This is a genomic window from Euzebyales bacterium (assembly GCA_035461305.1).
Classification (GTDB): Bacteria; Actinomycetota; Nitriliruptoria; order Euzebyales; family JAHELV01; genus JAHELV01.
This window is the reverse complement of sequence record DATHVN010000001.1, coordinates 1-52,755: the sequence shown is the minus strand read 5'-3', so window position 1 is coordinate 52,755 and position 52,755 is coordinate 1. Positions and strand designations below refer to the sequence as shown.

At 71.2% G+C, this 52,755-nt stretch carries 45 protein-coding genes and 1 tRNA gene; 23 read left to right on the top strand and 23 right to left on the bottom strand.

Annotated elements, in window-relative coordinates; translation table 11 throughout:
- The 3 genes from VK923_00230 to eat all read right to left on the bottom strand — a co-directional run.
- Positions 1–1,103: aldehyde dehydrogenase family protein (locus VK923_00230; GenBank protein HSJ43094.1), on the bottom strand; the 1,103-nt coding region annotated here is incomplete at its 3' end.
- A 26-nt stretch (positions 1,104–1,129) separates the two neighbouring features.
- A complete protein-coding gene (locus tag VK923_00225; protein HSJ43093.1) occupies positions 1,130–2,503 on the bottom strand; it encodes a glutamine synthetase family protein in 1,374 nt (457 codons plus the stop codon).
- A gap of 3 nt (positions 2,504–2,506) precedes the next feature.
- Positions 2,507–3,982: an ethanolamine permease gene (eat, locus tag VK923_00220; GenBank protein ID HSJ43092.1), complete on the bottom strand. Its 1,476-nt coding sequence runs from the start codon at positions 3,980–3,982 to the stop codon at positions 2,507–2,509.
- Between the two features lie 244 nt (positions 3,983–4,226).
- Between eat and VK923_00215 the strand changes: the two genes are divergently transcribed.
- The 6 genes from VK923_00215 (at position 4,227) to VK923_00190 (ending at position 9,475) form a co-directional block, all read left to right on the top strand.
- The gene (locus tag VK923_00215) at positions 4,227–5,006 is read left to right on the top strand and encodes a GntR family transcriptional regulator (protein ID HSJ43091.1); all 780 of its coding nucleotides are present in this window, start codon (positions 4,227–4,229) and stop codon (positions 5,004–5,006) included.
- A gap of 82 nt (positions 5,007–5,088) precedes the next feature.
- Positions 5,089–5,862 carry a glucose 1-dehydrogenase gene (locus VK923_00210; protein HSJ43090.1) on the top strand — a complete coding sequence of 258 codons (774 nt, stop codon included), beginning with the start codon at positions 5,089–5,091 and terminating at the stop codon, positions 5,860–5,862.
- Between the two features lie 2 nt (positions 5,863–5,864).
- The gene (locus VK923_00205; GenBank protein ID HSJ43089.1) at positions 5,865–6,542 is read left to right on the top strand and encodes a type 1 glutamine amidotransferase; all 678 of its coding nucleotides are present in this window, start codon (positions 5,865–5,867) and stop codon (positions 6,540–6,542) included.
- Positions 6,543–6,647: 105 nt separating this feature from the next.
- Positions 6,648–7,445 (top strand): class I SAM-dependent methyltransferase, encoded by a 798-nt coding sequence (locus VK923_00200; GenBank protein ID HSJ43088.1) that lies wholly within the window; start codon positions 6,648–6,650, stop codon positions 7,443–7,445.
- 398 nt (positions 7,446–7,843) lie between these two features.
- Positions 7,844–8,974, top strand: coding sequence for a hypothetical protein (locus VK923_00195; GenBank protein HSJ43087.1), 1,131 nt, complete (start codon positions 7,844–7,846; stop codon positions 8,972–8,974).
- A gap of 264 nt (positions 8,975–9,238) precedes the next feature.
- Entirely contained in the window at positions 9,239–9,475 is a 237-nt protein-coding gene (locus VK923_00190) for a hypothetical protein (protein HSJ43086.1), read from the top strand.
- A 346-nt stretch (positions 9,476–9,821) separates the two neighbouring features.
- On the opposite strand, the gene VK923_00185 is transcribed toward VK923_00190, so the two are convergent.
- The 5 genes from VK923_00185 to VK923_00165 all read right to left on the bottom strand — a co-directional run bounded on the left by VK923_00185 (position 9,822) and on the right by VK923_00165 (position 16,071).
- Positions 9,822–9,898 (bottom strand) — tRNA-Met (locus VK923_00185).
- 47 nt (positions 9,899–9,945) lie between these two features.
- A complete protein-coding gene (locus VK923_00180; protein HSJ43085.1) occupies positions 9,946–12,912 on the bottom strand; it encodes a UPF0182 family protein in 2,967 nt (988 codons plus the stop codon).
- Between the two features lie 183 nt (positions 12,913–13,095).
- The gene (locus VK923_00175) at positions 13,096–14,247 is read right to left on the bottom strand and encodes a DivIVA domain-containing protein (protein HSJ43084.1); all 1,152 of its coding nucleotides are present in this window, start codon (positions 14,245–14,247) and stop codon (positions 13,096–13,098) included.
- 243 nt (positions 14,248–14,490) lie between these two features.
- On the bottom strand, positions 14,491–14,919 hold the full coding sequence (locus tag VK923_00170; protein HSJ43083.1) for a molybdenum cofactor biosynthesis protein MoaE: 429 nt from the start codon (positions 14,917–14,919) through the stop codon (positions 14,491–14,493).
- Between the two features lie 27 nt (positions 14,920–14,946).
- On the bottom strand, positions 14,947–16,071 hold the full coding sequence (locus VK923_00165; GenBank protein ID HSJ43082.1) for an NAD-dependent epimerase/dehydratase family protein: 1,125 nt from the start codon (positions 16,069–16,071) through the stop codon (positions 14,947–14,949).
- 149 nt (positions 16,072–16,220) lie between these two features.
- On the opposite strand from VK923_00165, the gene VK923_00160 reads away from it, so the two are divergent.
- Positions 16,221–17,441, top strand: coding sequence for a zinc-dependent metalloprotease (locus tag VK923_00160; GenBank protein HSJ43081.1), 1,221 nt, complete (start codon positions 16,221–16,223; stop codon positions 17,439–17,441).
- 384 nt (positions 17,442–17,825) lie between these two features.
- On the opposite strand, the gene VK923_00155 is transcribed toward VK923_00160, so the two are convergent.
- Both VK923_00155 and VK923_00150 read right to left on the bottom strand, forming a co-directional pair.
- Positions 17,826–19,226: a HAMP domain-containing sensor histidine kinase gene (locus tag VK923_00155; protein ID HSJ43080.1), complete on the bottom strand. Its 1,401-nt coding sequence runs from the start codon at positions 19,224–19,226 to the stop codon at positions 17,826–17,828.
- On the bottom strand, positions 19,223–19,957 hold the full coding sequence (locus VK923_00150) for a response regulator transcription factor (GenBank protein HSJ43079.1): 735 nt from the start codon (positions 19,955–19,957) through the stop codon (positions 19,223–19,225). Before VK923_00150 ends, VK923_00155 begins: the two co-directional genes overlap by 4 nt.
- 156 nt (positions 19,958–20,113) lie before the next feature.
- Here VK923_00150 and VK923_00145 point away from each other — a divergent pair, with 156 nt between their 5' ends.
- Positions 20,114–21,286: a trypsin-like peptidase domain-containing protein gene (locus tag VK923_00145; protein HSJ43078.1), complete on the top strand. Its 1,173-nt coding sequence runs from the start codon at positions 20,114–20,116 to the stop codon at positions 21,284–21,286.
- Here the strand turns inward: VK923_00145 and VK923_00140 are convergent.
- Positions 21,283–21,774: a hypothetical protein gene (locus VK923_00140; protein ID HSJ43077.1), complete on the bottom strand. Its 492-nt coding sequence runs from the start codon at positions 21,772–21,774 to the stop codon at positions 21,283–21,285. The genes VK923_00145 and VK923_00140 overlap by 4 nt on opposite strands.
- Before the next feature lie 157 nt (positions 21,775–21,931).
- Between VK923_00140 and VK923_00135 the strand changes: the two genes are divergently transcribed.
- The 3 genes from VK923_00135 to cysS are packed head-to-tail and all read left to right on the top strand — an operon-like array spanning position 21,932 to position 24,217.
- Complete coding sequence (locus tag VK923_00135) at positions 21,932–22,264, top strand: hypothetical protein (protein ID HSJ43076.1); 333 nt, start codon at positions 21,932–21,934, stop codon at positions 22,262–22,264.
- Between the two features lie 29 nt (positions 22,265–22,293).
- Positions 22,294–23,004 carry a ribonuclease HII gene (locus VK923_00130; GenBank protein ID HSJ43075.1) on the top strand — a complete coding sequence of 237 codons (711 nt, stop codon included), beginning with the start codon at positions 22,294–22,296 and terminating at the stop codon, positions 23,002–23,004.
- Between the two features lie 52 nt (positions 23,005–23,056).
- Positions 23,057–24,217 (top strand): cysteine--tRNA ligase, encoded by a 1,161-nt coding sequence (cysS, locus tag VK923_00125; GenBank protein ID HSJ43074.1) that lies wholly within the window; start codon positions 23,057–23,059, stop codon positions 24,215–24,217.
- A 164-nt stretch (positions 24,218–24,381) separates the two neighbouring features.
- On the opposite strand, the gene ettA is transcribed toward cysS, so the two are convergent.
- Positions 24,382–26,058: an energy-dependent translational throttle protein EttA gene (ettA, locus tag VK923_00120; protein ID HSJ43073.1), complete on the bottom strand. Its 1,677-nt coding sequence runs from the start codon at positions 26,056–26,058 to the stop codon at positions 24,382–24,384.
- A gap of 100 nt (positions 26,059–26,158) precedes the next feature.
- Positions 26,159–27,034: a hypothetical protein gene (locus VK923_00115; protein ID HSJ43072.1), complete on the bottom strand. Its 876-nt coding sequence runs from the start codon at positions 27,032–27,034 to the stop codon at positions 26,159–26,161.
- Positions 27,035–27,134: 100 nt separating this feature from the next.
- On the opposite strand from VK923_00115, the gene VK923_00110 reads away from it, so the two are divergent.
- Together VK923_00110 and mca are read left to right on the top strand one after the other, a co-directional pair.
- Entirely contained in the window at positions 27,135–27,983 is an 849-nt protein-coding gene (locus VK923_00110; GenBank protein ID HSJ43071.1) for a molybdopterin-binding protein, read from the top strand.
- A 68-nt stretch (positions 27,984–28,051) separates the two neighbouring features.
- Complete coding sequence (mca, locus tag VK923_00105) at positions 28,052–28,915, top strand: mycothiol conjugate amidase Mca (protein HSJ43070.1); 864 nt, start codon at positions 28,052–28,054, stop codon at positions 28,913–28,915.
- Between the two features lie 137 nt (positions 28,916–29,052).
- Here the strand turns inward: mca and VK923_00100 are convergent, their stop codons facing one another.
- Positions 29,053–30,534 carry a hypothetical protein gene (locus VK923_00100; protein HSJ43069.1) on the bottom strand — a complete coding sequence of 494 codons (1,482 nt, stop codon included), beginning with the start codon at positions 30,532–30,534 and terminating at the stop codon, positions 29,053–29,055.
- Between the two features lie 106 nt (positions 30,535–30,640).
- Positions 30,641–32,155 (bottom strand): hypothetical protein, encoded by a 1,515-nt coding sequence (locus VK923_00095; GenBank protein HSJ43068.1) that lies wholly within the window; start codon positions 32,153–32,155, stop codon positions 30,641–30,643.
- A 156-nt stretch (positions 32,156–32,311) separates the two neighbouring features.
- Here VK923_00095 and VK923_00090 point away from each other — a divergent pair, with 156 nt between their 5' ends.
- The 4 genes from VK923_00090 to VK923_00075 are packed head-to-tail and all read left to right on the top strand — an operon-like array spanning position 32,312 to position 38,022.
- Positions 32,312–32,524, top strand: a complete 213-nt coding sequence (locus VK923_00090) for a hypothetical protein (protein ID HSJ43067.1) — start codon at positions 32,312–32,314, stop codon at positions 32,522–32,524.
- Positions 32,521–34,590, top strand: coding sequence for a thioredoxin domain-containing protein (locus VK923_00085; protein HSJ43066.1), 2,070 nt, complete (start codon positions 32,521–32,523; stop codon positions 34,588–34,590). Before VK923_00090 ends, VK923_00085 begins: the two co-directional genes overlap by 4 nt.
- 41 nt (positions 34,591–34,631) lie before the next feature.
- Complete coding sequence (locus tag VK923_00080; GenBank protein HSJ43065.1) at positions 34,632–36,665, top strand: ATP-dependent DNA helicase UvrD2; 2,034 nt, start codon at positions 34,632–34,634, stop codon at positions 36,663–36,665.
- A gap of 49 nt (positions 36,666–36,714) precedes the next feature.
- Positions 36,715–38,022, top strand: a complete 1,308-nt coding sequence (locus VK923_00075; GenBank protein ID HSJ43064.1) for a nicotinate phosphoribosyltransferase — start codon at positions 36,715–36,717, stop codon at positions 38,020–38,022.
- Positions 38,023–38,211: 189 nt separating this feature from the next.
- On the opposite strand, the gene VK923_00070 is transcribed toward VK923_00075, so the two are convergent.
- The 6 genes from VK923_00070 to VK923_00045 all read right to left on the bottom strand — a co-directional run bounded on the left by VK923_00070 (position 38,212) and on the right by VK923_00045 (position 42,978).
- Positions 38,212–38,364: a hypothetical protein gene (locus VK923_00070; GenBank protein ID HSJ43063.1), complete on the bottom strand. Its 153-nt coding sequence runs from the start codon at positions 38,362–38,364 to the stop codon at positions 38,212–38,214.
- 184 nt (positions 38,365–38,548) lie between these two features.
- Positions 38,549–39,607, bottom strand: coding sequence for a Fic family protein (locus VK923_00065; GenBank protein HSJ43062.1), 1,059 nt, complete (start codon positions 39,605–39,607; stop codon positions 38,549–38,551).
- Positions 39,600–40,415 (bottom strand): HAD-IB family hydrolase, encoded by an 816-nt coding sequence (locus tag VK923_00060; GenBank protein HSJ43061.1) that lies wholly within the window; start codon positions 40,413–40,415, stop codon positions 39,600–39,602. The genes VK923_00065 and VK923_00060 overlap by 8 nt, the downstream gene beginning before the upstream one ends.
- Positions 40,416–40,644: 229 nt before the next feature.
- Positions 40,645–41,562 carry a PD-(D/E)XK nuclease family protein gene (locus VK923_00055; GenBank protein HSJ43060.1) on the bottom strand — a complete coding sequence of 306 codons (918 nt, stop codon included), beginning with the start codon at positions 41,560–41,562 and terminating at the stop codon, positions 40,645–40,647.
- A gap of 31 nt (positions 41,563–41,593) precedes the next feature.
- Positions 41,594–42,124, bottom strand: coding sequence for an FxsA family protein (locus VK923_00050; GenBank protein HSJ43059.1), 531 nt, complete (start codon positions 42,122–42,124; stop codon positions 41,594–41,596).
- On the bottom strand, positions 42,124–42,978 hold the full coding sequence (locus VK923_00045) for a Ku protein (protein ID HSJ43058.1): 855 nt from the start codon (positions 42,976–42,978) through the stop codon (positions 42,124–42,126). The genes VK923_00050 and VK923_00045 overlap by 1 nt, the downstream gene beginning before the upstream one ends.
- A gap of 135 nt (positions 42,979–43,113) precedes the next feature.
- Here VK923_00045 and ligD point away from each other — a divergent pair, with 135 nt between their 5' ends.
- Positions 43,114–45,630 carry a non-homologous end-joining DNA ligase gene (gene ligD, locus VK923_00040; protein ID HSJ43057.1) on the top strand — a complete coding sequence of 839 codons (2,517 nt, stop codon included), beginning with the start codon at positions 43,114–43,116 and terminating at the stop codon, positions 45,628–45,630.
- A gap of 91 nt (positions 45,631–45,721) precedes the next feature.
- On the opposite strand, the gene VK923_00035 is transcribed toward ligD, so the two are convergent.
- Positions 45,722–46,384: a hypothetical protein gene (locus VK923_00035; protein ID HSJ43056.1), complete on the bottom strand. Its 663-nt coding sequence runs from the start codon at positions 46,382–46,384 to the stop codon at positions 45,722–45,724.
- Positions 46,385–46,709: 325 nt separating this feature from the next.
- On the opposite strand from VK923_00035, the gene clpS reads away from it, so the two are divergent.
- The 4 genes from clpS to VK923_00015 all read left to right on the top strand — a co-directional run bounded on the left by clpS (position 46,710) and on the right by VK923_00015 (position 50,830).
- Entirely contained in the window at positions 46,710–47,009 is a 300-nt protein-coding gene (gene clpS / locus VK923_00030; protein ID HSJ43055.1) for an ATP-dependent Clp protease adapter ClpS, read from the top strand.
- Positions 47,010–47,057: 48 nt separating this feature from the next.
- On the top strand, positions 47,058–47,519 hold the full coding sequence (locus VK923_00025; protein HSJ43054.1) for a DUF2017 family protein: 462 nt from the start codon (positions 47,058–47,060) through the stop codon (positions 47,517–47,519).
- Positions 47,520–47,561: 42 nt separating this feature from the next.
- Positions 47,562–48,182 (top strand): TetR/AcrR family transcriptional regulator, encoded by a 621-nt coding sequence (locus tag VK923_00020; GenBank protein ID HSJ43053.1) that lies wholly within the window; start codon positions 47,562–47,564, stop codon positions 48,180–48,182.
- Positions 48,183–48,988: 806 nt separating this feature from the next.
- Positions 48,989–50,830, top strand: a complete 1,842-nt coding sequence (locus VK923_00015; protein ID HSJ43052.1) for a DEAD/DEAH box helicase — start codon at positions 48,989–48,991, stop codon at positions 50,828–50,830.
- A 324-nt stretch (positions 50,831–51,154) separates the two neighbouring features.
- On the opposite strand, the gene VK923_00010 is transcribed toward VK923_00015, so the two are convergent.
- On the bottom strand, positions 51,155–51,955 hold the full coding sequence (locus tag VK923_00010) for an AAA family ATPase (protein HSJ43051.1): 801 nt from the start codon (positions 51,953–51,955) through the stop codon (positions 51,155–51,157).
- Positions 51,956–52,208: 253 nt separating this feature from the next.
- Between VK923_00010 and VK923_00005 the strand changes: the two genes are divergently transcribed.
- Positions 52,209–52,598 carry a hypothetical protein gene (locus VK923_00005; protein ID HSJ43050.1) on the top strand — a complete coding sequence of 130 codons (390 nt, stop codon included), beginning with the start codon at positions 52,209–52,211 and terminating at the stop codon, positions 52,596–52,598.
- The last annotated feature ends 157 nt before the right edge of the window (positions 52,599–52,755 follow it).

Below are 52,755 nucleotides of genomic sequence, written 5' to 3'. Positions count from 1 at the left end.
GCACGGTCGATGACCGCGGGTCGCACGAACCAGCCGGGCCGGTCGAGCACCTCTCCCCCGCACGCGACCATCGCACCCTCGTCACGCGCCGAGGCCAGATAGTCCAGCGCGGTCTGGCGCTGGTCGTCGGTGATCAGCGGCCCCATCTGCGTGTCCGCGTCGGCCGGGTCGCCGACGCGGAAGTCCTCGGTCGCCGCCACCAGCGCCTCGACGAAGTCGTCGTGCACGCTGTCCTCGACGAGGATCCGGCTGCGCGCACAGCAGTCCTGCCCGGCGTTGCCGAAGACCGCTGGGACCGCCTCCGTCGCAGCGGCCTCGACATTGGCGTCGGCGAAGACGACGTTCGGCGACTTGCCGCCGAGCTCGAGCGTGACCCGTTTGAGCGACGCGGCCGCGCGCTGCTGGATGCCGACACCGACGGCCGTCGAGCCGGTGAACGCGATCTTGCGCACGTCGCCATGCCCGACGATGGCCTCACCGACCGTGCTGCCGCGACCCGGGACCACGTTGATCACCCCCGGCGGCACGCCGGCGTCATGCAGGATCGTCGCGATCTCCAGCGCCGACGCGGGGGTCAGCAGCGCCGGCTTGAGCACAACGGCGTTGCCGGCCGCCAGGGCAGGTGCCAGCTTCCAGGTGGCGATGAGGCCGGGGAAGTTCCACGGCATGATGAGGCCGACGACACCCACCGGCTGGCGCAGCGTGTAGTCGAACCCGCCGGCGGGGACCGACAGCGTCTCGCCGCCGAAGCCGCACACGACACCGGCGTAGAAGTCGAACACGTCAGCGACCGACGCCATCTCGACCCGGGCGTCGGCGATCGGCTTGCCGACGTCGCGCGACTCGGTCCGTGCCAGGTCCTCGTGCCGCTCACGGGCGAGCGCGGCGGCGGCGTGGAGCACGGCGGCCCGCTCGGGCGCGGGGCGCCGCCCCCACTCCATCGCCGCCCGCGCTGCGGCGGCGACCGCGGCCTCGACGTCATGGGCGTCGCCGAGGGCGACCTCGAGACAGGGCTCGCCCGTCGACGGGTCGTCGACCGGATGCGTGGCACGCGACGCCGCCGCCCGCTGAGCGCCGTCGATGAACAGGCCCGCTGCGTCCATGTGGAAAGTCCTGACCCTGCCTGGCGCTAGAGGCGCTCGAAGCCCCGGTAGCGCTCCCAGTCGGTGACCGCCGCGCCGAACGCTGCGAGCTCGACGTCGGCCATGTTGCGGTAGTGCGCGACCACGTCGTCGCCGAACGCGTCGCGCGCGAGGTCGCTGGCGGAGAACAGCTCGGCGGCGTCGCGCAGGTTGTCGGGGACCCGTTCGTTGTCGCTCTCGTAGGCGTTGCCGACGTAGTCGTCCTCGAGCTCGAGCGTGTCGTCGATGCCGCGCAGCCCCGCTGCGATCATCGCAGCGAACGCCAGATAGGGGTTGACGTCACCGCCCGGCACCCGGTTCTCGACCCGCATGGCCGCGCCGTGGCCGACGACCCGGAACGCGCACGTCCGGTTGTCGAAGCCCCACGCCGCGACGGTCGGGGCGAAGCTGCCCGCGACCAAGCGCTTGTAGCTGTTGATGTTCGGCGCGTAGAACAGCGTCAGCTCGCGCAGCGCGGCGATCTGCCCGGCGACGAAGTGGCGGAACACGGGCGACATGCCGTCGCCATCGGCGAACACGGCCGCGCCGTCGGTGCCCCGCAGGCTGAAGTGCAGGTGGCATGAGCTGCCTTCGAGCTCGTTGTACTTGGCCATGAAGGTCAGCGCGTAGCCCTGCTCGGCGGCCATCTCCTTGGCGGCGTTCTTGTAGATCGTGTGGTTGTCGGCCATCGTCAGGGCATCGCTGTAGCGGAAGTTGATCTCGTGCTGACCGGGGTTGCACTCCCCCTTGGCCGACTCGACGGGCATGCCCATGCCCTCCATCGCGTTGCGGATGCGCCGCAGCAGCGGCTCGACTCGCGTGGTGCCCAGCATCGAGTAGTCGACGTTGCAGTAGTTGGCCGGCTCGAGGTCACGGTAGGCCCTCCGCCACGCCTCCTCGTAGGTGTCGCGGAGCACGATGAACTCGAGCTCCGAGCCCGCATGGGCCGTGAGGTCGCGCTCCGCCAGCCGGTCGAGCTGACGCCGCAGGATCTGGCGCGGCGACGCCACGACGGGCGAGCGGTCGTCCCACTGCAGGTCTGCCATCACCAGCGCGGTGCCCGGCAGCCAGGGCGCGACCCGCAACGTGTCCAGGTCGGGGACCATCATGAAGTCGCCGTAGCCGGTGTTCCAGCTCGACATCTCGTAGCCCTCGACGGTGTTCATGTCAACGTCGACGGCCAGCAGGTAGTTGCAGCCCTCGGCGGCGTGCTCGACGACCTCGCCGAGGAAGTGGTGAGCGGAAAGGCGCTTGCCCTGCAGCCGCCCCTGCATGTCGGTCAGGCACAGCAGCACCGTGTCGATGCGACCCGCGTCGACCTCGCCCCGCAGTGCCTCGACGTCGATCGCGCCGCGCAGTGCTGTCGCTGTCGGCTGCTCCATCGGCTACCGGACCTCCTTCTCGGCCTCGGTGATCACGGCGAACTCCTCCTCGGGCGCATCGGCCACCAGGTGGTGCCGGCTGTAGAACCAGTAGTAGGCCAGGCCCAGCAGGTAGATGACCAGCACACCCAGCACCATGAACACGACCTGCGGCTGGTAGAAGAGGCTCGATATCATCGCGAGCACGCTCAGCCCGAGCGCGACCGCCGGGGTCACAGGCGCGCCGGGCGTCCTGTAGGGCCGCTCCATGTCGGGCTCGTCACGGCGCAGGATGAAGTGGCTGGCCATCATCATGACGTAGCTGACCAACGCGGCGAAGACGGCGAGCTGGATCAACAGGTCACCCGTGGCGATGGGCGGATCCTCACCCGCAGGCGCCCCCCTGGTGTTGAAGAAGTCGACGACCTGGATGGTCAGGAACCCCACGATCCCCGGCACGATCAACGCCCAGTGCGGGGTGTGCCGCCTGTTGGTCTTCGACAGCCACGTGGGCAGGTAGCCGGCCCGTGACAGGGCGAAGATCTGGCGGGAGTAGGCGTAGATGATGGAGAAGAAGCTGGCGATCAGACCGGTGAGGCCGACCACGGTCGTCAGCCAGTAGACCCATCCGCGTCCGTAGACCTCGTCGGCGGCCTGCGGCAGCGGGTTGCCCGAAGTGGCGAGCGCCTCCGCGCCGGCGGCACCGGGGGCGATGAACAGCGAGATCATGCTGAACACGATGAGCGATCCCATCGCCAGCAGCATGCCCTTGGGCAGGTCGCGCGCCGGGTCGGCGGTCTCCTCGGCGGCCAGCGGCACGTCCTCGATCGCGAGGTAGAACCAGCCCGCCGCGGGCAGCGCCGCGAGGATCCCGCCGAGCCCGAAGGGCAGGAACCGGCTGCCGCCGTCTTCAGGTGTGATGTCCAGGAGGTTGTCGACGCTGAAGTTGGGTGCCATCGCAAGCCCCCAGATGATGAGCACCGCGACGGAGACGACGGTGATGACCAGCAGCGTGCGCAGGGATTCCTTCACACCGAGCAGGTTGATGGCCACGAAGATCACGTAAGCGACGAACGCCACCACGTCGGGCTGGAACACCGGTGAGATGTCGGCGACGTAGCCACCGATGCCGACGGCGATCACGGCGGGCGCGAGCACGTACTCGATCACGACCGCCAGGCCGGTGATGTAGCCGCCGGTCCTGCCGATCGCTCGGCGGGCGAACGCGTACGGACCGCCGGCGACCGGCATCGCCGTCGACATCTCGGCGATCGACATCATCATCGTCGCGTACAGCGTCGCCATGATGGCGGTGGCGATCAGCAGCCCGCCCCAGCCCCCGGCGTTCATTCCGAAGTTCCATCCGAAGAACTCTCCGGAGATGACCGAGCCGACGCCGAGTCCCCACAGCAGCACCGGTCCCGCGACGCGTCGCAGTTTGCGTTCGGCGAGGTAACGGTCCTCGTTGGCGGTGGCGGGCTTCTGCGATTCCTCGTTCATCGCGATGTCTCCTCAACCACGATCACTGTCCTGGGATCGTGCCGTGGACAGCCCAGCAGCCGTGACGTCTTCTCTGCCAGACGCGGAGCAGATGACGAACCGAACCAATCCACGGCACTATGGCACTGGCAACAGCAGGTTCTTGACAGAAGGAGTGGGTCCGCTCCACGCCCATGAGCGGGCTCCGATGGTCTATGGACGGACCAACTGTTGAGGCCGATGACACAGATGTCAAGGAATTGCCATGGCCGTGCCCGCCATCGAACGAGCAGCGACGAAGGATGCAGGCACCTACTCGATCGTGCCCGGCGCGTCACTCGGCGCGGTCCTCCGACCGGTCCGGTCGGGCAACGCCTTCGAAGAGGCGATCCAGCGGATCGTCCAGGCGATCAAGCTGGGCGCGGTGACCGCCGGCGAGCGACTGCCACCTGAGCGGACGCTCGCGAAGCAGCTCGGCATCAGCCGCGTCACGCTGCGCGAGGCGTTGCGGGCGCTGACCGAGGCCGGCCTCGTCGAGTCACGGCGGGGGCGCAGCGGCGGCACCTTCATCACGTACCGGCCCGACGAGCACGGCGACACCGCGCTGCTCACCAACGGCCGTGACCTGCGTGACGAGCTCGAGGACCACCTTGTCATGCGGTCGGTGCTGGAGCCGGGCGCCGCCGAGGTCGCCGCGCGCCATGACCTCGACCACGCAGCCAAGGAGTACCTGCAGGCGCGCCTCGACGACGTCGAGTCGACGACGTCGCGGCACCGCCACCGGCTCGCAGACTCCAGGCTCCACCTGGCGATCGCCGAGCTGACCGGATCGGTCAGCCTGATCGCGGCCATCGCCGACGCGCAGATGACGCTCGGGGAGATGCTCGAGGCCATCCCCGTGCTGGCCCACAACATCGAGCGCTCCCACACGCATCACGCGGCGCTCGTCAACGCGATCTTGGCGGGGCGGCCCGAGGAGGCACGGCAGCACATGCGGGACCACGTCGACGCCACGGCGGCGCTGCTCGGTGGCTTTCTTGCTTGACGCACGGCCTGACCGCACCACACAATGGATCATTCTCAGAGCTTTATGCCGTGCAGGCTGATTTGCAGTCAGGACACGAGCCATGCGCCTGGAGGGTCGGGTAGCGTCAATCACGGGTGGCGGCAGCGGCATCGGACGCGCGGCGGCGCTGCTGTTCTCCGCGGAGGGAGCCGGGATCCTGGTCTCGGACGTGGACGCTGACGCGGGCAAGGAGACCGTCGAGATGGTGCGGCACGCCGACGGCGATGCACACTTCGTCCAGGTCGACGTGAGCCGCGCGGCGGATGTCGAGCACCTGTACGCCGAGGGTGAGAAGGTCTTCGGCAAGGTCGACGTGCTGCTCAACAACGCCGGGATCTTCCACAACGCCGACGCGTCGGTCACCGACACGGCCGAGCAGATCTGGGACCGTGTCCTCGCCGTCGACCTGACGGGCGTGTTCCTGTGCTGCAAGTACGGCGTGCCCGCGCTGCAGCGGGCCGGCGGTGGCACCATCGTGAACGTTGCGTCGTTCGTGTCGTGGATGGGCGCGGCGACGCCGCAGATCGCCTACACAGCCGCCAAGGGTGGCGTGGTGTCGATGACGCGTGAGATCGCCACCGAGTTCGCCCGGCAGAACATCCGTGCCAACGCGCTGTGCCCGGGCCCGGTCGACACACCGCTGCTCGCCGAGCTGCTGTCGGACCCACAGCGGCAGCAGAGGCGCCTGATCCACATCCCGATGGGCCGGTTCGGCCGTGCCGACGAGATGGCCAGGGCGGCGCTGTTCCTCGCTTCCGACGACTCGTCGTTCGTGACAGGCGCGTCGCTGCTGGTCGACGGCGGGATCACGGCGGCGTACGTGACGCCGGAGTGACCATGTCGGCGCTGTTCATCGCACACGAGGCCGACGTGCTGCCAGGCTACCTTGGCGAGGCCGCCGAGCGCCGCGGCATCGCCGTGGACATGTGCGACCTGTGGGACGGCGCCACGCTGCCCGAGCCGGGCACGCACGACCTGATCGTGCCGCTCGGCTCGGCCGAGGCCGCCTACGACGACGCAGTGCCGTGGCTCGCGACCGAGCTCGACCTGCTCCGGGACGCCGCCGCGGTCGACGTGCCGATCTTCGGCGTGTGCTTCGGCGCGCAGGCGCTGGCCCGCGCCCTCGGAGGGACGGTCACACGTGCCAGCACACCCGAGATCGGATGGTACGAGATCGAGACCGAGGACCCCGAGATCATCGCGCCGGGACCATGGCTGGAGTGGCACTTCGACACGCTCCTGCCGCCGCCCGGCGCGGGCATCCTGGCACGGTCCGCCGCTGGCGTGCAGGCCTGGCGGCGGGACCGCCAGCTGTGCGTGCAGTTCCATCCCGAGGTGACGCCGGACATCCTCGATCTGTGGATCGCGACGTCCGGCGACGAACTGGTCGACCGGGGCATCGACGTCGAGCGGCTGCGCCGGCAGACGACGCAGCTCGCGCCCCACGCCCGCGCGGCCGCCCACCGCCTGTTCGACCGTGTCCTGGACGAGCTCGGCGTGCACCCACCGCGCTGAGCTCGCGGCGCACGCGACTGCGTCGGTCGCCACCCGCGACCGAGCCCCACAGAGCACCCACCGCGAGCGTTGCCGGCCTGGTACCGCCGTGGAAGGATCGCCGCCGTGAGCGAGCTGGAGCGGGACACGCGCACGGCCTACGACGAGGCGGCCACGGCGTGGGCGTCCGGGCCTGACCTGGTGTACGGCCGGTTGGCGGCCGCGCTGCTCGACCACTGCCCCGAGGCGCTCGACGGAGCCACGGTGCTCGACGTCGGTGCGGGCACCGGTGTGCTCGGTGACGCGGCCAGGCAGCGGGGCGCGACGTGCGTCGACGCCGATGTGGCGGTCGACATGCTCGTACGTACCGGCAGCCACCGACGACGCGGCGTCGGCGCCGACGGGCGCGCGCTGCCGTTCCGCGACCGCACGTTCGACGTGGTGGCCGGCAACTGCTCGCTGTCACACGTGGTCGACCCCGACCGCATGCTGGCCGACGCGGTCCGCGTGGCACGCGACGACGGCGTGATCCTGTTCAGCTCCTTCCCCAACACGAGCACGTCGCACGACGCCTGGGCGGTCGTTGAGACAGTCCTGCGCGAGCACGGCTACCAGCGCCCGGCGTGGTACCAGCACCTGAAGGCGGCCAGCGAACCGCAGGTCGGCACCGAGGCGGCCCTCGCCGCCCTCGCGCACGTGGCGCGGGTACGCGCCGTGGATGTCACCCGTGTGCGCGTCGAAACGGGCCTGGACGACTCCGCGGCCCTCGCGGACTGGCGCCTCGGGATGGCCCAGCATGCAGCGTTCCTCGCGACGCTCCCGTCCGTGCGTCGGGCACGCATCCGCGCGACGGCGATCGACCGCATCGGCAGCCATCCTGCGCCCCTCGGCGTGGACCTGTTGATCCTGACCGGGCGCGCCTGAGGACCGATCTCGAGCACCATCTGGTCGGCCACGGACCTTCGGGCGCCGTGTGACGACGCGACGTGACCACTCGACGTCCACCACGCTGAGCAGTTCGTCCGCCCCTCTGAAGCCCCGAGCGGCACACGTATCACGACCGTCGGGCGTTGTCGCGCGAAGGTGTGAAGGCCAGATCACACGACCTGCTGTTCGAGGTTTGCCACAGCGGCAACGTCGCGGACGTCAGCTGCGTTCAACAGGTCGGACGGGCTGCTGGCCATCGGGCGTGTGGGGTGACCCGGGGGGCGGACGGCGCGAGGGTGCGCGAAGTGCCTGTTCGAGCGTCCTGCGGGTGACTCGTCGGCCCGGCGAGGGTCGCGGTCCGCCGACAGGCGTGTCGCGACCTACACTCGCCCCCCATGGTCACCGCCACCGTTCCCAGCCATGTCGACGACCCGGTCAATGCGAAGATCCTGGCCGTGTCCGAGGACCGGATCCAGGGCTTCCTGCGGTATCCGTTGCGCGAGATCGCCGATCGGTCCGCCGTCCCCGTCGACACGGTGATCGACCGGATCGCGGCGATGCTGCGGGCCGGGACCGTCCGCCGGGTTCGCCAGACGCTGCTGTCGACGAGCCTGGCCCCGGGTGCGCTGGTGGCCTGGAACGTCCCATCGGACCGGCTGCGCGACGCGTTCGACTTCATGTTCGAGCACGACCCGTTCTCCGGGCACGTGGTGCTGCGCACCACCGATCGGGGCACACCAGGAAGCCAGTACCGGCTGTGGACGACGTTGAAGGTCCCGCGGCCGTTCAGCATGGACAGGCACTGCCGCTACCTGCAGGATCGGGTGGGCGCCGAGGCCTACAAGCTGCTGCCGGCCCGCAAGCTGTTCGCGCTTGGCGTCGGCCACGTCCGGCGCCGCACGATCGAGCCCGGCGACAAGACGCCGGAGCCCGGCCGGGTGCTGGACACGAGGATCGTCGACCTGACCGACCGCGAGTGGCGGGTGCTCATGGCGCTCAAGCGCGAGTTCGCGCCCGACGAACTCCGCCAGGACATCTGGGTGTCGCGCGCGGTCGAGACCGGCGAGACGATCGAGGACTTCTGCGCGGTCGCCGAGAGCCTCAACGAACGACGGGTCATCGGTCGCTTCTCGACCTTCCTCGAGCACTACAAGCAGCACCGCGACGGCAGCCGGGTCACGCGCTACAACGCCCTGTTCCACTGGCGCGTGCCCCGGGGCGAGGAGCTGCGGGCGGGCCGGGAGGTCGGCCGCCACCACTGCATGACCCACGCCTACTGGCGCGAGGGGGGTCCCGAGTTCAGCAACGTCAACATCATGGGCGTGTCGCACGGCACGGACAAGCGGCGGGTGCTCGCACACAAAGCGGCCATCGACGAGCACCTTGCGTCGGTCGGCATCCCAGTCGAGTACACGAACGTCTTCTGGGGTGGGCGCAGCGAGATCAAGCCGAGCGAGGTCAGCCCGCTCGCCTACCGGCAGTGGTGCCTCGACGTCGGCCTGGACCCCGACGCGATGCGCGCCTGACCCCCACGCTGGGGAGTCAACCCACCACATCGGTCGGACGACTCCCCGGGGCGTTGACGGCCATCCCACCGGGGAGCCGACCCACGACCGCGCGACCTGATCCCCAGACACTTGTCCGCAGCCCGCCGCGGCCTCCCGCGCGACGATGCCGTCGTTCTGCCACCCTCCCTCGGTGTTCGAGTCGCGCGTCCGTGATCGTCTCCGGGCGGCAGGCCTGCGACCGAGCGATGGGCCGCTCCGGCACGCGTCGCCGATGGCCGGACCGTGCATCTCGACATCGCGTTTCCTGACGCACGGGTCGCGATCGAGTGCCAGGGCCACGTCGCTCATCACGCCCCGACGCAGCTTGACCGGGACGCACGCCGGGACAACGTGATCGCGCTCGCCCGCGACCGGCTCGTGCTGAAGCCGATGTGGGACTGGTTCACCAACGACTGGGCCGGGTTCCTGACCGAGCTGCAAACGGCGGTCGACGCACCCGGGGGGCGACTCACCCCGTGACCTGCAGAACGTGGCCGCCCCGCACATCGGGGAGCCGACTCACCACACCGTGACCTCCCCCGCAGAACGTCGCCGCCCCGCACATCGGGGAGCCGACTCACCACACCCGGTGACCTGCCCCCGCAGAACGTCGCCGCCCCGCACATCGCGGAGCCGACTCACCACACCCGGTGACCTGCCCCCGCAGAACGTCGCCGCCCCGCACATCGGGGAGCCGACTCACCACACCCGGTGACCTGCCTCCCCGGAATGTGGCCGGCCCCGCACACCGGGCAGTGCCTCCCCACCCGGGTGAGGGCCGGCGCCGAGACTGGCGAAGGCCCCGCGGGGCGGGGCCTTCGCCATCTGGTTGCGAGGGCAGGATTTGAACCTGCGACCTCCGGGTTATGAGCCCGGCGAGCTACCGAACTGCTCCACCTCGCGGGCGAAACGGTAGCAGCGTCGGCCACTGTTCGCAAAGAAGCGCGCGGTCACGGTTCGGTGGCAGCCGCGGTCGGTTCCGCGCCGGCCGACGAGGCTCCCGCCGCGCCACCGCCGAGCAGCCGCTCGACCTCGCGCAGCGCCTCCTCCGCCACCCGCGTCTGAGCCTGGTACTCGCCGAGGTTGCCGTCGGTCAGCGCCTGGTCGGCCGCGTCGAACGCCTCGAGCGCGCGCTCCAGCGCGGCAGCGACCGCGGGGTCGCTGACGTCACCCGGCGTCGGCGTTGCCGGCTGGTCACCGTCCGTCTCCTCATCCCCGACCACGGGCTCCTCGGCGCCCTCCGGCAGCTCGACACCGGGTGCGGCACTGCCGAACACCGCCTCCAGCGCCGCCTGCAGGCTGTCCTCCATCACGACCTGGTCGCCGAACACCAGGACCGTGCGGCGGAGCTCGGGGATCTCGGACTGCTGCGCGCGCAGGAACAACGGCTGCGCGTACAGCAGCGAGTCCTCGACGGGGATCACGAGCAGGTTGCCGTAGCGCACCCGCGAGCCCGACTGGTTCCACAGCGTGATCTGCTCACTGACCGCATCGTCCTGGTTGATGCGCGCCTGGATCTGCTCGGGCCCGAACACCGTCTTGGTCGGTGGCATCCGGTACGCCTTCAGCTGGCCGTACTCCTCGCCGTCACTGCGTCCGGCGAGCCAGCCGATCAGGTTGTTGCGCTGCTCCGGGGAGAACGGCTGGATCAGCGCGAACTCCTCGCTCGACTCGCCCGGCAGGCGCATCAGCAGGTAGTAGGGCCGCATCGCCCGGACCTCGCTGCTGTCGGGCTGGTTGGCCTGGAACTGCGCGTCGGCCGGGATGGCCCACGCGTCGTCCTTGTTGTAGAAGGCGTCAGGCCCCGGGATGTGGTACGTCTCGAACATCGTTGACTGCACCCGGAACATGTCCTCCGGGTAGCGGAAGTGGGACCGGAGCTCCTCCGAGGCCTCATCCACCCGGGTGAAGCTGTCGGGGAAGACATCGCTCCACGCCCGGATGATCGGGTCATCGGGGTCGACGACGTACAGCGTCACGGTGCCATCGTAGGCATCGACGACCGCCTTGACGCTGTTGCGGATGTAGTTCGCCGTGCCCTCCAGGCCGGGCACCTGCACCGACTGCTCCTGGAGCGTGATCTGCCCGTCTTCGGTGGTGACCGGCGCGAGCACCTGCTGCTCCGACACGGTCGCCGCCGCCAGGTTGGTGCGCTCCGAGTAGGGCACCATGTCGCTGGTCGTGTAGGCGTCGACGATCCACTTGATCCTGCCGTCGACCGCGACCGGGTAGGGGTCGTGATCGAGCTTGAGATAGGGCGCGACGTTCTGCACGCGGTCCCGGATGCGCCGGTTGTACATGATCTTCGACTCGTCGGTGATCAGGGCCGACAGCAGGATGTTCGGTTCGGCGAAGCGCAGCGCGAACGCGAGCCGTCGCAATGGCGAGCCGACGAACACGCCATCGTCGCCGTCGTAGCGGAACCGTTCGACCGCCTGCCCCTCGCCGAGGTCGAAGTCGAGCTCGTCCTCCGCGGCGCGCACGATCGAGTAGGTCGGCGGCTCCTCACCGATGTAGACGCGCGGGTTCTCGACCTCCAGCTCCTCGACGCCCTCCGGGGGGATGTTGTTGACGAGGAAGACCGGTTGGCCGTCGCGGCGCCGGGTGCTGACGGCGCTCGACACGATCCCGTAGCCGTGGGTGTAGACGAGCGCCTGGTTCTGCCATGTCCGCGCCTGCGAGGGCAGGTCGGTCGTGGCGACCTCGCGCACACTCAGCATCACCTGCTGCAGGTCCCCGTCGAGCGTGTAGCGGTCGACGTCGACGTCGCGGAAGTCGTAGTAGGGCCGGAGCTCCTGCAGCTGCTGGTAGGTGTTCTGCAGCGTGGCCGGGTCCCACAGGCGGATGGACTGCAGGGTCGTCTGGTTGTCGGAGATCGCCTGGTCTGACAGCTCGTCGTTGGCCGGGAAGTCCTCGAACGTCACGTCGTCGATGCCGAAGCCGAACCTGGTCAGCTCGAGGTTGCGCTCGATGTACGGCCGCTCACGCGGCAGCTCCTGCGGGTCGACCTGCAGGCGCTGGACGATGGCCGGGTAGACACCCGCCAGCACGACCGCCGCGACGACGAGGATGCCCACGCCCGCGGCCGGCAGCAACCAGCCGCGGAAGCGGATGTTGACCAGGAACAGCACGACGCAGATCGCCGCGATGATCGTCAGCAGCTGCAGCGCGAGCAGCTCAGCACTGACGTCGGTGTAGGACAGGCCCGTGACCTGGCCGCGCTCGGAGTAGCTGAGCATGTAGCGGTCGAGCCAGAAGCCCCAGGCGCGCACGGCGAAGAGCGCCGCCAGCAGCACCGACAGGTGCACGTTGACCTGCGGCGTCAGGCGCTGCCCGGCCGCCTGCGGTCGGATGCCACCGAACACGTAGTGGGCGGCCAGCGTCATCAACACCGTGATGACCAGCGCGGTGAACAGCCACGAGTTGACCAGCGTGTGGAACGGCAGGACGAAGACGAAGAAACCGAGATCCAGCCCGAACTGCGGGTCTTGACGGCCGAACTTAGTGGCGTTGGCCCACAGGACGTAGCGGGGCCACTGGGGTGCGACGTTGAGACCCGACAGGACGCCGACGACCACGGCGACGAAGAGAAGCAGCGGGCGCGCGATCGGCTCGACCAGCGTCCGGTAGCGCTCGACGTTCTGCTCCGCCGGGGTCGGGATCCGATAGCGCGGTGCCAGGCGACGCGCCAGCAGCAGGTTGCCGGCGAGCAGGACGGTCATGAAGATCCCGGCGCCCACGCCGAGGCCGAGCTGCGTGGTCAGCAACGTCCAGAACACGCGCACGAAGCCGATGCTGCGGAACCACAGGACATCCGTGTAGAAGGTCGCCAGGCGGGTCGACAGTGCCAGCACGACGATCAGGAGGATCCCGACGACTAGCCACCATCGCTGTCGTAGAGCCTGCAGCAGTTCCATCAGGGGTCGCTCTCCTCGTCGGCGGCGACGGTCGTGCACGTGCATCCCTCGCGTCGCGGTGGGGTGTGCTCACCCGACGGGAACGGTGCTGCGACCGGCACTGCCCCTGCGTCGGCATTGCTTCGGCACGTCTCGTCGGACCGGTGGCCTCGCTGGCTGACGATCCACCGTCTGGCGGTGACGTCACCGCTCGACCACGTCGCCAGCTTGCCGCGCTCGTACGCGCGCGACAGTTCGGTCTCGGCGATCTGTGCCACCATACCGGCGGAAAGTTCGGACACGATGCCGTCGATCCGCTCGAGGAACACCCACGGCGGGCGTCGACGCGGTCGCCCTCGGCCAGCAGTTCACGGATGGGCGTACCGACCCGCTCGTCGAGCACCGTGCCCATGGTGGCGTAGACGTCCTCGCCTCTCGTCGACGGCTGCAGACCGTCGCACTCCGTCGCGGCAGCACGCGCTCCGAGGTCGAAGGCCTGGCGCAGCTGGACCGCCGCCGCGGCGCCATCATCGAACGCGTCGTCGCTTCGGCGATGCCCGCCACCCCCGCGTCGTCGACGGTGAAAGCGACGGTGGCGCCTCCCACATCGCCGGCCCGGCGCAGCCGCTCATGCAGGCGGTCGCGGACGGCGCCGAGCTCGTCGTTGAGCCGCTCGATCAGCACGATCCGCAGCGGCCCGAGCAGGTCGCGCCTGTCGGCGACGACACCGTCTCCGGTGCCGCGACGGGACAGGTCCGCCGGTTCGCGACGCGCCACGTGCACACGCGACGGACGGGCGTCGGCCCCGGCGATCACCCTGAGCGGAGCACTGGACGGCAGCGGCCGGCGCCCTTCGTCGGTGCCGGTCAACGCCCGCTCCGCGCGGCGTGCCGCCAACGACGCCTCGTTGGCTCCCCTACGTCCGCCCTCCTCCAGGCCGGCCGCCAGGCGGTCGATCTCGGCGGTTGCGTCCTGCAGCTGGCTGATCAGCCGGGCGCGCGCCCTGTCGAGCTGGCGGAGCTGCTCGGTCATCTCGTCGCGGGCCCGGTACCCGTCACCGATGATCTGCGACCGCTTTCGCCGGGCGAGCGCAAGCTCGCTCCTGGCCTGCTCGCGCGACTCCTTCAGCATCCGTGCGCCCGCCTCCTGCGCCGCCTGGAGGATGCGCCAGGTCTCACGCGCCACGTTGGCGAACGCCTGCTCGGCCGTGATGGGCTTTGCCCGTTGCATCTGCTCGAGGTCGTCGGCACGGCCGCGCAGCTCCCCGACGATATCGTCCACCTCGTCGCAGAAGGCATTGACCTGGCGGCGGTCGTAGCCCAGCAGCGCGCGGTTGAAGTCGCGTGTCCCACTCACCGTGCAACCTTCACCGAACCGTCACGTGTCGGACGGCGCCGGTCCCCTCACGCGTCTGCGGCGCACGCGCGGTGGCCGCGCCGCACGGACGGCGTGCCACCGGGCATCGCAGTGTACGGGCAGGAACGTGACCGTCCGGGCGTCGGCGTTCGCCCGGACGGTCGGAGCGTGGCCGCCGGCGTATCACATCGGTGGACGACGCCGCACGGGATCACGGTCTCGGCGGTCGGCGTCGCCCAGACCCTAGTCCGTGCCGGGCCAGTGCGTGCCACCGTCCGCCCAGTGCTCCTGCTTCCAGATGGGCACCGTCTCCTTGAGGGTGTCGATGCCGTGCCGGGCCGCCGCGAAGGCCTCGCCGCGATGGTCGGCCGACACCGCGACGACGACGGACGGCTCGCCGATGGCCAGCGCGCCGAGCCGGTGGACCATCCACACGGCCCGGACCGACGGCCACCGGTCGGCGACGTCACGGGCGAGCGCGGCCAGGTGCGAGCACGCCTGCTCCTCGTACGCCTCGTAGGTCAGGCCGGCGACGTCACGACCCTCTGCGTGGTTGCGTACGGTGCCCGAGAACACGACGACCGCGCCCGCACGCGGATCGGAGGCGAAGCCGTGCGCGGCATCGGCCGACAGCGGCTCGTGAGTGATCGCGGTGTGCACGCGCGCGCTCATGATGTGCGCCTCATCCCACCACCGTACTCACCACCGGTCGGACGCCGCGGCATCGGGCTGGGGGTGGGCGGCCATCCACCGGTGCCGCACGAGCCAGGCCGCGATGCCCATCCCGACCGCCCATGCCCCGGTCACCACCGCGAGAAGCGTGGTCGTGCGGAACCGCAGCCGTCCGAGGCTCAACCAGCGGCGGTGCTCGGTGACGAACTGGTGCAGGACGGCGCGCTGGGACGTGGCGGGCGTCCACCCCAGCGCGCGCAGCCGCGCCGTGTCGACCACCCAGGGGTGCATCAGGTACCGCAACGCCGCCGGCGGCACGCCCAGCAGCCGGAGCCGGTGCAGCAGCGCGGCGACGCCCAGCGCGATCTGCTCGGGCAGGCGCAGGCCGGGGCGGGCCAGGATGTGGCGGACGTCGCTGCTGGTGAGCCAGCCGTCCGCCGCGACGTTGTAGACACCGCGGGCACGGGTATCGACGACGACCAGGCGCACCGCCTCGACCAGGTCGTCGACGGCGACGAACTGGACGGGAGGATCGAAGCCACGGACCCGCGGCAGCAACGGGCTCTCGAGGTGGCGGGTGACCGGCGAGTCGACGTCGGGCACGAGCACCGGCACCGTCCGCAGCACGACGACCCGACGCTGTGGGTGGTCGCCCGCGAACGCCCGGACGGCCTCCTCGGCCTCCAGCGCGTGATGGACGGCCGAGAACGCGGGGTCGGCGCGCAGCGGTTGCTGCTCGTCCAGCGGCACGCGGTTGCGCTCACCCGCGCCGTAGACCAGGGCCGACGACACGTGCACGAAGGTGCCCGCACCGGCGGTCCGGGCGGCGTCGAGCAGCCTGCGGGTCCCCTGCACCCGCATCGCCAGCGCGCGGTCGTCGTCGCGCGTCAGGGTCTCGGCGAGCACCGCGTTCACCACGACGTCGACGTCGGCGAAGACCCGGGCAAGCAATGCGTCGCGCAGGTCCGCCCTGACGAACTGGACACCGGCCGGCAAGGCGGGAGGACGGTCCCGGTCGATCGCCACGACCCCCTCGATCTGTGGATCCGAGACGAGACGCGCGAGCAGGGCGGCGCCGGTCGTGGTGTGGACGCCGGCCACCGCGACGCGCGTCGCCGCGCCACCGGCACCGCGCTGCGATGCTGCGACCATGGTGAGCATCCTCTCACGCGGCGGTCCGCTCCGGCACGAGGCCGCCGGTCTGCCGGTTGGCTGCCGCGTCGCCGCGGTCCTGCGACCCCGCGCGCCGCCCGGCCCGAGATCGACCTACCACTGCGCTCCTTCACGTCTAGCATGACCGTATGAGCGATCCCTTCGGTGGCAACTTCGATCCGCGGATGTTCGAGCAGGTCCCGCTGTTCCGTGAACTGGCGCGGGTTATGTCGTGGACGAAGGGTCCGGTGAACTGGGACCTGGCACTGGAGACCGCGACGTCGATCACGACCGACACGACGCCCAGGACCGACCGCGACGAGCGCGAGTTCGCCGACGCGGTCCACGTGGCCGAGTTCTGGCTCGACCAGGCGACCGGGCTGACCGCCGTCGCCGGTCCCGTCCGAGCGCTGACGGCCCGGCAGTGGGTCGAGACCGCCACGACCGACACGGGGCTCGGGCTGCTGGTCGAACCGCTCGCAGCGGGCATGGGACGGGCGCTGAGCCAGAACATGCCCGAGCAGCTGCGCGCGATGGAGGGCCAGCCCGGCTTTGCCGAGGCGCTGCGGCAGTCCTTCGGCGCGATGGGCGCGATGATGTACGGCGTCCAGGTCGGCACGATCGCCGGCAACCTGTCCGGGCAGCTCCTCGGCGCCTACGATCTTGGCGTGCCCGTCCTCGACGCGCGGACGGTCGCTACGGTGGGCGACCACCACGAGCGGTTCGCCGCCGACTACGACGTCGAGCCTGCCGAGCTGCGCTACTGGCTCGCGCTGCGGGAGGCGACGTTCCGGCGCATGTGGGCTGGCGTGCCGTGGCTGCAGCCGCACCTGTCGGGCCTGATCACCGAGTTCGCGGGCGCCGCCGAGTTCAACCCCGAGCAGCTGATGGAGCAGTTCGGCTCGGGTGGGCTGGATCCCAGCAACCTCGAGTCGCTGTCCGACGCGCTCGGTGGATCTGACTTCGCCGTCGAGCCGACCGCGGCGCAGCAGCGGGTGCTCGACCGCCTCCAGGCCATGATCGCGTTCGTGGAGGCGTACGCTGAGATCGTCGTGCGCGCGGCCGCCGGGACGCGGCTCGGGGCGCTCGGCCAGATCGAGGAGGCCATGCGCCGTCGCCGCGCAGCGCAGGGACCCGGCGAGCAGACCCTCCACGAGCTGATCGGTCTGGACCTCCTGCCCCGCCAGGTGCGCGATGCCCGTGCCTTCTGCGACGCGGTGCTCGCCGCGCGCGGGCAGGACGGCCTCGACCGCGTCTGGAACGACGCCGCCCACCTGCCGGTGTCGGAGGATCTCGCCGACCCGAGCCGGTGGCTGGTCCGCATGGCGGCCGTCGAGCTCGAGGCGCCGGACGAGGGTGACGCGCAGTGACTGCTGGGCGGACTCGCTGACCACCTCGCGTGCACCCTTGGCTCACCACGCGGTGTTCGATCCATCCACCGTCCCGGCATTGACAGAAGTTTTTCCGCGCGACGGGCGCACGTTCGCATTTGCGCAGTACAGAGGCCGGTTTCGCTGACGCGATCGACACGCGTCCACAGGTTGTCCACAGATGTTGTCCCCAGCCTGCGTCAGGTTTCCGCAGCGTGCGTGATCGAACATCCACAACCTGTGGACCGGCCTGTGGATAACGAGTTTGACGGACCACCGGCCCCCGCCGTACTGTCGTTGCCGTTCCATTCGGCCCTCGTGCAGACAGGTGCGCAGCCCAAGGGGAAGGGGTTGCGAGCCAGTCTCACAGGGTCGTTTGGCACGTCATGGAGTGACGTCATCCACAGGCTGGTCGGCCGTCGTGTCCACAGCCGGGACGACCAGGCACACACGGTTGCCGTGGTCGGCGTCGAGCACCAGCCGGCCCCCCTCCGCCTCGATCAGCGAGCGCGCGAGCGGCAGGCCGCGTCCGTCGCCGGACACCAGATCGTCTGGTGACGGTCCCGGCCCGTCGTCGCCGACGCACAGGCGCACCCACGTCCTGTCGCCGCGGTGGACGGGCTCGAGCCACACCGCGACGTCACCGTGCCCGTGGACCAGCGCGTTGTCCAGCAGCACCTGAAGCGCCTGACCCACCGCGGCGGGTCGGGCACGCACGGGTGGCACGGGAGCGCGGGTCACGCGCACCGCCCGACCGGCGGCGTCCGCCAGCGTGCGCCATGCCTCGAGGCGTTCCAGCGTGAGCGCGCGCAGGTCCACGACGTCCGCGCGTGCGCCCGCGTCGGCGAGCACCAGCAGTTCGTCGATCGTCGCCTCGAGGCGGTCGACCTCCGCCTCCGCCGCTGCCAGCGACGCGCTCGGCCCCTCGAGCTCCGCGGCCAGCGCCTCCAGGTTCAGCCGCAGCGCCGTCAGCGGGGTGCGCAGCTGATGCGACGCGTCAGCCGACAGCGACGCACTGCGCTCCAGCGCCGTGCGCAACCGCGCAGCCGTCACGTCGAGCGACGCGGCGATGTGGTCGATCTCGGCGATCGCGCTGCGCGGTGCCTGCGGACTGAAGTCACCCTCCCCCAGCCGCCTGGCCGACACAGCCAGCGCCTCGAGGGGGCGTGCCAGCTGACGGGCGCGCCACGCGGCCAGCGCCGCACCGACGGCGAGCGCGAGTGCGCCGAGCACGACGATCGTGACCAGCACCGTGCCGACCCTGCGCTTCGCGTCATCGGCGGGTGCGGCGACCCGGACGATCACTTGCACGGTGCCGATGGTGTCGGGGACGGCCACGACCAGGCTGCCCCCGAGCACCTCCGCTCCGACCTGCTGCTCGAGCGCCCGCTGCACCGGCCGGTCGTCGAACACCGTGCCGGGCGCGACCCCGGCGGAGTCGCGCACGACGCGTCCCTGCCCGTCCAGCACCGTGACGCGGCTGCCCAACAGCTCCGCGCTGCGTGTCACCGCCGCCGAGAAGGAGGCGGGGTCGCGGTTGCTGTTGAGCACCAGGATCACCTGCTGCGCCGTGCGGCGGACCTGCGCGAGCTCCTCGGCGTACACCCACTGCCGCAGCACGAGCCCCAGCGGCACCCCGAGCAGCAGCACGGCGACACCGACCGCGAGCAGCATCCAGCCGATGAGCTGCCGGCGGATGCCGACGGTCGCCGCCCGTTCCGGACGCGTGCGCTCACCGCGTGCCGCGGCAGTCGGGTCCTGCGGCGAAGCGGTCGGGCCGCTCACGCGACCGGTTCGGTCGAGCGGGAGTGGTCGAGGTCGTCCTCGAAGCGGAACCCGATGCCACGCACGGTCGTGATGTAGCGCGGAGCGCTCGCGACGTCGCCCAGCTTGCGCCGCAGCCACGACAGGTGCATGTCGACCGTCTTCGACGAGCCGCCCCACGTCGTCTCCCACACGTCGCGCAGCAGCTGCTCACGCGACACGACCCGGCCCGCGTGCTCCACCAGCAGGCGCAGCACGTCGAACTCCTTGGGTGTCAGCTCGAGCTCCTCGTCGCCACGCCACGCACGCCGCGCTCCGGGATCGACCCGCACGTCCTGCGCGGCCAGCACTGACCGCTCGGGCTGCGTCGCCTCCGTGCCCCGCCGGAGCAGGGCGCGCAGCCGCGCGAGCAGCTCGGCGAGCCGGAATGGCTTGGAGACGTAGTCGTCGGCGCCGGCGTCGAGGCCGACGACGACGTCGGCCTCGGTCGTCCGGGCGGTCAGCATCAGCACCCTGGCCTGGGGGGCGCGGCGTCGCAGACGACGACAGACCTCGACTCCGTCGAGGTCGGGCAGGCCGAGGTCCAGGACCACCGCGTCGACGCCGGCCGCGTTGACCAGCGCCTGCTGACCGGAGCTGACCCGGGTGACCTCGTAGCCGCTGCCCTGGAGCGCGGCCACCAGAGGTCGCGCGATGCCGTCGTCGTCCTCGACGAGCAGGATGACAGGTGCCCGTCCGCTGCCTCGGTCCATCTGTCGCCAGTTCCTCACGCGTCGCGGCGACCCCACCCCCGGCTGAGGATGACCTTTACCGGATCTTTGCGACTCCACACTACGACCTTGGGGCAACGCCCATAGCGTGGCCAGTGGACCACATCGCCGCACGCAGCAGCAGGAGTGCAGATAGCTATGACGGACTACACCTCGGTCGACTCGACGCAGCCGGTCGACTCGACGCGCCCCGTCGAGCACGGTGACACGGCCGACATGCGGCCACCCACACTGCCGCCTCCGCCCCCGCGGCGCCGGCGCCGTCCTCCGATGATCGTGCTGGTCCTGCTGGTCGCCCTGATCGCCGCTGCCGTCGCATACCCCGCGGGCCGTCGCGCCGCCGAGCAGCAGGCGACGGCCCCCGCGTCCCAGGTCGAGGACGCCCCCGCGCAGGAGGATGCTCCGGCGGTCCTCGACGCTCCGTCGCCGGTGCCCGAGATCGCCCGGACCGTCCTGCCGTCCGTGGCGCAGGTCGAGCTCGGCCAGGGCTCGGGTTCGGCGGTCATCTACCGCGCCGACGGCTACGTGGTCACCAACAACCACGTGGTGGCCCAGGCCGACAGCAACGTGCAGGTGATCCTCGCCGACGGCCGCCGCCGTGACGCGGAGGTCGTCGGAACGGCCCCGTTCACGGACCTGGCGGTCCTGAAGATCGACGAGCAGGATCTGCCCGCCGCCACATTCTCGTCGGCCATCCCCGAGATCGGCAGCACCGCAGTGGCGATCGGCTCGCCTTTCGGCCTGGACGCCACCGTGACGGCCGGCGTGATCAGCGGGACGGACCGCGAGCTGCAGGGCGGTGGTGAGAGCCTGGGTGGTCTGATCCAGACCGACGCCGCGATCAACCCCGGCAACTCCGGTGGAGCACTGGCTGACGACCATGGCCGCGTCATCGGCATCAACACCGCCATCCTGTCGGGCTCCGGCACGAACGCGGGGGTCGGGTTCGCCATCCCGGCGACGAGCGTCACAGCGGTGGCCGACCAGCTCATCGAGACCGGTGAGGTCCGTCCCGGCTTCCTCGGCATCAACGGCCAGGACGTGTCTCCCGAGGCCGCCGAGGCGTTCGGTGTGCCCGAGGGCGCGGTGATCGTGGAGGTCGTGCCGGCCAGCGCCGCCGACGAGGCAGGTCTACAGGCCGAGGACGTGATCGTCGCCCTCGACGGCGAGCCGATCGACTCGATGCTCGGGCTGAGCAGCCGGATCCTGGTCCACCAGCCGGGCGACGAGGTCACCATCCGCTTCGTCCGCGACGGGCAGGAGCGGGAGGCGACGGTCACGCTCGGCAAGCGGACCGACGAGCTGAACTAGGAGCCCGACCCCACCGTCACCATGACCTCCGCGCCGTCGCCGATGCCCCCCGGCGGCGGCGCGGCGGCGTACCGGGGCGCGATGCCCGCCCATGCCAGCCCGCTGCGCAGCAGGGCACGCAGACCGTCGTCGGTGGTGGCGTCCGCCTGCGCGGCGGCCTCGTCCCACGCACAGATGAGCAGGTTCAGGTCGCGGCTGGACATCTGCGGGAACGCATCGAGCATCCGCAGGTCAAGCGTCCGCTCCGGGACGGACTCGTCGGCGTCGTCGCCGTCGGTGGCGCGGGCCGGTGTCGCGACACACGCGACCGCGTTCGCGACGAGGCACCCCGCGTCGTCGTCGCGCCAGGACCCGGCGACCAGCGGCAGGTCCGTGCGGTCGGCGACGTCTGCGAGCGTGCGCTGGACATCGGACGGCAGGTCCACGATCGCCCGGCCGAGCCGTTCGGCCGGCCCGACCGCTGAGAAGAGGCGCACGGTCTTCCGCATGCACCCAGCCTACGGCAGCCTCGACGTCGCCACGCGCCTCACAGCGCCGCCACGCCCGGCCGGCTCGATGTGGCGGGCGGTGGCCAGCCGCGGCCGCCGCGTCCGCTCTGCTGCCGACGGGTCTATGCTGGCCACCGCGACCCGGCGAAGGACCACGATGCCTGATCACGACGACGCGAAGCTGGCGGTCCGGGTAACCGGCGACCGCATCATGTGCGCGCTGCCCGACGCCGACGACCGCCGCTCCAAGGCGGGCATCATCATCCCGGCCACGGCCAAGACCGCCGACCGGCGCGGGCTGTGGGGCACGGTGACCGAGGTCGGCCCACTCGTGCGCAGCATCGATGTCGACGACATGGTGCTGTTCCTGCCGGACAGCGCCATCGAGGTCGACGTCCGCGGCGACGTGTTCCTGATCGTGCGCGAACGCGATGTGCACGCCGTGGCGTCCAGCGAGTCCGATGTGGGTCCAACCGGCCTGTATCTGTAACTGGGCGCCGACCCGCTACAGTGCCCGCGATGGGACTTCCGGCCGCGCACCGCCGCAACGTCGTGACGACGGCGAAGGGCAGGCGGATCCGTCTGCCAGACGTCCCGGGCGTCACCTACGAGCGCCCCTGGTGGGACGAGGACGGGCTGGTGGCCGGCGTGGACGAGGTCGGGCGCGGCGCGTGGGCCGGGCCTGTCACCTTCGCGGCGGTCGTGCTGCCCAGCGACCGACGCATGTACAAGCTGCGGGACTCGAAGATGCTCGACGCACCCCGCCGAGAGGAGCTCGCCGCCCGCCTCCGGTCGTTCGCGCTCGGGATCGGCCTTGGGCACGCCACCAACGGCGAGATCGACGCGATGGGCATGAGCGACGCGATGCGGCTCGCCGCGTCGCGGGCCGTGGCGGCGCTGTCGCTGCGTCCCGATGCCTTCCTCGTCGACGGCAACTGGAACATGCTGCCCCGCGTGGAGCAGCCGGTCACCACGGTCGTGCACGGCGATGCCACGTCGGCGTCGATCGCGGCCGCGTCCATCGTGGCGAAGGTGACCCGTGACGCGCTGATGCGGTCGGTCTGCCCGACCTACCCCCGCTACGTCTTCTCGTCGAACAAGGGCTACCCGTCACCGCCGCACGTCGCCGCGCTGGACCGCTACGGACCGTGTGTGCTGCACCGGCACAGCTGGGCACCGATCCGCGCCCGCACCACGCCGAGCCTGGACCTGCAGCTCGACCCACCGTAGGACGCGGCCGCCGGGGAGCGGCGCTGACCCCCCGGACCTAGGCTCGTAGGCAATGAAGCTGTTCGACACACGCAGCGGTGAGCACCGCACGCTCGTCGCCGGCCATACCGTGCGCCTGTACGTCTGTGGGATCACGCCCTACGACGCGACCCACCTGGGGCACGCGTCGACGTACGTGGCCTTCGACGTGCTGGTCCGCGCGCTGGAACACCACGGCCACCGCGTGCGCTACGTCCGCAACGTGACCGACGTGGACGACGACATCCTGCGCACCGCACGCGAACGTGGTGTCGACTTCCTCGAGCTGGCCGCGGCCGAGACCGCACGCTTCGACCAGGACCTGCGCGCACTCGGGTGTCGCGAGCCCGACGTCGCGCCGCGCGCGACGGAGATGGTGCCGGCCATCGTCACGGCGGTCGCGGCTCTCGTCGAGCGCGGCGCCGCCTACGCCCTCGACGACGGACGCGTCTACTTCGACATCGGCGTGGCGCCGTCGTTCGGCCAGCTGTCTCGCCTGGACCGTGACCGGATGCTGGAGCAGTTCGCCGAGAAGGGCGGCGATCCGGACGCCACCGGCAAGCGCGACGCGCTGGACTTCCTGCTGTGGCAGCCCAGCGGCGACGGTGAGCCGCACTGGCCGAGCCCGTGGGGCGAGGGGCGGCCGGGCTGGCACATCGAGTGCTCGGTGATGGCCATGGAGCACCTCGGCGGGGTCATCGACATCCACGGTGGCGGCAACGACCTGGTGTTCCCCCACCACGAGGCCGAGATCGCCCAGTCCGAGCACCTGACGGGCCAGGGGCCGTTCGCGCGCTTCTGGCTGCACACCGGCATGGTCGGCCTTGACGGCGTCAAGATGTCGAAGTCGGTTGGCAACCTGGTGTTCGTGCGGGACCTGCTCGACCGCGTCGAGGGCGCCGCGCTGCGCGCGTACCTGCTGAGCCACCGGTACCGCGACGCGTGGAGCTACCGCGACGACGAGCTGCAGGCCGCCACGGACCGGGTCAAGCGCTGGCAGGCCGCGGCCACGACCGACGGCGAAGACGCGGACGGCCAGCGCGCGGTCCTTGACGCGATCGACGACGACCTCGACACGCCGACGGCGCTGGCGGCGCTCGACGACCTTGCCGACGGTGGCCACGGCACCTCGCTGCGCCGTGCAGCCGCCGTGCTCGGCTTCGACCTGGGCGGCACCTCCGACGGCGACGGCTGACACACTCGACGGAAGGGTCGACCCCGGTTCCCTCGGTTGGGGACGCGCCCCAACACCGAGTCGGCGCGACGTCCCCAGCCGTGTCGCTACGTGTCGAGTTGGGGACGCACCCCAACACCGAGTCGGCGCGGCGTCCCCAGGTGTGCGGTGCGGCGCGGGCGGAGTCAGCCGCGCGTCAGCGGCTTGTACTTGATGCGGTGCGGCTGGTCGGCCTCGGCGCCCAGGCGCCGGCGGCGATCCTCTTCGTAGTCGCTGTAGCCACCGGGGAACCAGGTGACCTGGCTGTCGTCCTCGAACGCCAGAATGTGCGTGGCGATGCGGTCCAGGAACCAGCGATCGTGGCTGATGACCACCGCGCAGCCTGCGAAGGCCAGCAGCGCCTCCTCCAGCGAGCGCAGCGTGTCCACGTCGAGGTCGTTGGTGGGCTCGTCAAGCAGCAGCAGGTTGCCGCCGCGGCGCAGGAGCTTGGCCATGTGGATCCGGTTGCGCTCGCCACCGGAGCAGTCCCCTACCTTCTTCTGCTGGTCGGGGCCCTTGAAGTTGAACTGCGCCACGTACGACCGCGACGCGACCTCACGCCCGCCGAGGTCCAGCGTGTCCCGCCCGTCGCTGATCTCCTCGAATACCGTCTTGTCCGCGGCGAGCGCGTCGCGGCTCTGGTCGACGTAGGCCAGATTGACGGTATCACCGACGCGCAGCGTGCCGGCGTCAGACTCCTCCTCGCCGACGATCATGCGGAACAGCGAGGTCTTGCCGGCGCCGTTTGGTCCGATGACGCCGACGATGCCACCCGGGGGGAGCGAAAACGTCATGCCCTCGACGAGCAGGCGGTCGCCGTAGCCCTTTGTGACGTCGTCGGCCTTGACCACCACGTCGCCCAGCCGGGCGCCGTTGGGGATGATCAGCTCGGCCTTGCCGAGGCGCTCCGCGGGCGACTGCGCAAGCAGCGCCTCGTACGAGCTCAGCCGCGCCTTCGACTTGGCCTTACGGGCACGCGGCGCGGCGCGGACCCACTCGAGCTCACGTGCCAGGGTCCGCTGGCGCGCCGACTCCTGGCGCTCCTCCCGCGCGAGCCGGGCCCGCTTCTGCTCCAGCCACGACGAGTAGTTGCCCTGGAACGGCAGCCCCCTGCCGCGGTCGAGCTCCAGGATCCAGCCGGCGACGTTGTCGAGGAAGTACCGGTCGTGGGTCACGGCGACGACGGTGCCCGGGTACTCGTCGAGGTGGCGCTCCAGCCAGGCGACACTCTCGGCGTCGAGGTGGTTGGTCGGCTCGTCGAGCAGCAGGAGGTCCGGCCGCGACAGCAGCAGCCGGCACAGCGCGACCCGGCGGCGCTCGCCACCCGACAGCGTGGTCACCTCGGCATCGCCGGGCGGAACGCGAAGCGCGTCCATCGCGATGTCCAGTGTGCGGTCGAGGTCCCATGCGCCGGCGGCGTCGATGGCGTCGGAGACCTCGGCGAATTCCTCGTAGACCTTCGCCATCTCGGCGTCGTCGAGCGGCTCGGCCATCCTGGCCGACAGCTCGTTGAAGCGCTCGAGCAGGCGTGCCTGGCCGCCGAGCCCCGCCATCACGTTGCCACGCACGTCGGTCGATGGATCCAGCTCCGGCTCCTGCGGCAGGTAGCCGACCGATACGCCGGCCGCCGGCCACGCCTCGCCCTCGAAGTCGGTGTCGACGCCGGCCATGATCCTGAGCACCGTCGACTTGCCCGCACCGTTGGGACCGAGCACGCCGATCTTGGCGCCGGGGAAGAACGACAGCCAGATGTTGGAAAGGATCTCCTTGCTCGGGGGAACGACCTTGGTCAGGCCCTTCATCACGAACTGGTACTCGGCCACGTCGGAACCTCGTCGGCTGGCGCGGAGGATGTCGGAACCGGGCACGCAGGCGCCGGTGCGAGGGATGCTAGCTCCCGCGACACCAGGCGCCACCGGTCAGCTACAGCGTGGACAGCAGCGCGATCGCCAGCGTCAGGCCCAGGATCGCGACCGCCGACCGCCTCGACTCCTGGAGGGCGGCGATGACCAGGCCGACACCCGCGTAGGCCGCGGCCCGACTGACGCTCAGCGCGATCCCCGTCAGGCTGAACGACAGCTGGAACGGTCCCAGCGCCAGCAGCACGACAGGAGTCAGCATCGTTGCCCGGCTGGTCGCCGACGGGCCGCGCAGCAGCAGGAACAGCAGGCCGACGCTGCCGGCCGCGCCGAGGGGTGGCAGCACGATCGCCGCGAACAGCTCCCCACCTGCCATCCCGACCGCGTCGGGCCGGGTCAGCAGCAGTGCGATCGAAACGCCCACCACGGCGACCATCGCCAGGATCCGCCCGATGGTGATCGTCTCCTCGCGGACCGTGCGGTAGTCGCTGCGGAAGGCGTCACGGGCCTTGACGGTCGCGTAGACGGCCAGGTACCCCAGCCCCACCCAGCTCAGCAGCCGCGCGAGGAACGCCAGGGGCTGGCCGAACAGCAGCGCGGTGATGCCGAGGCCCGCCCGTGGATCACCGCCGACGACGACGCCGGTGAGGACGCTGGCGACGACGATCGGCAGGGCCATGAGCAGGCCGACCCCGAAGTTGGGCGGCAGGCCGGCTCCGTAGCCGAACTGGCCGAACGACTCGCCGCGATATCGCATCAGCAGGTACGGGACCAGTGCCGTGGTCGCAACGGGGATGACGAGCTCGAGCACGCTGGTCGCGCCGGGAAGCAGGTCGAGCCGGAGCAGGTTGCGCACGATCTGGAACACAGCCGGGCCGATGACGTACACGGCGCCGGACAGGAACAGGTCGGAGCGGGCGTCCTCGGTGCTGGTGTACATCCGCGTCCCACTGCGTCGGTGCTGATGGCCTGCCGCGCATCGTAGTGGGCACCCGCGCCGGTATCCTCGCGGACGTGACGACTCGACGGACGCGGCGGCGGTGAGCGGGCAGGCGCGCGCCTCGATCGTGGTGATCGGCGACGAGATCCTCGACGGGTTCGTCCGGGAGAGCAACGCCGGCTGGCTGGCAGGTCGCCTGTACACCCTGGGGATCCCGCTGGACCGCATCTCGGTGGTGCCGGACGAGGAGGCGGCCATCGCCGAGGCTCTCACGGCGGAGCTGACCCGCGGCGGCCCACGGGTCGTGTTCACGTCGGGTGGCATCGGTACGACACCGGACGACCGCACGATGGCGTCTGTCGCCGCCTTCCTGCAGGTCGACCTGGTCACCGATCCGGCGCTCGACGCCATGGTCGGACGCATCATCACGCGGCTCGAGGACGAGGGCCGCGCGGTCGACGACCTGCAGCGCGCGGCGCTTACCAAGCTGGCACGGGTCCCGCACGGTGCGCGCCCGATCCTTGAGACCGGGCCACCGTCGGCGCACATCGACCTCGACGGCGGCCCCGCCGGCGGCGGTGTGGGCATCGTGGTGCTGCCGGGCGTTCCCGAGCAGTTCCGGTCATTGGTGAGGCACCTCGAATCGTCGCTGCTCGCCGGACTCGGCACACCCGGCCACACCGAGCAGCTGACTCACCCCTACCCGGAGTCGCTGCTGACCCCGCTGCTCGAGGAGCTGGAGCGACGCCGGCCGGACGTGCGCATCGGATCCTACCCGGGAGCGGACTGCGTGCTGCGCGTGCACGGCCCACGCGATGCCGTCGTGGAGGTCGTCGCCGAGCTGCGGTCGGCCATCGCGGCGCTCGACGACGATCCGGCGATGGAGGGCCTCGCCGAGCAGTGGCGTGCCGGATGGCGGGAACTCGACGTCGGTCCCGCAGGCGACTGAGATGCCGTCGGCCCGCGGCGACGCGTCCCGCGGGAGCCGTCCGCACCAGCGCGACTAAGCTGGCTCCCATGTCCGACCTGCATGCGATGTTTGTGCACGCTCACCCCGACGACGAGTCGTCGAAGGGCGCGGCCACGATGGCCCGTTACGCCAAGGAGGGCCACCGGATCTCGGTGGTCACGCTCACCGACGGTGGCGCGGGCGACGTCCTCAACCCGGCGATGGACCGCCCGGGTGTCAAGGAGCGGATGATCGAGATCCGCGAGGAGGAGCTGGCACGGGCGCTCGAGATCATCGGCGTCACCGATCACTGGGCGTTCGGGTACCCCGATTCGGGCTACGTGGAGGACTTCGACGGCGACGGCAGCAAGGTCGCCGACGACGCGTTCTACAACGTCGAGATCGATGAGGTCGTCCGCCGGCTGGTCGAGCTGATCCGTGCCGAGCGCCCAGATGTGCTGCTGACCTATCCCGAGGGCGGGGGGTATCAGCACCCGGACCACATCCGGTGCCACGACGTCACGGTGGCGGCCTACGAGGCGGCGGCCGACCCCGGGCGGTTCCTCGACACCGGCGCGCCGTTCGAGGTGTCCAAGCTGTACTACATGGGCGTGTTCACACGACGCAAGCTCGAGGCGATGCACCAGGCGTGCCAGGACAGCGGCCTCGAGTCGCCGTTCAGCGAGTGGCTCGAGCGGTGGGAGGACGGCGACGACCCGACGACCACGCGCGTCGACGTGGGCGATTACCTGACGGTCGCCCGGCAGGCGCTGCTCGCCCACGCCACGCAGGTCGACCCGGACGGCCGCTGGTTCACGCTGTCGGAGGACATCATCCGCAACGTGTACCCCTGGGAGGAGTTCGAGCTCGCCCGCAGCCGGGTCGACGCCCCGATCCCCGAGGACTCACTGTTCGCGGGGATCACCGACTGAGCGTGGCAGCGCGTGCCGGTCACCCGGCACCGGCTGCCACACCCACGCCACCGTGGCAGCGAACACCGGTGCGCCGGACCGGCTGCCACGCCGACGCCACCGCGGCGGCGTACGAGTCGTGCGGACGACGGCCCCCGCTAGGGCATGGACCAGGTGTGGACCGGCGAGCCCGCGAACGACCGCGAGTGGTAATGGCTGACGAGCTCGCGGAACACGTCGTTCTCGTCGAGCCCTGCGTCGCGCAGACGACGCCACGCGGCGATCTGCCAGGTGGCGCCGTTCTGCCCGGACAGCACGCGCTCCTCGATGATGCCCAGGTAGTAGTCGATGTCACTGTCGTTGACCTGCCAGTCGCGCAGGCCGTCCTCGGCGATGCTCAGCAGGTGGCGCACGATCAGCTCGGTCACCGGCACGTGCGCACCCACACCGGGCCAGTACAGCTCGGCCGTGAGGCCGTTGCGCGCCGCTGCGAAGAAGTTGTCGCGCGCGGCCTCGAAGCTCATCTGCGTCCAGATCCTCCGCTCACGTGACGCCAGGCCGTGCAGCAGGCCGTAGTAGAAGGCGGCGTTGGCGACGATGTCGGGCACGCTGGGACCGGCCGGCAGCACGCGGTTCTCGACCCGCATGTGCGGGCGGCCGCGGCTGACCTCGTACACCGGACGGTTCCAGCGCCAGATCGTGCCATTATGCAGGGTGAGCTCGCGCAGCTGCGGCACCTGGCCCTCCGCGATCATCTGGTGCGGGTCCTCCTCGTCGCACAGCGGGAGCAGGGCCGGGAAGTAGCGGACGTTCTCGTCGAACAGCTCGAACAGGCCCTCGGTCAGCCACTGCTCCCCGAACCACACGCGCGGCCTGACACCCTGCTGGGCGAGCTCCTCGGTGCGCGTGTCGATCGACTGCTCGAACAGCGCGATGCGCGTCTCGTGGTGCAGCTGCTTGCCCAGCAGGAACGGCGAGTTTGCGCCGACGGCGACGAGGGGGGCCGACAGCGCCTGCGCCGTGTTCCAGTACAGGGCGAAGTCCTTCGGATCGACCTGCAGGTGCAGCTGCACCGAGGTGCAGGCCGCCTCGAACAGGATCGAGTCGGTCATCGTCTCGAAGGTCTCGTCACCCTCGATGCGGATGTGGATGTCCTCGCCGCGCTGGGCAAGGATCATGTCGTTGAGTGCCTTGTAGCGGGAGTTCGCCGACAGGTTCTGCTCGGTGATGTCGAAGTCGGTCAGCGTCGGCAGGATGCCGATGATGACGACCCGCGCGTCGAGGTGTTCGGCCATCGCGTGGGCATGGTTGAGGCTGCGACGCAGCTCGACCTCCATCGCGTGGAACACGTGGTCGGCAAGGCGGCGCGGCTGGTTGCCGAACTCGATGTTGAACTGCGCGAGCTCTGTCTGGAACTCGTCGGACGCGAGCTTCTCGAGCAGCTTGGCGTTGATGGCCGCGGGGTCCGAGCGCTGATCCGTGATGTAGACCTCACACTCGACACCGCATAGCCGCCGTCCGGTCTCGAACCGGCCCTCGCGCACGAGCTGCTCGAGCGCGGAGAGGTTGGCCTTGACCTTGTCGCGGTACCGAGTGCGGTCCTCGCGACTGAACTCGGTCTTGTCGATGTCGCGTCCCATGCACGTACTCTCCCGCGATGGCCACCCGGACTGCAGCCTGCCCATCGGCACGGTACGGCAACCGACCCTTCGCGACCACACAACCACGGACAGGCATGCCATGTCGTCACAGCAGCTTCAGCTGCTGGGCGGCGTGCGCGCGTGCGGCGCGGGTCGGGTCCGGACCGGAACGGACCCCACCCACTCCCGCCGATCCCCGCCGCCCGGCGCCCGCGTCACGCGCCCCACGGGGCGTGGGATGGCCGTGGCGCCGCCACGCCGCGGCCCGGCGCCCGCGCACGAACGCCTGCACCTCCTCGCGGTACCGGGCTGACGCCGAGCCGCTGCGGTACAGCGCCTCGTAGCGCGGCACCAGGTTCGGATGCTCCTGACGCAGCCACGGCATGAACAGCTCGCGCACGCCGGAGCGCAGGTGCAGCACGATGGCCGTGATGTGGGTCGCACCGGCGGCGGCGGCCGCGTCGATCAGCGCGTCGAGCTGCGGTGCGTCGTCGTTGATGCCCGGCATGATCGGCGCAAGCATCACGCCGGTCCGCACACCAGCATCGTTGAGCTTTCGCACCGCGTCGAGCCGCGCCCGGGGATGCGGCGTGCCCGGCTCGCTGCGCCGCCAGCAGTCCTCGTCGAGCATGCCGACCGTCAGCGCCGCGGCCACGTCGACCTCCTCGGCCGCTGCGGCGAGCAGGGCGATGTCGCGGGTGATCAGGGTCCCCTTGGTCAGGATCGACACCGGCGTGGCGGCCGAGGCCAGCGCCTCGATGATGCCAGGCAGCAGCCGGTACCGCCCCTCGCACCGTTGGTAGGGATCCGTGTTGGTGCCCAACGCGACCGGCTCGCCCTGCCACCCGGGCCGCGCGAGCTCGGCACGTAGCACGTCCACCACGTTCGTCTTGACCACGAGCGTCCGTTCGAAGTCCGCGCCCGGCGACAGGTTCAGGTAGCTGTGCGTCGGGCGGGCGAAGCAGTTGTGGCTGACCACGCCGGCGGCGACGAAGTCACCGGTCCCGGTCGTCATGTCGAACAGCTCGAGCTCGACATCGAGCGGCTCGGCACGCACGACGCGGGTCGCCAACTCGAGTGGCCGTCCCGCGCGGACGATGCCGCGCGGCCCCGCGAGCCAGTCGCCGACGGTCACGCGCGGTCGTCGGGGCTCGCGCGCCGGCGCCTGCGCGACGTGGCGCCACCCGCGCTCTGTCAGCAGGCGATGGTCGGCGCTCGCGATCAGCGCGCCGCCGTCGGACAACGTGACCCGGTGCGCGGGCCTGGTCACCGACCAGTGGTCGCGGACGGTGGTCTGGACGAACCGGCGGTACCGGCCTTCCCGCTGCGTTCCCCAGATCCGGTCACCGACGCGGACGTCGCGCAACGCGACCGCACCACCGTCGGCCATCAGGATCGGCGTGTCGCCCGCGAGGCAGTAGGAACACGCGTGCGTGCACCCGCGGTACGGGTTGATGCTCCACGAGAACGGCATGCCGCGGACGGCGTTCAGCGCCGACTTCGCCTCGACCTCGAGGAACGTCACACCCGCGAACTCGGGCGTCGTCACCCGGCGCGCCGTCTGCAGCGTCAGCGGCAGCTGCCCGCGGTCCGTGCCGTCCGGCCGCTGCAGGTCGCCCAACGTTCGCCTCATCGCTACCCAGTATCGAACACATGTTCGATGCTGGCAACCCGTCGATCGGGCGCACGTGCGACCCGACCGTCGTGTCCCGGACCATCGAGACGGTCGCCGACGACGGTCGGTGTCCACCGGGCGAGGTGCGGGCACGCTGGGGGCATGGACCCGACCGCCGTGCCCGTGCGCTGCGCCGTCACCGCCACGGCGCGACAGGACGGCGGCGACCCGGCGACGCTGTGGTGCCTGCTGGCCGAGCCGCGCTGGTGGTCACGCTGGGCTCCCCACATCCGGCTGGCGCGACCCGACGGTACCGCAGGCGACACGCCCGTCGTCGGCGACCGCGTCCGCGATCGAAAGAGCGCTGAGCGATGAACCGCCTCGCCGACGCCGCGAGCCCCTACCTGCGCCAGCACGCCGACAACCCGGTCGACTGGTACGAGTGGGGTGACGAGGCCTTCGCGCGGGCGCGCGCCGAGGACCGGCCGGTCTTCCTGTCGGTCGGCTACTCAGCGTGCCACTGGTGCCACGTCATGGCCCACGAGTCGTTCGAGGACCCCAGGGTCGCCGACCTGCTCAACGCCGACTTCGTGTCCATCAAGGTCGACCGCGAGGAGCGGCCCGACGTCGACGCGGTGTACATGAACGCCGTGCAGGCGCTGACGGGACGCGGTGGGTGGCCGATGAGCGTCTTCCTGACGCCCGACGGCCAGCCGTTCTTCGGCGGCACCTACTGGCCGCGTGAGGACCGCGGCGGCATGCCCGGCTTCATCCGCGTACTGGTGTCGGTCGCCGACATCTGGCGCAACCAGCGCGACCGCGTCGACGACGCCGGCCGCCAGCTCAGCGAGCGCCTGCAGGCGGTGTCGGCCAGCCCCGCGGCGACGGGCGACGCCAGCGAAGAGCTCGCCCGCGCAGCCGCCGACGCGGTGCTGGCGCAGTGGGACCGCCACGAGGGTGGGTTCGGGTCGGCGCCGAAGTTCCCCCAGGCGATGGTGCTCGACTTCCTGCTCGCGCACGCCCAGCGCACCGGCCACGGTCCGGCGCTCGAGGCCGCCGCCCAGACGCTGACGGCGATGTCACGCGGCGGAATCTGCGACCACGTCGGCGGGGGCTTCGCCCGCTACGCGACCGACCGCCGGTGGCTGGTCCCCCACTTCGAGAAGATGCTCTACGACAACGCCCTGCTGCTGCGGACCTACACGCATGCGGCGCAGGTCACAGGCGATCCCAGGTTCGTCCGTGTGGCCGACGAGACCGTCGCGTGGCTGTTCGAGGACCTGGCTGACGACGCGGGCGGATTCGCGTGCGCGATGGACGCCGACTCGGAGGGCCAGGAGGGCAAGTACTACGTGTGGACCCACGAGGAGTTCGCCGGGGCCGCGCAGGCGGCCGGGGTCGACCCTGCAACGTGGGCCGCGCGGTGGGGCGTGACGGTCCGGGGCAACGTCAACGACCCGCACGGGCACATCCCCGACGGCACGTCGATCATCCACGAGACCGCCACGCTGCCCGAGAACGACGAGGTGCTCGCCGAGCGACGGCGCCTGCGCGACGAGCTGGCAGCCGTCCGCGCGACCCGTGTGCCACCGGCGACCGACGACAAGGTGCTCGTCAGCTGGAACGCGCTCACGCTCGGTGCGCTCGCCACGGCCGGCGCGGCGCTGGACCGTCCCACGTGGATCGCCGCCGCGGGTCGCACGGCCCGCTTCCTCACGACGACGATGGTCGACGACGAGGGCCGACTCCTCCACCGCTGGGCCCCCGGCCACGGTGCCGGCATCCCCGCGTTCGCCGAGGACGTGGTCTTCCTCGCGCAGGGCCTGCTCGACCTGTACGAGGCGGGCCACGACCCGCAGTGGCTGGACTGGGCGGTCCGGCTGGCGGCCGACGCCGACGCGCGCTTCCGCGACGACGACGGCACGTACTTCACCACGCCCGCCGACGGCGAGCAGCTGATCGCACGACCGCGCGAGCTGCTCGACAACGCGATCCCGTCGTCGAGCAGCGTGATGGCCGACGTGCACCTGCGGTTGGCCGCGCTGACCGGCGACCCGGCGCACGCGGAGGCCGCCTCGGCTACGATCGCGACGCTGGCCGCGGCGGCGGCGTCCATGCCGCTGGCGTTCGGCCAGCTGCTCTGCGCGATCGAGCGCCACCTCGCACCGTCGACGGAGGTCGCCGTGGTCGGTGCGCCGTCGCCGGCACGCGACGCGCTGGTCGCTGCTTACCGGGAACGGTGGCGGCCCGGTGCGGTCCTCGCTGTCGGCCACGTCGACCCGGACGCCCCGACCGTCGGGCTGCTGCGCGACCGCCCGCTGCGCAACGGCCAGCCGACGGCCTACGTCTGCCACCACTTCGTGTGCGAGCAGCCGGTGACGTCGCCCGAGGCGCTGCGTGCACAGCTCGACGGTGACGGCGCCGACCCGCCTACCGCCTGAGCCTCTAGGCTGCGAGCGATATGCCTCCATGCCCCGACACCGTGACCGACGCGCCGACCCGTGCCCACCCGCTGACCGCAGGCCTGTCGCCGGACCAGGCGGCCGCCGTCTGCGCCATTCGAGGAGCGGTGTGCATCATCGCCGGCGCCGGCAGCGGCAAGACGCGCACCATCACGCACCGGATCGCCAACCAGATCCACAGCGGCGTCGCCCGCGCCGACCAGGTGCTGGCCATGACCTTCACCGAGCGCGCCGCCGCCGAGCTCAAGGCGCGGCTGAACCGCATGGGCATCGAGGGCCGCGTGCGCGCGACCACCTTCCACGCCGCGGCGTTCGCCCAGATCCGGTACTTCTGGCCCCGCGCCCACGAGACCCCGCAGCCGGACGTGCTGGACCGCAAGGTGCCGCTGCTGCTGCCGGTCGCGCGGTCGGCTGGCGTCGAGGCCTCAGACCTCGCGGCCGAGATCGAGTGGGCCAAGGCGCGCCTGGTCGCACCCGAGCGCTACGAGCAGGCCGCCCGCCACCGCGACGCACCACTGCCCCCGTCCCAGATGGCGGCGGTGTTCGCACGGTACGAGGCGATCAAGTCCGAGCGCGGCCTGATCGACTTCGACGACATGCTCCACGTCGCCGCCGACCTGATGACCGATGACGCGGTGGCCACCGAGGTGCGTGACCGCTACCGGTTCTTCACCGTCGACGAGTTCCAGGACGTCAACCCGGCGCAGTGGCAGCTGCTGCGGCGCTGGCTGGGCGATCGAGACGAGCTGTGCGTCGTGGGCGACCCTGATCAGACCATCTACAGCTTCTCGGGTGCGACCAGCGAGTACCTGCTGGACTTCAAGGCGTCGTTCCCCGACGCCACCGTCGTGACGCTGACCGACAACTACCGGTCGACCGCGCCCGTCCTCGATGTCGCGAACCGGCTGCTGCGGGCGGGCTCGGCAGGCGCCAGGCAGCTGCGCGCTCAGGTTGACGAAGGCCCCCGCCCGACGCTGATGGCCTGCGACGACGACAGGGTCGAGCGCGCGCGTGCGCTGGACTGGATCCGCGACCTCATCGACGACGGCGTCCCCGTCGGCGAGATCGCCGTGTGCGTCCGCACCAACAGCCAGACCCAGGCGTGGGAGGAGGCGTTCGAGCGCGCCGGCGTGCCGGCCCGTGTGCACGGTGACCGCAGCTTCTTCGAACGCACCGAGGTCCGCCAGGCCCTGCGGGCGATCCGCCAGGCCGTCGACCGTCCCCCGGCCCCGAGCGGTGCACCGCCACCGCAACCCGGGACGCGCCCGGCGGGGGCCCGCGCCCCTGAGCGCGTCGTGGAGCAGCTGCTGCGCGAGCGGCTGAGCTGGCATCCCCGGCGCGAGCCGAGCGGCCAGGCGGCCCGCCAGCGGTGGCGCAACCTGTCGGCGCTGTACGAGTTCGTGACCCGCATCGTCGACGAGCACGAGAACATCGATCTTGCCGGCGTGGTACGCGAGCTCGCCGAGCGGGCGCGCACGTCCGGCGGCTCCCATCCCGCGCGGCCGGCTGTCACACTGCTGACGTTGCACAAGGCGAAGGGCAGCGAGTTCGACGCGGTGTGCCTGGTCGGCCTCGAGGAGGGCATGGTGCCGATCTCCTATGCGGTGACCGCAGAGGACCTGGCTGAGGAGCGGCGGCTGCTGTACGTCGGCATGACCCGGGCGCGGCGCCATCTGTGGATGTCATGGGCCGAGCAACGTCCCGGCTGGTCGGGGAAGCTGGTCAAGCGCCGGCCGTCGCGCTTCCTCGACGACATCAGCCAACGCAGCCGCCAAGGACGCAGGACGAAGGCATCGACGGGTGACAACCGGCTCGCCGGTGAGCTGCGGGCCTGGCGGCTGGAACGGGCCCGGCGCGACGAGGTGCCGCCCTACGTCGTCTTCAACGACCGCACCCTGACCGAGCTGGCAGCGACCCGCCCCACGTCGGTCACCGAGCTGCTCGCGGTCCACGGCCTCGGCACCACCAAGGTCCGCAGGTACGGCAGCGAACTGCTTCGCCTGCTCGCGCCGGCTGCACTCGGCGACGGCGACGGCGGGAACATGCCGACATGACCTGCGGCGGCACGCCGCCGGCGCAGGCCCGCGGCAGGCAGGCACCGTCGTGAGCCAGGCGCTGTTCACGGACTTCTACGAGCTGACCATGATGGCCGGTTACGTAGACGCCGACATGGCCGATGTGACCGCCACGTTCGACCTGTTCTTCCGGCACCCACCCGGCGGGATCGACCAGGTCGTGCTCGCGGGCGTCGAGCAGGTCGTCGACGAGCTGGACGACCTGCACTTCGACGACGCCGACATCACCTGGCTCACCGAGCTCGACCGCCTCCCGGCCCCGTTCCTCGACCGCCTGCGCAGCGAGCGCTTCGCATGCGAGGTGCTCGCGATCGCCGAGGGCACGCCGGTCTTCGGCAACGAGCCGCTCATGCGGATCACCGGACCGCTGCTGCAGGCCCAGTGGGTCGAGACCCTGCTGATCAACCGCGTGGCCTACGCCTCGCTGGTGGCCAGCCACGCGCGCGCGGTCGTGCAGGCGGCCGGCGGCAAGCCGGTGCTGGAGTTCGGGGCCCGCCGTGCCCACGGCCCGAACGGCGCGCTGACGGCGAGCCGCGCCGCGGTCATCGGAGGCTGCACGGCCACGTCCAACGTCGAGGCCGCGCGGCGGTTCGGCCTGGCGGTGTCCGGCACGCAGGCGCACTCGTGGATCATGGCGTTCCCCAGCGAGCTCGACGCCTTCAGGGCGTACGCCGAGGTGTTCCCAGACGACTGCGTGCTGCTCGTCGACACCTACGACACGCTCGCGCTCGGCATGCCCAACGCGATCACCGTCGCCCGCGAGCTCGCGGAGCGCGGACACCGCCTGCGGGGGGTCCGCCTCGACTCGGGTGACCTCGACGAGCTCTCCCGCGGCGCCCGTGCGCAGCTGGATGCAGCCGACCTGCACGACGTCACCATCATCGCCTCCGGGGATCTGGACGCGGAGAGGATCGCCGCACTCGAGGACGCCGGTGCACCGATCGACGCGTACGGCGTCGGCACGGCGATGGTGACTGCGCGCAGCGACCCGACGTTCTCGGGCGTCTACAAGGTTGCCGAGGTCGCCGGCCGGCCGACGCTCAAGCTCTCGGGGTCACCCGAGAAGACGTCCAACCCGGGCCGCAAGCAGGTGTGGCGGACCGTGACGGGAGACATCGTCGGCCTCGACCACGAACAGCACGACGGGCACGCCCTGCTCACGCCGGTCATGCACGACGGTCGGCGCTGCCGTGACGCCGACGACATCGCCACCATCGCTGCGCGCTGCCGGGACGGCATCACGCAGCTCGGCGAGGACGGGCACCGCCGCGTGGTCCGCCTCAGCGACGAGCTGTCCGCGCTGCGCGCCGAGCTGATCGAGGCGGTCCGGCCGTGATGGCCGGCGTCCCACCGCGCTCATGCTGCAGGTCGGGGGCATCGCACCCGTCCCACTCGGCCCGGCCACAGCTCCGCACAATGGGACAGGCCCCCGCCGTTTCGGCTGGGGGCCTGTGCTGATTTTGGTGTCCGCGGACCGACCTGCGACGTGTGCGCTCGTGTTGGACCACGGCCTGAGATCTGGTTGTCAGCTGGCGGCCTCCGAGGTGGCTGCCGGCTCACTCGCGCCCGCCTCTGTCTCGCCACCGTCGCCACCGCTGTCAGACGCACAGGCGGTACCGAACAATGCGAGCAGGCCGGCCAGCGCGATTGCTGCCGCGTGCTTCCGAAGCTTGGTCACGTTTGCTCTCCTCTTGAGGGCTCTCACGCCTGGCCACGGAGCCCTACCCCGTGTACCGGCTCCTATCACGATCGTAGATTATCCCCTACCACGATCGGAGCATGCAACTGCAGGCGGATAATGCCATTGATTCGGGGCCGATCTTCCTGCCCGATCGGACACGTCCCGATCGGACACGTCCTGGCTAGGTCGGCCGCACATACCTGAGCCCATGCGTGCCCGCGTCGCGGCACAGCACACCCGCCCAGCAGAGCAGGTTGCACTGGACCAGTGCGGCACCGCGGTCCAGACCCGTCGCCCCTGCGACCTGCGGCACCGTCACCGTGTCGCCAGGGGCGACCGCACCGCCCGCACGCACTGCTCGCGCGTCGACGCCCTCGGGGGCGAGCCGAAGACGACGCGCGACATGCTCCAGGCTCGCGACCACGGCCTCGGCCGCGCGCTCGTTCCAGGGCCGTAGGTCGGTGCGACGCCGGATGGTGGCGGCGATCTCGATCGCGTAGCTCAGCGGATCGCGCACCAGGACGCGCTCGGGCACCGCGATTCCCCACGGATCGCCGTCGCTGGCCCGGAGGGCGATCCGTGAAGCCAGCCGCGCCACGCGGCCGTTGCCGGCCTCGAACGGCCGCCAGTGCAGCAGCCGGGCGTGCACGACGCCTGCGATGACCAGCGGATCGTGCCCTGAGCGTGCCCGACGCACCCACGCGTCGAGGTCGGCGAGGAGATCGGGCAGCCGCTCGGGCGGGGGCGCGTGGAAGATCACCCGCCCCTGCGCACCATCGTGCACCGCGCGGCTCGTGCTGCGCAGGGTGCCCAGCCGCTCGTCGTCGATCAGGCCTGCCGCGACGTGCCGCTGCACGCGTGCCAGGGTGGTGGCCGGCGCGTCGAAGAAGGTCGCCGCGAGCCCCGCCTCCTCGGCCTGCGCCGCGCGCACGCCCCGGTACTCGATGGCGGCGATGTCCTGGCTGGGCATGCCCTCCAGCCGTAGTGCCGACGCCCACCCCCCGCCGTCGCGGTCGCCGCCGGAGACCGGCAGGTCCGGGCCTTCGCCGCGGTCGACGGCGGCCGCGGTCCTTTCCTCCAATGGGCTGGCGTCCAACCGCACCGACAAGCGCGCGCTCTCGCGGTGGGCGAGGTCGATGTCATCGGCCGTCAGCACCGGCGCGAGCGCGGCGACCAGTGCGGCCCGTTGCGCCTCGAGAACCTCGATGTAGGGCGAGGTCAGCCGGAGGCGCTCAGTCACGACGCCGCCACCGTCTGGTGGTGGTCTGGTCGAGCAGTCGACGGATCTGCCGCTCCGTGTGGATGCGCCCGAGGACGTAGCCGCCGGTCGCGGCGATCACACCGAAGCCGCCGGACAGGGCCGTGCGCCGCCGGCGGCGTCCGGTCAGGTTGAACTCCACCACGGGCCAGCCGCGTCGGTGGGCCACGGCCTGCAGCGCGCGATCCGGGTTGACCGCGACCGGGTTGCCGACCAACTGCATCATCGGCAGGTCGCTGCCGGAGTCGCTGTAGGCGTAGCAGTCCTGCAGGAAGTAACCACGTTGCTGGGCGATCTCGCGGATCTTGGTTGCCTTGCCCTCGCCGAACAGGAACGGCCCGTCGAGACGACCGGTGTAGACGCCGTCGACGATCTCGCTGACGGTACCCAGACCGCCCTCGATGCCCAGCGACCGTGCCAACTCTCCGACGATCTCGACCGGGCTCGCGGACACGATGTAGACGTCACGTCCCGCGGCCTCGTGCATGTCGAGCAGGGCCTGCGCCTCGGGACGGATCTGCGGGAGGATCTCCTCGATGACCCCGGGCGCCATGCGGTGCAGGTCGGCGGCCGCCTTGCCTGCGACGCTCTCAAGGATCGCGTCACGCACGGCCTCGGACTTCTCGTCGGACGCACCGAACGCGCGGAACACCAGCGTGGCGACGACGTCGCTGAGCATGCGGTGCCAGGGACGCAGGCCCTCGCGGTAGGCGGCCTTGCCGAAGTAGTAGGCGCTGCTGCCGGACATGAGCGTGCGGTCGAGGTCGAAGAAGGCTGCTGCTGTGGTCATCGTGGCCCCATGCGGTGGGAGTCAGTCGGTGATCGTGGCGGACGCGTGTCCTGCGGACCGGGGGTGCTCGGCAGAGCACCGGCGGCAGGTCGGCCGGCGGCCCGATCCGGTCCCGTCGGCACCCGCGCCGACGGTGGACCGCCACGGTACCGGTCACGTGCGATCAGTCCGCGACCTGCCGCTACGCTGCTCGAGGTCTGGCCGCGACCTACCGCTACGCTGCTCGAGGTCAGTCGAAGTCGGCGGTGCTCACCGGGCACACGGCGGAACGCGTGCACCAGCGGCACGCGGGGCCCGGCTCAAGGCGCAGCTGGTCGGCCGGCGGCGGCGCGTCGACCAGCTCCCCCGCGCGCTCGACCTTCGCGGCGACCGTGCGGGCGGCGGCCTCGAGGTGGTCCAACTCGATGTCCTCGTGCTCCCAGGACGCCTCATCGAGGTAGTAGGTCGCCACACGGAACGGCGCGACGCCGGTGGCCAGGGTCGCCAGCAGCGCGTAGAAGCGCATGTCGTGCAGGTGTCGGCCGCTGCGGCTGCCGGTCTTGAGGTCGACGAGCAGCACGCGGCGCTCGCGCGCGGTCGCGCGACCCAGCACCAGGTCGGGCACACCGCGCAGCATGACGGCGCCGTCCGCCAGCCGGACGGTGTAGGGCTTCTCCGCGCGCACCTCCGCCGACGAGGGCAGCACGGGGAACGACTCGCGGAAGGTGATGACCCGTTCGGTCACGGTGCCACGCAGGCTGTCGGCGGCGACGCCGCACAGGGCCGCAACGAACGCGGCGGCCGACCCGCGGTCGGTCGCGGTCTCCATCCAGACGTGGGTGACGAGTTCGGTGACGGGCCGCTGGAACCCGCCGGCGTGGTCGAGCTCGATCGCGCGGTGGGCGAGCTTGCCCGCCAGCAGCCGCTCGGACCACGTGAACGGCTGAGTCCGCAGGTCCAGGTAGCGGCCGTCACAGTCCAGCGCGTCGAGCGCTGTCTTGTTGACCCGCAGCGTCACGCCCTGCTCGAGGTGCCCTGCCGCGCGTTCGGCGGCGCGCTCGACTCGAACGCGCAGGCCCGGCACCCACGAGGGGTCCGGTGCCGGGCGTGGCTGGTGGACAGCGAGCAGGTCGTCCCACGCGCGCTGCTGCGTCGGTGTACGGATCACACCTGCGCAGCGTAGGCACTGCGCGGGCGGATCAGGCGGAACCGGTGCCGTTGCTGTGGATATCCCCGTTACGCGTGGTCGTGCCGGTGCCCGCACGGTCGCCGCTGCGCTCGATGTTGACGACCTCGACGTCGACCACCTCGTCCCGCCGCCGCGCCTGCGGTGGGCGGCGTCCCGCCGTGCCGCTCAGCGACGTCACGGTGAAGCGCGCACCGAGGCGCCGCTTGAGCGTCACTGCGATCACCGCGCGGATCGGAGGGATCATCAGCAGCAGGCCGACCGCGTCGGTGGCGAACCCCGGCGTGAGCAGCAGCGCACCGCCGAACAGCACCATGGCGCCCTCGAGCACCTCGTCGGCGGGAACGCGACCGCTGCGCAGCGCGTCCGTGAACCTGATCCACGCTCGCGTCCCTTCGCGCCGCACGAGCCAGGCACCCGCCAGCGAGACGGCCAGCAGCAGCAGGATGGTCGGCGCTGCACCGATGAGATCGCCGACCTGGATGATGATGGCGAGCTCGAGCAGCGGGACGACGATGAAGGCGACGACCAGGACCAGGCGCATCACGAGGCCTCCTGCTTGCGTCGCTCCTCAGCCCGCTCGACAGACTGGCGCAGCGCGGCCATGAGGTCGACGACCGGCGCCTCCTCCTCCGCCTCCTCGGTGACGGTGACCTCCTGGCCCTCGACCTTGGCCTCGACCGCCTCGTGCACCCGCTCGCGGTAGGTGTCGTGGTACTGCGTGGGGTCGAAGTCCTCGGTGAGGCTCGCGATGAGCTGCTTGGCCATCTCGACCTCCTTGTCGCGTGGCTCGGGCATCTCGTCGATGTCCACCTCGCCGAGGTCGAACGCGCGGATCTCGTCCGGCCAGTGCATGGTCTCGAGCACGAACAGCGGACCTGACGTGTCCTCGGCGTCATCATCGGACTCGTCGCGGACGCGGGGCCGGCCGGGGAGCAGGCGGAGCGTGGCCAGGTACTCCTTGTCGCGCAGGGTGATGCGGCACACCGCGACGCTGCCGCCGTCGGTCATCGCCTCGGCGAGCAGCGCGTAGGCCTTCGCGCCCGACGGCTCAGGCGCCAGGTAGTAGGTGCGGTCGAAGTAGATCGGGTCGATCTGCTCGAGCGGGACGAACTGCTCGATCTCGATGGACCTGCTGGACGCGGGCCGGAGGCTGTCGAGCTCGTCCTTGGTGAACACCACGTAGTGGTCGCGTGCGTACTCATAGCCCTTGACGATGTCGTCGTAGGAGACCTCCTCGTCGTCGGCCTTGGCGACGCGCTTGTAGGAGATCCGGCTGTGATCCGACTCGCGCAGCTGGTTGAAGCTCGGCGTGCGGTTCTCGGTCGCGCTGAACAGCTGTACCGGGATCGTGACCAGGCCGAACGACAGCGTGCCCTTCCACAGACTTCTCGGCATGTCACGCTCTTTCGCCGTAGATCGCCGGTACTGATGAGCATATGTCCGCCGACCGTGCGTGGCACCGGGTGTTCGCGCGGGACGTGCCGCGTCACAATGCGTGCATGCAGTTGCCTCGCCCCGCCCTGACGCGCCGTGGGTGACGGGCCGTTCACCCTGCCGTGGAATGCGCTGCCGCCGATGGAGCGGCGGCGGGACGCGTGGTATGCCGACATCGACGGGCGCGAGGTGCGGCTGACCAACCTCGACAAGGTGTTCTGGCCCGACGAGGGCTACACGAAGGGCGACGTCGTCGCCTACTACCTGACGGTCGCCGATGCGGTGCTGCCCTACGTCCGCGAGCGGCCGCTGACAATGAAGCGCATGCCCGACGGAGCGTTCGGCGACTTCTTCTACGCCAAGCAGGCACCGCCGCACACGCCGGAGTGGATCACCACCGCCCCGGTCGTCGCGATCAGGTCGAGCGCCCGCATCGACTACGTCGTGCCCACCGACCGCGCGAGCCTGGGCTGGCTGGCCAACCTCGGCTGCATCGAGCTGCACCCGTGGCACAGCCGGGTCACATCGCTCGGCGCTCCCGACTACGCCTTCTTCGACCTCGACCCCTTCGGCGTCGGCTTCCCGGTCGTGCGCGACGTGGCGCTGCACGTCCGGGCGATTCTGGAGCAGCTCGGGCTGCGTGGGTACGCACGGACCTCGGGGGCCACTGGCATGCAGGTCTACCTACCGCTCGATCCGGTGCACGCCTACGGCGACGTCCGCGCCTTTGTCGAGCGCTGCTGCGCCCTGATCAACCGCGCCGACCCCGCGCGGACGACCATGGTGTGGGACGTCGACCGACGCGACGGCAAGGTGTTCCTGGATCACAACATGAACACCGAGGGCCGCAACATCGCGGCGACGTGGAGCCTGCGGCCCGAGCCCCATGCACCCGTGGCCACGCCCCTGACGTGGGACGAGGTCGCCGGAGACGTCGTGCCGCAGGACTTCACCATCGCCACCTTCGGGCCGCACCTGGCACTGCGCAGCGAGCTGTTCGCGCCCGTGCTCGCGGGCGGACAACGGCTCGAGTCGGCCATGGCCGCGCTGGGTCTGCCCCCGCCAGGCCCCGTCGAGCCACACCACCGCCTCGCGACGCCCAGGGAAGAGGCGGCCGCCGAGGATGGGGACGCATCTGAGGAGCCGGGTGACCTCGCGCCCTACGCGGCGATCCGCGACTTCGAGCGGACCCCGGAGCCGAGCGGCGACGAGCCCGAGACCGACGAGGCGCGCGGCCCGCGATTCGTGATCCAGCACCACCTGGCCTCCCGCCTGCACCACGACCTGCGACTCGAGCGGGGCGGGACGCTGCGGTCGTGGGCGGTGCCCAAGGGCCTGCCCCTCGTCCGCGGTGAGCCCCACCTCGCGGTGCAGACCGAGGACCACCCGATGAAGTACCTCGACTTCTCGGGTGAGATCCCCGCCGGCGAGTACGGCGCGGGGTCGATGCGCATCTGGGACACCGGTGACTACGACGTGCGGGAGTGGGCCGACGACAAGGTGACGTTCCGCCTCCACGGCCGCCGCCACCGCGGCGTATGGCATCTGTTCCGGCCGCGCGGCAACGAGGCGTCGCAGTGGCTGGTGTCGCGCATGGACGATGGGATCGACGTGCCGGCGCCGCCCGGGACCTACGCCCCGATGCTCGCAGCCACGCGCGACGCGGCGTTCGACGACCCACGGTGGACCTTCGAGATCAAGTGGGACGGCGTCCGGGCGATCGCGACGTGCACCCGGCCGGGGCTGGGCCGACCCCACGGCACCACGCTGCGGACCCGGCGCGGCAACGAGGTGGCCGCGACCTACCCCGACCTCGCAGGACTGTGGGAGCGGGTGCTCGCGTGGAGCGCCGTGCTCGACGGTGAGATCGTGGCGTTCGACCGCGAGGGCCGGCCGTCGTTCGAACGCCTGCAGCGGCGCATGAACATCCGAGACGAGCACATGGCGCGCCGGATGGCCCGCGAGATCCCCGTGACCTATGTGGCGTTCGACGTGCTCGCCGTCGACGGCGAGGACCTCACCGGCCTGGGCACCGAGCAACGACAGGCCAGGCTCGACGACCTGCTGGTCCCCGGCGGGCCACTGCGGCGCAGTGAGGTGCTCGGCAGCCAGGGCACCGCGGTGTTCGACGCTGCGACCCAGGCGCGTCTCGAGGGCATCGTGGGCAAGCGGACCGACGCGCCGTACCGACCGGGCCAGCGCAGCGCCGACTGGGTGAAGGTCAAGGTGCGCCACACCGTCGACGGCGTGATCGGTGGATGGCTGCCGAAGTCGGACTCCCCGAGCGGCACCGAGCCGTACAGTCTGCTCGTCGGGCTGTGGGACGGGCCGGACCTGCGCTGGGTCGCGCGGGTCGGGTCCGGGCTGACGGAGCGCGAGCGGGCGGAGCTTGCCTGGCGGTTCCGCGACCTCGCGGTCGACGACCGGCCGTTCCTGCCCGACGACGAGCTGTCGGCCGACGCGCACTGGGTCCGCCCCGAGCTGGTCTGCACCGTCGAGTACGGCGAGGTCACCGAGGCGCTGCGCCTGCGCGCACCGACCTACCTGGGCCGTCGCGACGACGTCCACCCTCGCCAGTGCCTGCTGACCGACCTCCCCCACCTGCCGTCCTGAACTGCGCGCGAACTTCGAGTGGGGCACAACGTCGCGCCCAACCCGAACTACCACCACCACCCCGAGCTTCGCTACACCACCCCGAACTTCGCTACACCCCGAACGTCGCAACACCGGCTTGGGCCCACGAACTTCGAGGTGGGGGCGACGGTTCGTGCAAGAGCCGAAGTCCTGCCCACACCCCAGCGTTGACGACACCACCCCGACATTGACGACACCTCTCAGGAGCGGGAGGCGTGAGTGCGTCGGACCGTGTCTGGTGCCGGGCCACGTCTGTCGCGTTAAGCGCGCCAGCGCAGCACCGTGAAGCCCTCGACAGCGGCCGATCCACGACCGCGCCCAGCGCCTCGTTCACCTCGCGCCTCAGCGGTTCGGGCTCCCACTCCCCGAGCTGGGACACATGGGCGCGCAGCGCCGCGAGCTTGACGACGAACGTCTCGCTGATGTCGACCACCGCGTCGCCGGTGCCGAACGTCATCATCCACAGCTCGGCGACGTCCCCTGGTTCGAGGCCCTCGTGAGCAGCGACGGGTCCCACAGCCTGGTCGAAGCCGCCGAGTTGACCGAGTGCAGCACCAGGTCGCCGACCGAACGGTGGTCCGGGGGTGATGTAGCCGTCGGATGACCATCGGGTGCTCGGATCGAGCGTGACGACGACCTCGGGACGGTGCCGGCGGATCGCGGCGGCGACGTCGCGTCGGGCGGGGATCGTCGGCTTCAGGTACCCGTCGGCGTACCCCAGGAACTTCGACATCTGTCACACCGAGTGACGCACAGGCGGCGGGCTGCTCGTCACGGCGCAGCACCGCCAGTCGGTCGCGCGTCATGTCCGGGTCCGCAGACCCCGACGTGCCGTCGGTGACCACGACGTAGCGCGTTGGCGTGCCCATGCGGACCCGTGGGCGAGATCGTGCCGCCCCCGAACTCGGCGTCGTCGGGATGGACCACCACCAGGGCACGGCTGAACGGTCGTACCGGGTCCCAGAGTTCGGCCACGCCGCCTCCTGCGTGGTGAACATGACGTCACGGACCACCCCGGCCGGGCGGTCGTGCCAGCCGCCACACTGTAGGCTGCAGTCGTGGATGCGAGCACCGCGCCCGTGATCGTGCCGGACCGGACCGAGGTGCCGGACGACCACGACGAACCGGACCTGCCGTGGAACGTGATCGTGTGGAACGACCCGGTCACGCTGATGTCCCACGTCGTCTACGTGCTGCGCAAGCTGTTCGGCTACGACGAGTCCACGGCGACGCGGCTGATGCTGCACGTCCACAACAACGGCAAGGCGGTCGTCGCCAGCGGACCGCGTGAGAAGAGCGAGTTCGACGTCCACCGCCTGCACGCCCACGGCCTGCAGGCCACGCTGCAGCGCGAATAGGGACGCCTCGGGGACGTGCGCCGGTTCCGCAGGACCTCCGACGGTCACGTGCAGCTGCGGCTGCCGGCGACCGAGCGCGCGCTGCTGAGCTCGCTGCTGCCGCAGCTGCTGGCCGTCATCGACGGCGAGGAGGGCGTGGAGCACCTCCGCGAGCGCCTGTTCCCCGCGGCCTACATCGAGCCCGAGCGCGAGGCCGAGTTCCGTCGCCTCGTGGGCGACGACCTGGTCGACCAGCGCCGCGCGGCGCTCGACGACGTCGTGACCACGCTGGACGCCGGCCGTGCGCGAGGACGCACCTGGCTGGTCAACCTCGACGAGGACCAGGTGCAGTCCTGGCTGGCCGTGCTGCACGACCTGCGGTTGGTGCTCGCGCAGGTCGTCGGCATCCGTACCGAGAGCGACTGGAACATCGACCGCGAGACCGCGGAGCCCGCCGAGATCGTGCTGTGGCACGTCGGTGCACTCCAGGAGGAGCTGCTCGACCTGCTGCTCGGCGGCCTCGACGCCTGAGGCGTGGGACCGGTCCTGCGCAGGCCGTAGGCTGGGCCCGTCATGGCAACCCGTCTCAGCGCCGGCGCGCGGCGCGCACAGCTCGAGCGCATCGCCGGTCGCATGTTCGCCGACTACGGCTACCACGGCGTCTCGATGGAGCAGCTCGCCGACGCTGCCGGGGTCAGCAAGCCCGTGCTGTACCAGCACTTCCCGTCGAAGCGCGACCTGTACCTTGCGCTGGTACGCGACGCCGTCCGCGAGATGGAGAGCCACGTGCGCGCGGCACTCGAGGGGACCACGGACAACCGCGCGCGCGTGGAAGGCGCCACCGCCGCGTACTTCGCGTTCGTCGACGATCCGCGGTTCCGGCTCGTTTTCTCGGCCGAGCGGTCCGACGACGAAGTGCATGACGAGGTCAGCGCCGCGCACCGGCGTGTCACTCACGTGGTCGCCGACCTGATCTCGGAGGACGCCGGCCTGGATCGGGCAAGCGCACTGTTCCTCGCCGCGGCCCTGCGCGGGCTGGCGACCGACGGGGCACGCTGGTGGTCCGAGCACTACGACGTCGACCGCGGCGAAGCGGCGCGGCTGGCTGCGCAGTTGGCCTGGCGCGGCCTGGGCTCGTTCGGTCCGCGACACGACCACGACGGTCGGTCCGACCAGGAGGCCCGGACCGCCTAGAACGCGCGCTGGCAAGCTCGCTCCCACCCTCGGCGATCGCGTCGACGGTGCACTCGGCGCGTCATGCGGGCCCAGGCCGTCGGGAGCGACTGTGCACTGCCCGCGATCGGGTGGCTGGCCAGGCCGGTCGCGGTGTGGGCGGGCGGACGTCGAGCACGCGGATCCCCCTGCGGCGGGGCCTCCCGCGTGAGCCCGGCGTCGAAGCCGGTCAGCGCGGTCCTGCTGGCGCAGTGGGCGCCAGGCCCGGCATCGGCCGCTCGGGGACCACGGCAGAGTTGCTGGCGATCACGCCCCTCACCGATCTCGACCGAGGGCGCCCTGCGCATGACGTCCCCAGCTTGGACGGGGGCGTAGCAGCATCGGCACGGACGTGTCAGCATGAGCAGGTTCCTCGCGTGTCGCTGGACAGGTCGGCGAGGACGCCGGAGGTCGACCACCCGCGCAGTGCTGACGACGAGGTCGACCCCGCCGGTGGCGCCAACGACCAGGAACGACCAGGCGCCAACGACCAGGAGACGACCAGGATGGGCGCGTCTGCGAGGTCGATGGCGGCGATGACGTCCTCCTGGATCGCGGGCTGCCGAACCACCGTGCCACGCCGTCGGGCCTGGACGCCGCTCGGGGTGGGCGTTGCTACGCTGGGTACAGGTCGTGTGGACGCCTCACCGTCCTGCGGACACCGGCTGTGCCCCGCCACGACCCCGCCCGCTCGGGCTCGGCGCATCTACGGCTGTCGCCGGCACGACGCGGCGACCCATGAGCCATCCGCGGCCGGCGTTGTCGCGGCCGGGAGGATATGTGAACTCGTGACCACCGATGTACGTTCGTTCGAGGACCTGGGAGTCGACACCGTCGTCGTCAAGGCGCTGGCCGATGCCGGCATCACCGCGCCCTTCCCGATCCAGGAGCTGTCCCTGCCGATGGCCCTCGCCGGCGCCGACCTGATCGGCCAGGCCCGCACCGGCACAGGCAAGACGCTGGCCTTCGGCATCCCGCTCGTGCAGCGGGTCGACCCCGATGCCGGGCACATCCAGGCGCTGGTGATCGTGCCGACGCGGGAGCTGTGCCTGCAGGTGCACGACGACCTGACGATCGCCGGCGCGACCCGCAACGTGCAGGCGGTCGCCGCGTACGGCGGGCGTGCGATCGACCCGCAGTCCGAGGCGATCGCGGCGGGTGCCTCCATCGTCGTGGGCACCCCGGGGCGCCTGCTCGACCTGTGCCGCCGGCGCCTGCTGGACCTGTCGGATGTCTCGGCGCTCGTCCTGGACGAGGCCGACGAGATGCTCGACATGGGGTTCCTGCCCGATGTCGAGCAGCTGATTGAGCGATGCCCAGTCGACCGACAGACGCTGCTGTTCAGCGCGACCATGCCGTCGGAGGTCGTCAAGCTGGCACGTCGCTACATGGACAAGCCGACGTTCATGCGCACCGACGTCGAGCAGCAGCAGCGCCTGGCGCCCAGGACCCGGCAGCACTTCTTCGCCTGCCACCGCCTGGACAAGCCCGCCGTGGTCGCGCGGATCCTCGCCGCACCGGGGCGTGGGCGGACTCTGATCTTCACTCGCACCAAGCGCATGGCCGACGTGCTGGCGTCCGAGCTGCGAGACCGGAAGATCGACGCGGGCGTCATCCACTCGGACCTACGGCAGGACGCCCGCGAACGCGCACTGGTGAAGTTCCGCAAGGGGACGGTCGACGTGCTGTGCGCGACCGAGGTCGCCGCTCGTGGCCTCGACATCGACGACGTCACCCACGTCATCAACTACGACTGCCCCGACGACGAGCGCATGTACCTGCATCGCATCGGCCGGACCGGCCGTGCCGGCGCGGACGGCGTCGCCGTCACGCTGGCCGTGTGGAACGAGCTCGCGCGACTCGACATGATCAAGCGCGCACTCGACATCGACCGGCCGACCGAGGAGGTGCTGTCGACGTCGCCGATCCTCGACGACCTGTTCGGAACCGTGGCCACCACCGCGCGCACCGGTGGGGGGCGGGGCGAGGCCGACGGCAAGGCAAGGCAACGTGACCGTGCTCGCACCACGACCCGCGACACCGGTCGTGAAGCCAGCGCGTCCGTGTCCGACAAGGACACCGACGGGCCCACAACGCCCGGACCTGCCACCCGGCCCGACCCCCGACCACGCACACGCCGGCGTCGGCGCCGCCGCACGCTCACCGGCACCGCGGCGCGCGGTCAGCGTGACGCGACGCCCGGCGGAGGCGACGACGCGTCGGCCGACGGCGCCGCAACCGCGACGGGAGACGCCTCGGCGGCGACGAAGGACAGCCCGACGACGGAAACAGGTTCCGATTCGACGACGACCGACGCCGACGGCCGGGACGGCTCGACCACGGAGGGGGACCGGCAGCAGAAGCGCGGCGACCAGACCGGTGCGTCGACGGGCGGTGGCGCAACCGGCGCGAGGAGCGGGCGGTCCTCCCGCGGGTCCCGGGGGTCGCGGCGGCGCCGCTCCGGCCGCGGTGACCGGCGGTCGGGCCGGGACGACAGCCGTCGTGCCACCGAGGACGACCGGGCGGACGGAGGGCGCGAGAAGCCGGCCCCGGTGACGATGGGCGGCGATCCGCGTGGCGACGGCCGGCCGACGCTGAACCGACCGCTGCGCATCACCCACCTGCCCTGATCCGCGGACGGGCCCCGACGGCAGTCGGCCTCGTCCGCCGCGTAGCACACGCGGAGCCATGCCATGCATGCGCACGACGGGCAGCGCGCGAGCATGTGGTGGTCACGCCACGGCACCACCAGCGCGAACGGCAGGCAGGCGAGCAGCAGCCGGGTCGGACCGACGCCGCGGCTGTTCGAGCAGCGCGCACACTCCACCGTGCACACCAGCCACCGGCCCCTGCCCCGCGTCCATCGGCGGCGCCGGTGCATACCGCGCGCCGACCGTCGTGACGGCCGCGCGCCTCGGGGGTGGCATCCGGTGTGCTGATGCGATCGAACCCACTCATCGGCGCGCCCCCTCGGCTGCACGCCGGACGTCGTCAGGGACGGGCACGCCCACGAGCTCTGCGGCGATCACCCGGTAGGCGGCGGCACCGGGCACCCGCCCCGCGTAGGACAGGATGGACCGTCCGGCGTGGGGCGCCTCGGCGAACCGGACGCTGGCGCGCACCGGGACCCCGAGCAGGGGCATGTCGTAGCGCGAGGCGACGTCGGCGATCACGGCGGCGCCGTGCCTCGTCCGGCTGTCGTACATCGTCGCCACGAAGCCGGCGATCCGCAGGTCCCGGTTCGTCAGTTGCCGTACGTCCGCGACCGTCTCGAGCAGTTGGGCGACCCCGCGGTGCGCCAGCGTCTCGCACTGCACCGGGACGAGCAGCCGATCCGCCGCCGTCAGGCCGTTCAGGGTGAGGACGCCCAGCGACGGCGGGCAGTCGATCAACACGACGTCATAGGTCTCGCGCAGCGGCACCAGCGCGCGGCGCAACCGGAACTCACGCCCGGCGCGGCTGGCCAGCGTGACCTCCGTGCCAGCGAGGTCGCTGTTGGAGACCGCGACGTCGGTCTCGGCGTGCTGGTGGATGACGTGCTCGATCGGCTCGCTGCGCCCCAGGACGTCATGCATCGTCGGCGCGAGCTGCTCGGCGTCGTACCCCAGGCTGAACGTCAGCGCGGACTGGGGGTCGAGGTCGATGGCGAGGACGGCGAGGTCAAGGTCGGTCAGCGCCGCAGCGAGCGACACGACGGTGGTCGTCTTCGCCACGCCGCCCTTCTGGTTGGCGACAGCGTACACGGTCGCGGTCACGCCCTGGGCTCCTGTCGTCGTGTGGGCGGATCGCCGCCATCACACCATTGCGGGCGACGCTGGTCCAACGCATCGAGGCACGAACACATGTTCAACCATGTGTATACATACGACTACCTTTAGTATGATCTGCGCCATCTTCCTCAAGAGGCGGGGCGAGCGACCGATGTCGACACCACGTCGCTACCCGATCGCACTCGGAGCATGGAGATGTCCGACAACACGTCACTGACGACCGACAGCAGCAACGAGCTTGGGCGCCGAGGACGAGCTCCTCGAGCTGCTGCAGATCACCATCGACGAGCTGCGCGCCCACCGTGCCGCGGCGGCCAATGCGACCCTGCTGCACCTCGACCACCCGCTGCCCGGGACCGAGTCGTCGGAACCCGGCCTGGCCCGTCCGCCTCGGGGAGCGCGACCGCGACCGCCGCCCCGGAGGACCGCCATCGAGCGCAACGTCAACGTCGGCAACCTGCAGGATCCTCATGATGCGCACCGCGGTGGCCGCGCATGGCCGCGCCGGTGCCGGTGCCACATCACCCCGTCGCCACGACGTGTGGAGATCGAGCGGGGACGACGTGACACGACGCGCATGCCACGAGTTGTGACGGCACCGTTCACCGGGCGGCCTACATGCGTGTGACCATCCCGCGACGACTGGGCGACGCCCGGCGTGCGACCGCGCCTTCGCCGCGTCGAAACCCGGCGGATGACGTGCGGCCGGAGCTCGACCTGCCGAACAAACCCGTCTCAGAGCGTGTTGTCCACTCCTCCCACCGCGGTGACCTGTGGCCACCGGG

Coding starts and splice junctions, on each gene's coding strand:
- VK923_00225 (HSJ43093.1), bottom strand. CDS start 2,503: ATGGAGCAGCCGACAGCGACAGCACTGCGCGGCGCGATCGACGTCGAG.
- eat (HSJ43092.1), bottom strand. CDS start 3,982: ATGAACGAGGAATCGCAGAAGCCCGCCACCGCCAACGAGGACCGTTAC.
- VK923_00215 (HSJ43091.1), top strand. CDS start 4,227: ATGGCCGTGCCCGCCATCGAACGAGCAGCGACGAAGGATGCAGGCACC.
- VK923_00210 (HSJ43090.1), top strand. CDS start 5,089: ATGCGCCTGGAGGGTCGGGTAGCGTCAATCACGGGTGGCGGCAGCGGC.
- VK923_00205 (HSJ43089.1), top strand. CDS start 5,865: ATGTCGGCGCTGTTCATCGCACACGAGGCCGACGTGCTGCCAGGCTAC.
- VK923_00195 (HSJ43087.1), top strand. CDS start 7,844: ATGGTCACCGCCACCGTTCCCAGCCATGTCGACGACCCGGTCAATGCG.
- VK923_00180 (HSJ43085.1), bottom strand. CDS start 12,912: ATGGAACTGCTGCAGGCTCTACGACAGCGATGGTGGCTAGTCGTCGGG.
- VK923_00170 (HSJ43083.1), bottom strand. CDS start 14,919: ATGAGCGCGCGCGTGCACACCGCGATCACTCACGAGCCGCTGTCGGCC.
- VK923_00165 (HSJ43082.1), bottom strand. CDS start 16,071: ATGGTCGCAGCATCGCAGCGCGGTGCCGGTGGCGCGGCGACGCGCGTC.
- VK923_00160 (HSJ43081.1), top strand. CDS start 16,221: ATGAGCGATCCCTTCGGTGGCAACTTCGATCCGCGGATGTTCGAGCAG.
- VK923_00150 (HSJ43079.1), bottom strand. CDS start 19,957: ATGGACCGAGGCAGCGGACGGGCACCTGTCATCCTGCTCGTCGAGGAC.
- VK923_00145 (HSJ43078.1), top strand. CDS start 20,114: ATGACGGACTACACCTCGGTCGACTCGACGCAGCCGGTCGACTCGACG.
- VK923_00140 (HSJ43077.1), bottom strand. CDS start 21,774: ATGCGGAAGACCGTGCGCCTCTTCTCAGCGGTCGGGCCGGCCGAACGG.
- VK923_00135 (HSJ43076.1), top strand. CDS start 21,932: ATGCCTGATCACGACGACGCGAAGCTGGCGGTCCGGGTAACCGGCGAC.
- VK923_00130 (HSJ43075.1), top strand. CDS start 22,294: ATGGGACTTCCGGCCGCGCACCGCCGCAACGTCGTGACGACGGCGAAG.
- cysS (HSJ43074.1), top strand. CDS start 23,057: ATGAAGCTGTTCGACACACGCAGCGGTGAGCACCGCACGCTCGTCGCC.
- VK923_00115 (HSJ43072.1), bottom strand. CDS start 27,034: ATGTACACCAGCACCGAGGACGCCCGCTCCGACCTGTTCCTGTCCGGC.
- mca (HSJ43070.1), top strand. CDS start 28,052: ATGTCCGACCTGCATGCGATGTTTGTGCACGCTCACCCCGACGACGAG.
- VK923_00100 (HSJ43069.1), bottom strand. CDS start 30,534: ATGGGACGCGACATCGACAAGACCGAGTTCAGTCGCGAGGACCGCACT.
- VK923_00090 (HSJ43067.1), top strand. CDS start 32,312: ATGGACCCGACCGCCGTGCCCGTGCGCTGCGCCGTCACCGCCACGGCG.
- VK923_00085 (HSJ43066.1), top strand. CDS start 32,521: ATGAACCGCCTCGCCGACGCCGCGAGCCCCTACCTGCGCCAGCACGCC.
- VK923_00060 (HSJ43061.1), bottom strand. CDS start 40,415: ATGACCACAGCAGCAGCCTTCTTCGACCTCGACCGCACGCTCATGTCC.
- VK923_00050 (HSJ43059.1), bottom strand. CDS start 42,124: ATGCGCCTGGTCCTGGTCGTCGCCTTCATCGTCGTCCCGCTGCTCGAG.
- VK923_00045 (HSJ43058.1), bottom strand. CDS start 42,978: ATGCCGAGAAGTCTGTGGAAGGGCACGCTGTCGTTCGGCCTGGTCACG.
- VK923_00035 (HSJ43056.1), bottom strand. CDS start 46,384: ATGTCGAAGTTCCTGGGGTACGCCGACGGGTACCTGAAGCCGACGATC.
- VK923_00020 (HSJ43053.1), top strand. CDS start 47,562: ATGGCAACCCGTCTCAGCGCCGGCGCGCGGCGCGCACAGCTCGAGCGC.